Raw genomic sequence first — 57,671 nt, forward strand, 5'->3', positions numbered from 1 at the left:
CGTCGGCAAGGAACTCCCCAAGGACGAGAGGCTGCGCCGCCGGGTGCTGGAGTACTTCGACTGGGGCACCCGGATCGCCCGTGACGTCTCGGCCGGCCCAGTCGGCCAGGACCTCGGCGAACCGGGACCGACACCCCGCTGGGGCTGGGACGGGCTGGTGTGAGCGAGACCGGACGCGTCGAGGCTTTCAGCGACGGCGTCTTCGCCATCGCCATCACCCTGCTCGTCCTGGAGATCCACGTCCCTCCTCGCACGGCCACGAACTGACCAAGGCGCTCACCCACCAGTGGCCGTCCTAATACTGCAACGGTGCTTGTTGTGACTGATGGCCAGGTCAGGGGCTGTGTCCGCGCCGCTTGTAGTGGCTAGTGCGGGCTTGGTGTTGTCGCCGTCGGCGCCAGATGGACCAGTACAGGATGTGGTCGACGGCCATGGGTCGGCGGTCGGTGAGGCGGATGACCAGGCGTCTGATCTCGGCGAGGCTGAGGTGGATGAGCTGAGAGGATCCGTCTCTGCTTTCCCGGCATCCAGCTCGCGGGCTCGCAGGACGGTCAGGCGTTTTGCGCGTGATCCCACTGTTCGGAAGGTGGTGGTCCCCTCCCGCCGCAGCCGGGCTGGGCCCCGGACCGGTGGTCCCCGCTCACGCGGGGGTGGCCGGGGCCACGCACCACCCCGTCCATCACGGTGTCGAGCGCGTCGGCCAGCCGCCCTGGGTGCAGAGGACTGCGGGCTCGCCAGAGTACCGACTCCACGCCATGCTCACCGTTCCGCTGTGGCGGCGGCCGCCAGGACCGGCTCCAGCCGGGCCTGCCACGCGTGGGTCGCGCCGGACGGCAGGGCCTCGATGAGCGAGGTCGGCGCGGGGGCGCTCGCGCCCACTGTTGTGAGGATCCGTGCCTCCCGGTTCAGACGGCCGACGAGCGCAGCAACACCGGACGCCTTCCGGTCGTCTCCCCACGAGGTGGCCTGCACCGGCCGAGGTCGGCCATACGCGGCGGCATCGACACCGACGATGACGGGAGCCGGATCCTAGGGCCAGGGCGACGTGCGCCTGTCCCGGGCCCGCCGTTCGCCGCAGCGCCAGGAGGTCCTACGCAGAACCACCACCGGGTCCCCGGTGGCCCCCACTGGGCTGGGGTCCGACAGGTGCAGGTCCCGGACAGGAAGCGCTGGACGACCGGATACGCCTCATCCCCTTGGCCCTCCACCGACACGGCCAGCACCGCAGCTTGCCGGGAAAGACGCAGCACCTGGTCGATCACGGCACTCCGGACGCCGGGGGTGTTGCCGGTGACCACGCTCAACAGGCTCTTGGACATGCGAAATTCCGTCAGTTGAGGTGGGCGACCTGCCGCGGCGCCGGCGCAGCGCGCAGAGTCTCAACGAGGCTGCCGTCGGCCGGCATTCCGGCCCGGAGCCACGCGGCGACTGCCTCCGCTTCGGCCCGGGTCGCGATGGGACCGAGGCGCACCACCGCACCGGTGGGCCGGCGGTCCGCCCGGCATGGCTGTACGGCGGCGTACAGTCCGTAGCCGGCACGGCAGTGCAGAAACCGGTCCAGGCATCCGGTGGAGACCATGACGCCGTGGGGGCAGGTGCTGACCGCCAGGCGCAACACGTCCATGACGTGTTCGTGAGCCGCATCGCGGCATGGGGTGCAGACGACCAGGGTGAAGGGACGACTTCGTGGGGCGTGTGCGGTGGGGTTCACGCGTGCGTTCCTTCCCTGCCTTCCGTGCGTGCCACGGTCACCGGGAGTTGCCAGTGACGGGCTGCCGCCTGTGCGGTCCACATGCGGGCGTAGCGGCCGTCGGAGTCGGTGAGCAGGTCGCTGTGGGTGCCGTGCTGGGTGATGCGGCCGTCCTCGAGGACCAGGATCTGGTCGGTGCCGACGACGGTGGACAGCCGATGTGCGATGACGATCACCGTCTTGCCGTCCACCAGCCGGTCGATGGCCTCCTGCACCACGGTCTCCGAGGTGCTGTCGAGGGCGGCCGTGGGTTCGTCGAGCAGCACGACCGGGGCGTCCTTGAGGAAGGCGCGGGCAATGGAGATGCGCTGCCGCTCGCCGCCGGAGAGGGCGGAGCCGATCTCGCCGACCCGCGTGTCGTAGCGTTCGGGCAGCGACGCGATGAAGTCGTGGATGCCGGCGGCCCGGGCGGCGGCCTCGATGTCGGTGTCGGTGGCGTCCGGGCGTGCGAGGGCGATGTTGGCGCGGATCGTGTCGTCGAAGAGGTAGACGTCCTGGAAGACGACGGCGATGTGGCGCAGCACCTCGTCCGGTGCGAGTGAGGCCAGGTCGACGCCGCCGATGCGGACCGTGCCCTGCTGGGGGTCGGCGTAGCGGCTGATGAGTCTCGTGATGGTCGTTTTGCCGGAGCCGGAGGGGCCCACCAGGGCGGTCAGGCTGCGTTCCGGGATGGTGAAGTGCACGTCTTTCAGCGTGGGTTCGCTCTGGCCGTCGTAGGTGAAGGTGACGTTTTCGAAGCGGATGTCGAAGGAGGTCGGTGGGGTTCCGCCGGCGGCGACCGGCAGCGGCGGCACCGACAGGACGTCGTCGATCCGGGCGAGCGCCGCCTCGGAGAGCTCGAAGAGCTTGGTCATGACGGCGGCCAGGCTCAGGGGTTCGGCGAAGCGGGCCGCCGCGACCGTGACGGCGAGCAGGGTCGCCGGGGCCAGCCGGGCGTCCAGGGCGAGAGCCGCGCCGAGGGAGACCAGTGCCACGAGGGCCAGCTGGACGAGGAGTTGGGCGCCGGCCACGGGAAGGGCCGCTGAGCGGTTGGTGGCGGCTTGGGTGTGGTGCTGGCGGTGCAGGACGGAGATCAGGCGGGGTGAATCGGCGCCCGCCTGGCCGGTGGCTTTGAGGACCGGCAGTCCCTGGACGTACTCGACGATCCGGGCCGCCGCTTCGCCGTCGGCCTCGTCGACCTCACGGAAGCCGGAACCGGAACGGCGCTGCACCTGCCGTACGAGGGGCAGGGCCGCCAGCGTTCCCGCCGCCAGCACGAGGCCGAGCCGCCAGTCCAGGGCGAGGACCACCACGCCCAACACCGCGGGTACTGTGACCAGTTGGACGAAGAGCGCGGCCAGGGACGAGATCGCGGTAGCGGCCGTGGTGGCGTTGCCGCCGACGACCTGGGTGAGGTCCCCGGCCGCGCGCCGGTTCAGCTCCTGCTGGGGCATGGCGCGCAGGGCGGTGCCCAGGCGCAGGCGGGTGGAGCCGGTGACCAGGTGCCAGTAGTCGTAGGTGAAAGCCATCTCCCGTACCCTCAGGGCGCCTTCGGCGGCCACGAGCGCGGCGAGCAGGGCCACCCAGCCCCAGGCGCGGCCGGTGCGCACGGGGTCGCGGGTCAGTTCCGCGAGGAGCGGGACGAAGCAGGCGTAGGCGGCGGCCTGCAGGACGGTCGCGGCGAGGGAGACGCGGAGCGTGGCACGGAACTGCGTCGCGTACGGGCCGGCCGCGGTGAGCATCAGGCGCAGGATGCGCTTCACGAGGCGACCTCCTGGGTGCGGTGGCCGGTCATGCCCCAGGCAGCGGCCTGTTGATGGCTCGCCCAGAGGCGGGCGTAACGGCCGCCGGCCGCGACGAGGTCGGCGTGGCGGCCGCGTTCGGCGATGCGGCCGTGGTCGAGGACGACGATCTGGTCGGCGTCCGTGATCGTGGAGAGGCGGTGGGCGATGACGAGGACGGTGCGGCCTTGGGTGAGGCGGGCGATCGCCTGCTGGATGGCGGCCTCGGTCTCGGGGTCGGTGAAGGCGGTGGCCTCGTCGAGGATCACGATCGGGGCGTCGGAGAGGATCGCTCGGGCGATGGTGAGGCGTTGGCGCTGTCCGCCGGAGAGCCGGGCGCCGCGTTCGCCGACCTGGGTGTCGTAGCCGTCGGGCAGGTCGCGGACGATGAAGTCGTGGGCCGCGGCGGCTTCGGCAGCGGCCCTGACCTCGGCTTCCGTGGCGTCGGGGCGGGCGAGCCGGATGTTCTCCGCGACGGTGCCGGTGACGAGGAACGGCTCCTGGAAGACGAGCGCCACCTGCCGCAGCAGCACGTCGCTCGCAACGTCACGGACGTCCGCTCCGCCCACGTGTACGGCGCCCTCGTCCACGTCGTGAAAGCGCGGGATCAGCCGGGCCAGCGTCGACTTGCCCGAGCCCGAGGCGCCGACCAGGGCGCACACCGTACCCTCGGGGATCTCCAGGTCGATGCCGTCCAGGGCGGGGGTGCCTTCCCGGCCCGGGTAGCGGAAGGTGACCGAGTCGAAGGTGATCGAGGCGCCGTCCGGCTCGCGCGGGTCACCCGGCTCGGGGAGGGGAGGCGCGTCCAGGAGTTCCTGCACGCGGACCGCGCCCGCCTTGGCGTCGTTGATGTGGTTCGTCAGGTGCATCAGCGGTGAGACGGCCTCGATGGGCATCGTGCCGATGAGCAGGGCGAGGAGGAGGTCGGTGAGGGAGATCCAGCCGGCGGTGAGCATCGGGACGCCGGTGGCGGCGACGATGAGCAGGGTGGGCAGCGGCACGATGAACAGCCGGTGCAGCAGGCCGGAGGACCGGGTCGTGGCCATCCAGGCCGCGACGGCCTCGGTGAACTCCTCGACGGCGGTGGCGAAGCGCCCGAAGGACGCCCGTCCGTCGTCGAAGGTGCGGACGACCGGCATGCCCTGGACGAACTCGACGACGGCCGCGTTCACGTTCTCGTTCGCCGCGTTGTAGCGCTCGCGCTGGGTCCCGTAGTCACGGGCCATCAGCGAGAAGCAGGCGAACGCTACGGGGATGATGAGCAGGGCGGCGAGCAGCATCCGCCACTGCACCACCCCGAGCGCCAGCAGCGCGACGACGGGCTGGGCGACGCCGGAGCCGAGGAACGGCAGGGCGTCGGCGACCACGTTGTGCAGGGACTTCACGTCGTCCTGGACGATCTTCTTGATGCGCCCGGCCCCGAGCCGCTGCACCTCGCCGAGCGGCATGTGCGCCAGGCTGTCGGCGAGACGGCGGCGCAGGACGACCTCCAGCTCGTAACTCGCCTCGTGCGCCAGGTGCTCGGCGAGGCAGCGGGCGCCGAAGCCGCCGACGAGTCCGGCGAGCGCGCCCACGGCCCAGCGGGTGACGACGGCGCCGGACGGGTCGTCGGCGAGCAGTTCCCCGACGGCGTAGGCCACACACACCAGGCCCACGACATTGAGCACGCCGCTCAACAGACCGAGTGCCGCCGCCCGTTGGAGCAGCCGCCGTACCCGGTCCGAGCTCTTGGCCAGGTCCAGGACCGTGTTCAGGCCGCTCATGCGCTCACCTGCCGGGCGAGTGCGGTCTTGTCGACCTTGCCGAGGGCGGTGCGGGGGAAGGACGGCAACACACGGACCTCGTCGGGGAGTTTGTAGACGGCCAGTCCGCGTGCGGTGAGATGGGTGGCGAGGTCGGTGCGCGTGGGCGGTGCGCCGCGCGGTACGACGCAGGCGCAGGACCGCTCCCCCAGGTGATCGTCGGGCAGGCCGATCAAAGCGGCGTCGTGGACGGCCGGGTGGGCGAGCAGGTGGTTCTCGACCTCCTCGACCGGGACCTTCTCGCCGCCGCGGTTGATGACGTCCTTGATACGGCCCTCCACGACGAGGTGGCCGCTCGGCAGGCGGCGGACCAGGTCGCCGCTGCGGTAGAAACCGTCCGCGGTGAAGGCCCGGGTGTTGTGCTCGTCGGCCTTGTAGTAGCCGCGCAGGGTGTACGGGCCGCGGACCAGCAACTCGCCCACCTCGCCGTCCGGCAGGTCGCGGTCGTCGGGTCCGACGATGCGGATCTCGTCGTCCGCGCAGAGGGGGCGGCCCTGGGAGTCGATGACCAGTTCCTCCGGGTCGTCGGGGCGGGTGTAGCAGAGCAGTCCCTCTGCCATGCCGAAGACCTGCTGGAGCCGGCAGCCCAGTTCGGGTGCGATACGCCGGGCGGTCTCGGCCTTGAGGCGGGAGCCGCCGACCTGGAGGAATTCCAGGCTGCTCAGGTCGTCCTCCGCCCAATCCGCTGCCTCCAGCCACAGCAGCGCGAGCGAGGGGACGAGGGCGGTGACGGTGACGCGTTCGCGCGCGATCAGCGGGAAGGCGGTGTCCGGGCTCGGGGTCGGGCACATCACGACCGTGCCGCCGGCGTGCAGGGTTCCGAGGATGCCAGGGCAGGCAAGCGGGAAGTTGTGGGCGGCGGGCAGAGCGGTCAGATAACGGGTGTCGGAGGTCAGACCGGTCAGTGCGGCGCTGGCGGCGGCGTTGTAGAGGTAGTCGCTGTGGGTGCGCGGGATCAGCTTGGGTGCGCCGGTGGTGCCGCCGGACAGGAGCAGCAGGGCTACGTCGGACGGCTCCGGCTCCGGCAGCGGCCGTGGCTCGGCGGCCAGCGACGCCAGTGGGATGAACTCCTCGGCCTCGCCTACGACCAGGACGTGCCGCAGGTGCGGTGCTTTCCCGCGTACGGCGCGGGCGAGCGGCCGGTGGTCGAAACCGAGGTGGGTGTCGGGGACGACGTACGCCACCGCCTCCGAGAGGGCGAGCAGGTGGGCGATCTCGGCCTCGCGGTGGGCGGGCAGCGCCATGACGGGGACGGCGCCGAGCCGGAACAGGGCGAAGGACAGCTCCACGAACTCCGCGATGTTGGGAAGGTGGACAAGGACACGATCGCCGGGAGCCAGGCCGATTTCGTGCAGTCCGGACGCCAAACGGTCGGCACGTTTGTCGACTTCGCTGTACGTCCAGCGGCGCTCACCGTCGACCACCGCGACGGCATCGGGGGTGGCCCCGGCCCGTTCCCGCAGCAGCGAGCCCAGGGTACGACCGCTCCAGTACCCCCGTTCGCGGTACCGGTCGGCGAAATCCTTCGGCCAGGGGGTGAATCCCTCCAGCATGCTCAGCCCTCCCTCGGGACGGCGTAGGGGGCGACGCTGCGGAGCTTCTCGCAGGTCTCCTCGTACTCGCGGGCGGGACGGGACGCCCCGACGACACCCGCGCCTGCGCGCAGCCAGGCCCTGCCGTCCTGCTGGTAGACGGCGCGCAGAACCAGCGCGGCATCCAGCGAGCCGTCGGCACCGGCCCGCAGGACCGCGCCCGCGTACAGGCCGCGCGGCTCCGCCTCCAGCTCCCGGATCAACTGGTAGGCGGCCTGTTTGGGGATGCCCGACGCGGTCACCGGTGGGAAGACCGCGCCGAGTGCGTCCCAGGCGGTGCGGCCGGCGGCGAGGTCGGTGGTGACGCGGGAGGCGAGGTGCTGGACGCTGCCGCGCGGCTTGACGGTGAGGAACTCCCCCACACGCGTGGTGCCCGGCACGCCCACGCCGGACAGCTCTTCCACGGCCAGTTTCACGGAGGTGGCGTGCTCGTAGACCTCCTTCGGGTCGCGGTGCAGCTGCATGCGCAGGGCGGCGTCCGTGTCCGGGTCACCGGTCAGGGCGCGGGTGCCCGCGAGCGGCTGGGTGGTGGCGGTGCCGTCTCCGGGCACCTCGATCACGGTTTCGGGGCTGAAGCCTGCGGCCTGGATTCCGGCCAGGTCGAGGAGGAAGGAGCGGGCGGGATTGTTGGCGGTGCGACCCGCGAGGTAGGTGGCGGTCATGTCGACGGGGAAGGGCACGGGCACGGTGCGGGAGAGGATGACCTTGTCGAGCCTGCCGCGGCCGATCTCGGCCACGGCATGGGCGACATGCCCCTGGTAAGTGCGTCGGGTGTCGTGGACATCGACCGGTTTCGGGGCGCATGCGGCCCTCGGGGTCCCGGCCAGCACCTTGCGGAGGCGATCGGGGAGATCCGGGTCGAGCGTACGCACGCTCACCTGTGCTTCGGTCACCGTCACCTCGGTGCCGGGAACCATGAGATGGGCCAGCGGCGTGTCCGTACCGGCACCGCTCGCCAGCTCGAAGGCCAGCCAGCCGTAGGCGTGCCAGTCGCGCACCGGCGCCTCGTGCAGCGCGGAATGCAGGAGCTCCCAGGGCGCTCCCGACCAGGGAGAGGTGCGCTCGCCGACACGTATCGTCCGGGCGTCGACGCGCACCTCGTGGACCGGGTTGCCGGCGACGTACCACCGTTCTCCCTGCTCGTAGACGACGTAGTCGGTGAGCAGACCGGAGTCGGCAAGCTGGGCCACGACGGCCAGCGGGGCGAACCGGCCCTCGATACAGACGTGTTGGTAGTGCTGATGCATGCTGGTCTCCTGGTCAGCGGCGGTGCAGGCCGCGCAGCGGTGCGGCCACGAGGTCGGCGACGTGGGCGACGTCGGGCTCTTCGATGCAGGTGAAGTGGTTGCCCTCGATGCCGGTGACGGGCAGGTCGCCGATGGACACGTCCCGCCAGAAGGCGAGCGTGGTGTCGTCCATGCCGGGCGCGAAGCCGGAGGCGCCACGCGGCAGCAGAAAGCGGATGTCTCCGGCGTACGGTTCCGGGGTGAACCGGGCCGACAGGAAGCTCTGCCGGAACACCCGGAACATCGCGGCGACCATCTCCGGCGGCACAGTCTGGCCGCCTGCCTCGGTCGCCGTCCGGGCGTACACGGCGAACCGCTCCTCACGCGTGTACGAGGCCAGGCTCCGGAAGAAGTCTCCGGCGGGGCCGTCGACCTCGACGAGCGCGCCCAGCGGGACCTTGCCGCCGTTGCGTTCGATGACCTGCATGAAGCCGCGTACGACGGTGTCCCCGTCGATGTCGCCGAACCCGGTCTGGGCAAGGGAGATGTGCAGGTTGGGCACGAAGAGAATCTCGATCATCAGGTCGTCCTCGACGTCGACGACGACCGGGTGGCTGCTGATGAGCACGAGGTCCTCGACGGTCACGCCGCGCTCGTCCAGGCGCCGGGCGACCTCGGTGGCGTACAGGCCGCCCAGGCAGTAGCCGACGAGCTGGAGCCGGTCGTGTCCCTCGGCCAGCAGGCGTTCGGCGTAGTCGTCCGCGGCGCGCTCGATGACGGTGGCCGGGTCCTGGGCGAGGTAGCGCTCGGTGTCGTCGATGACGATGCCGAGGACCGGGCCGAGGTCCTGCTCGACCAGGCGGGCGGCGAGCGGCCGGTAGCAGTCCATGGTGCCGAGCCCGGCATGGAACATCACCCGCAGGGGGCCGTCGCCGGTGGTGCTGAACGACATCAGGGCGGCGTTGCCGGTGGCGGCACGACGCAGGGAGGGCTCGGTCCCGGTGTGCCCCGAGTCGCGTAGGAAGGCGGCCAGTTCGGCGAGCGTCGGGTGGTTGAGCAGCTGCCGTAGCAGCGTGTCGAAGGGGATGCCTGACGCCTCGGGGACCTCCTCGCGCAGGCGGCCGGCCATCCGGGCCATGATCAGGGAGTCGGCCCCGTGGTCGTAGAAGCTGTCGGTACGGCCGACACGGCCGCTGGGCAATGCGTCCACCCACAGGGCGGCGAGGCGCGACTCGAAGGGGTCTGCGGGTGTCTCCGCGATCGCCTTCGCCTCGGTGGCGGCGGGCCGCCAGCTCTGGAGCGTACGGCGGTCGATCTTGCCGTTGGCGGTCAGCGGCAGCGTGTCCACGATCTGGAGGTGCGTCGGGATCATGTGGACGGGCAGCCGGTCACGCAGGAACGCGGCCAGGTCCGGCTCGGTGAGGTACACCCGGTCGGTCTTCAGGCGGGCGGCGAAGAGGTGCACACGCTGCGGGGCCAGCGGGTGCCCGTCCTCGGGCAGGCACAGCACCTCGTCGGCGCCGGCCTCGCGCAGCAGGCTGAGCCACTGGTCTCGGCCGAGGTAGGAGGTGCCGCCGAGGGCCCGGTCGTCCTCCGGCTCGGTCATCATGAACGCCTGCGAGGCCAGGATCCACGGGTGCTCGCGGGTGGGCTCGGTGAGGATCAGCCAGCCGCCCGGCGCGACGAGTTCGGTGAGCCGGGCCAGGGACGCCCGGATGTCGCGGGCGTTCTCCAGCACGCCGGCGGCCAGGACGACGTCGTACGCGTTCGGGGCGAGGCCCTGGGCGCGGTGGTCGGCATCGACGTCGAAGACGCCGAAGCTCATCCGCGGGCGCTCGCGGTCGCCGAAACGGCGGCGGGCCTCGGGCAGGAAGAAGGCAGCGACGTCCGTGAAGTGGTACGTGCAGCCGTCCCGGCCTGCCAGTGCCGTCAGGGCGTCCTCGGTGGTGCCGCCGGTGCCTGCGCCGACTTCGAGGACGCGCAGCGGGCGGTCGGCGGTGATGTGCTCCAGGACAGCCGTGACGGCCCGGTTCAGGTAGCGGGCGGTGGCGTTGCGGCGGTACAGGGCGTACGCAGTGGCGAAGTCGCCGTCGGGGAAGAGGAGTTCCACCGGGTCCTGGCGGCCGGTGAGCAGCTCGGGCAGGCGGTCGGCGTGGTTCTTGACGTAGGTCAGGAAGTCTCGGGAGGCGATCTCGTCACTCCAGGCGGACTCGGCCTCGGCCCACAGGCGAACCGCGGTCGTGTCGTCCGCCTCGCCGATGCCGTGCTCGTCCAGCACCGCCAGCCAGCGGCGTAGCAGCCAGTGGTGGCGCGGTTCGATGCCCGCGTCCGTCAGGGCCTGCTGCGAGGACTTGCCGTCCTCGGACGGGAACAGACCCAGCTCCCGCAGCGCACAGGCCATCGAGGACAGGACGGCGGCGTCGAAGGCGTCGGCATGGGCGGCCACCCGGTCATGGTCCACGTCGGGGAGGGTGGCATCGGCCGCCGCGCTTACTTCCCGTGCCGGGGAGGCGTCCGGGGCCCGTTCGGCGGGAGCAGGCTCGACGACGGCGAGGAGAGCCCGGTCCTCGCCCGTGCCGTCGACGACCACGGCTGCCGCCGCCACCGCCGGATGCTCCAGCAGCGCCGCCTCGATCTCGCCGAGTTCGATGCGGTGACCGCGGATCTTCACCTGGTTGTCCTCGCGGCCCAGGAACTCGATCTCGCCGCCGGGGAGATAGCGGCCCACGTCGCCGGTCCGGTAGAGGCGTTGTCCATCACGGGTGACGAACCGGCGGGCGGTGGTCTCCGGATCGCCCAGGTAGCCCTGGGCGAGGCCATGGCCGCTGATGTACAGCTCCCCCGCCACCCACACCGGGCAGTCACACAGCTCCGCATCCAGCACCCGGAAGCCCTGGTTGGCGAGCGGCAGACCGTACGGGACGCTGCGACGGCCCTCGTAGCTTCCCTCGCACACGTGGTAGTTGGACCAGATGGACGCCTCGGTGGCACCGCCCAGCGCGACCACCTTCAGCCCCGGGAGACGGGGCGCGAGCATGCCCGGCAGAGTCACGGGGATCCAGTCGCCGGACAGCAGGACGAGGCGGAGACTCGCAAGATCGAGGCCCGACTCGGTCTCCAGGTAGGTCGCGAGCATCTGCATCAGCGCCGGGACCGAGTTCCAGACGGTGACGCCGTGCTCGGCGATCAGTTCGGCCCAGTGGGAGGGGTCGGTGCGGCGCTCGCGATCGGGCAGCACGAGGGAGCCGCCGACGGCGAGCGGGCCGAAGATGTCGTACACGGACAGGTCGAAACCCAGGCCGGCCAGACCAAGGACCCGGTCGTCCGCGGTGACGCCGAAGCGGCGGTTCACATCCTGGATCGTGTTGAGCGCGGCCCGATGGCTGATGACGACGCCCTTGGGGCGCCCAGTGGAGCCCGAGGTGTAGATCACGTAGGCCGGGGCGTCCGGGTCGCCCTGCGCCGGCTCGATCGGTGTCACCGGCGTGAGCGTGTCGACCGCGATGACGTGACCGTTCTCGGGCCACTCCGCCCCCACCCAGGACTGGGTGAGGACGTGGCGGACCCCGGCGTCGCCGATCATGGCGGCACGGCGCAGGGGCGGCTGCGCGGTGTCGACCGGCAGGTACACGGCACCGGCGAGCAGGGTGCCGAGGACCGCGATGACCTGCTCGGGGCCCTTGTCCATGACGATCGCGACCCGGTCCCCGGCCTCGCACCCCGCCGCGCGGAGCTGTTCGGCGACGGCGGTGGACCTCGCGGCGAGCTCGCCGTAGGTGAGGGTGGCCTGCGGGCCGATCACGGCGGGCCGGTCCGGGGTGCGGGCCGCCTGCGCGAACACAGCGTGGTGCAGCAGGCCGTCGGGGAGTTCGGCCGCGGTGTCGTTGGCGCGGCGACGCTCGTCGCTCTGCCAGGCGGGCAGCGGGATCACGTCCGTGCGGTCCCAGAGGTCGTCGCCGTCGGCGAGGGCCCGTATGAGGGTGTCGAAGGCGTCGAACATGTCGTCTACGAGGCCGCCGGGGAACACGCCCTCACGGACGTCCCAGTTGACCTGGAGTCCTTCGGCGTCGTCCATGGCCTGGCAGTCGATGAAGACCTGCGGGGTCTGGGTGATGCCGAAGCCGTCCAGGCGGCCCTGGGCGCGGCGGCCGGTGCCGCCATCGCCGAGACCGATGGCGCTGGTGAACACCACCGGCATGAGGGCGGCGTCGCGGCCCCGGCGGCGGGCGAGTTCACGCAGCACCTCGACACCGGAGTACAGGCGGTGGTCGAGGTCGTCGAAGAGCTGGCCGGCCACGGCCTGGGCCCGCTCGGTGAAGGTGGCGCCGGGCGCCGGTTCGACGGCGAGGAGGTTGACGGTGGTGAAGTCGCCGACGACGCGGCCGATCTGCTCGTGCAGCGGCAGCCGGTTGAGGACCGTGAGGTTGAGGCAGAAGCGCGGGGTGCGGCTCCAGCGGCCGATCACGGCGGAGTAGGCGGCGAGGACGACCGAGGACGGGGTGAGGCCGCGGCGCTGGGCACGGTCCTTCAGGCGTTCCCAGGCGGGTGTGTCGAGCTTGAGGAAGCGGCGGCGGAAGCGCGGTTCGTCCGCCGCGACGCCGGCGGTCGGCAGGTCGGGGGCGGGCGGCAGCGTGTCGAGCCGGGACCACCAGTAGTCCTTGTCCCGCTGGTGGGCCGGGGACTCCCGGAGGGCGCGCTCGGCGAGCAGGTAGTCGCGGAACTGGACGGCGGGGTCGGTGAGTTGGGCGTCCCGGTCGGCGTGCAGGATCTCGAACTCGCCGAGCAGCAGCCAGATGCTGGCCCAGTCCGCGATCAGGAAGTCCATCGACAGATGCAGAACCGCTCGCGCGCCGGTACGGGTCATGCGCAGCTCGAACAGGGGCCAGGCCGTGGTGTCGTAGACACGGTGGCTCATTTCCTCGCGGGCGCGCAGCAGCGCGTCCTCGCCCTCCGCGACCGGCACACGCAGGCGCGGCACGCTCGGCAACACCTGCTGGTGGCCCGCCGGGTCGATGACTGCACGCAGCATGTCGTGCCGTTCGACGAGCCGGTTCCAGGCGTCCTCCACGCGGACTGGATCCAGGTCGGGGTAGGTGACTTCGAGATAGACGTGGCAGGCGACGCCGCCGTAGCCGAAGACCTCGTTGCGGCCGAGAAGGTAGGCGGCCTGGACGTCGGTCAGCGGGAACGGCTCGTGGCGGGCTGCAGGGTCGGGAGTGAGCGCGCTGGGCCGGGCCTCGGCCCGCAGACACTCCAGCACGGCTGCCTTACCGGCCTTCAGTGCCTGGAGGTGTCCGGCATTCAGTGCGCCCTTCGGGGCGCGGTAGCGGAGGGTGCCGTCCTCCTCCCACAGCTGGACGCCCGCCTGCCGCAGCGCGGCGATCAGTTCGGCCGGGGCGGATGCGAGGGTCATCGGTTGTTCTCCTTGGCCGTGACGGAAGTGGTGGAGGGCAGGATGTTGGCGTTGAAACGGAAGAGGTTGTCCGGGTCCCAGGTGTCCTTGACGCCGATCAGGCGCCGGTACGTCTCCGTGCCGTAGGCGGCACGCACCCACTGGGGCTCCGGGTCGGGCAGGAGGTTGACGTAGGGCCCGTTGGTGACCTTCTGGAGGGCCTGCCAGCAGGTGCGGGCCGGTTCGAGGTGCTCGGGGCTGTCGGGGTCGCCGTACCACTGGGCGCAGATCTCCACGAACCAGCGGGCGTCGCGGTGGCTGAACGCCGTGGGTCCGGCGGGCGCCCGGCCGATGGCGCCGCCGAGCGCGCCGAGGACGACGGAGAAGTTCGGACCGGCCGACTCCCAGTGGTCGACGAGGAGGTCGAGCGTGGCGTCGTCGAGGTCGGGGAGGAGTTCACCGCGGTTGTAGACGTGCTGACGGGCGACGTCGGGGGGTGACGGCAGCAGGCGCTGGTAGGCGGTGTAGGGCCGGTGGGAGATGCGGTCGGCGACCGCACCGTGCCGCAGGGGTGCGAGCACTTCGTCGGCCTGGTCGGTGGGCCCGAACCAGCTGGGGATCAGTACCGCGCACCGCTCGAAGTGCAGGTACTCGGGGATGAACGGCAGCGGCGGCGCGGTCCAGACGAGGACGATCAGCGATGCCGCGTCGGGTGCGGTGGCCAGCCAGTCCCGGGCCGTGCGCAGGGCGGTGCGTGCCTGGGACGCCGGGTGGACCAGGGCCCCTGCGACGACGCCGTTCACAGGATGCAGGCGGAAGCCGAAGCGGGTGACGACGCCGAAGTTGCCGCCGCCTCCGCGCAGGGCCCAGAACAGGTCGGTGTGCGTGTCGGCGTCGGCGCGCACATGACGGCCGTCGGCGGTGACCAGCTCGAAGAAGGTGACGTTGTCGCTGGTGAGCCCGTGCTGGCGGGACAGGTCGCCGACGCCGCCGCCGAGGGTGTGGCCCGCGATCCCGACATCGGTGTTGCGCGGGCCGGGCACGGCGAGCCCGTGTTCTTGTGTCACGGCGTCGAACTCGCCCCAGGTCAGACCGGGTTCGGCCACGGCGGTACGGGAGAGGGGATCGACGTCGATGCGCTTCATGCCGCCGAGGTCGATCACGGCACCGTCGTCGCAGGTGCCCCAGCCCGCCACGTTGGCTCCGCCTCCCCGCACGGCAACCGGCAGTCCGTGAGTGCGGGCGTGGGCGAGGACGGCGATCACGTCGTCGGCGTCCGTACAGCGGGCGATCAGGGCGGGGCGGTGGTCGGCGCGGGCGTTGCGGACGCGGCGGGCCCGGTCGTAGCCGGCGGCGCCGGGAGTGAGGAGCCGGCCGCGGAAGCCGGGAAGGGTGAGCACGGGCTACTCCTTCCGGGCCGGTGCCGTCAGCACGGCCCCGTGCAGCAAGGCCGGGTCCAAGCGACCGGTGACGCCGTCGAGTTCGACCGACAGGACACCTGTGGCAGGGGACGTCTGCACGGTGAGCGGGCCGTCCTGCTCCAGGTGGGCGGCGAGGGTGTCGTAGGCGGCGCGGTCGTGCTCGCTCACGCCCATCCGGACCCGTGCGATGCGCCGGGCCCCGTTGGGGTGGTGGACGGCGGCGGGGCGCTGCGGCGGGTCGTAGGCGGACACGACGAACGGCAGCCGGGCCGGGCGCGTGGCGAGGAACTGGTAGCGCACACGGTTGCCGTCGGGCCGGGTGCGGCCGCCCTTCATGACGCGGGAGACGCCGACTCCGGATCCCCGCAGGACGCTGTGCACACGGTCGAGCGAGGTGTCGTCGGTCTCCAGTGCCAGATCCCGCCAGCCCTGGCCCGGCCGGGACCAATGGGCCAGCAGATGGCCGGCCGCCCTGCCGTGGACGGCGGCCATCGGCCACTTCGCGAGTCGGAAGACGGGCGGCAGTTGGAAGAACTCGATGAACGGGCCTTCCTCGAACCACAGCAGGGCGTTGTGGGCACGCTCGGGAGCGCTGCCGTACTCGACGGTGAAGCCGAGGCTCTCGTAGTCCCGTACGACCGACCGGACGTCGTCGACCTTGCACAGGACATGGCTGCATCGCAGCACGTTGTTTTCCCCCATTGATCAGTTGAAGCGGGCCGCGAACAGTCGTTGTCCGAGCGGCGCCAGCGGATGGTCCTCGCCCGGCACGGTCACGACCTGTGTGAACCCCGCCCTTCCCAGCACGTCGAGCCACTGCTGCCGGGAGAGGAAGGTCGTGTCGGCGTCCCGTCGGGCGTCCTCGGGGGCGGTCATCATGAACGCCTGTGAGGCCAGGATCTCCAGGTGCTCACGGGTGGGCTCGGTGATGAGCAGTCGGCCGCCCGGGGCCAGCAGGCCGGCCAGAGAGCGCACGGTCGCCTCGGTGTCGCGGGCGTTGTTGAGGACACCTGCGGCGATGACGACGTCCGCCGTGCCGAGTTCGAGTCCCTGGGCTGCCGGGTCCTCGTCGATGTCGTACAGGCCGTGGCGGATCCAGGGCCGGTCGGCGTGGCGTTCCTTCGCGACCGTGACAAAGAAGTGCGAGACGTCGGTGAAGAGGTAGTCGACCGGCGGCCGTCCGCGTCCGTCCTCGGCGAGGGCGGCGGCGACCGCCTCCGTGGTCGCCCCGGTGCCCGCGCCGACCTCGACCACGCGCAACGGACGCGTGGCGTCGCGCACCGCGGCCAGGGACCGCACGACGGTGGCGACGGCAGTGTTGAGGTAGCGCGCGGTGACGGTGTCCCGGTAGACGGCGTCCGCGACCTCCATGCGGCCTTCCGGGAAGAGCAGTAGGGCAGCCTGCTGTTCGCCTCGCATCAGCTGGGGCAGGCATGTGGCATTGCGCCGCAGGTAGGCCACGAACTCGCGGGATCCGAGGCCCTGTTGCCAGGTGATGGCAGCTGCGCCCCAGGACCGGTCCACCGCGACGGAATCCGTCAGAGCCGTCCCCCGGAACAGGTCGCCCTCCTGGCCGATCAGCGCGCGCTCGGCCAGGACGCGCAGCCAGCGCCGGATGAGCGCCTGGTGCGCCGGCGCGACCCGTGCGGCGGCCAGGATCTCCTCGGCGGTGTGAGCGCGTCCCGGGTCGTCCAGCACTCCGGCTCCCTGCAGTGCGGCGAGCATCGAGCCGAGCACGGCCTGGTCGAGCTGCCGTACGAAGTCGGTGACCAGGTGACGGTCGACGGTGCCCACGCGGCGGTCGGCCTCTACGGCCGCGTGCCGGACCAGATCGTTCTCGGTGATCAACTCGCCTGCTGAGAGCGGCTGGTGCGACTGAGCGGGCCGCAGGACCGGGTAGCCGAGTTCCTTGGTGAGGTCCTGCCACATGCGGCTCAGGGTCAGGTGGTACTGGTCGGGCCGTTCCGCGTCGGGCTCGCCGAGGATCGCGGCCCGCACCGCCCGCAGGTCCGCGCCGATCGCCGCCGTCCACTGGTCGCGCAGCAGCTGCCGGTAGTCCGCCGGGGGCTCCGGGCTGAGCAGTGTCGTACTGGGTTCGGCCAGATGCTCGGTGCCCGCGGCCCGGAAGTCGAAGCGGTTCTTCACTGGCTCCGGGACATGCAGGCGCGGGCTCCACAGCACCGGTCCGTGCGGGTCGGTGAGGGTGAGGCTGCCGCCGGCGGTGCCAAGGGTGACGCGGTGCAGGAGGTGCAGGTGGTTGTCGGGGTCGTCGGGGTCGACCTGGTTGTGCACGCGCAGGGTGAGAGGCGCCCCGCCGATGGTGCCGGTGAGCACCGAGAACGGGGCGTCGGTGTCGGACGCCACGGCTCGCACGCCCCAGGGCCGCAGCCCGCCGAGCGCCTCGCCCAGGATGTGCAGCAGGGGGAAGGCCACCTGCGAGGCGCAGGCCGCGTCGACGTAAGCCAGGGGCTGCCGGGCGAGCGCCGTCCGGGCGGCCTGGGTGAAGCGCCGCACCTCCGGCAGCCGCACGTACAGGTCGCCGAGCCGGTAGCGCACCCCGTGCCTGCGGGCCTCGCGCAGGCAGGCGACCAGGTCGTCGTGGTGGACGGGCTGTTCCTGGACGACGTGGACGCCGCGGCGCAGCAGCCGCAGCGCCAGGTCGGTTCCGGCGCCGCCGAGGACGCCGGAGCGGACGACGACACAGGCGAGGTCCACGTCGTCGGGGAGGTGGTCCACGTCCGTGTACAGGGGTACGCCGTGGCGCTCGGCGCACTCGACGGAGCGCGCGCTGCCCGAGGCCAGCACTCCCACGACCTCGAACTCCTCGGGCAGCCGCTTCAGCGCGGCCAGGTAGAACTGCCCGAACGTCGTCCCGCACACCACGGTCTTCAGCGTCTTCACAGGGCTCCTTCCTCCACCGCGGTGAGTTCGTCGATCGCCGCGTCGTGCACGCGGAGGTCGCACAGTCCGGGTTCGCCGGTCAGGCGGGTGATGGCGGTGACCGGGTCCAGGGCCGCGTCGCCCCGGTGCGTGCCGTGCGGCACCTCACCGCGTAGCACGGCGAGAGCGGCCACCGCGGTGACAGCACCCGTGAGTTGGGCGATGCCCGAGGACCGCAGAACGGCCGTACGGGTCAGGGGCTGTCCGGCGTGCGTGCCGTCGAGCTGGACCAGCAGGGTCACATAGGGAGTGCGTCCGGCGGTGTCGAGTGCCGTGGCGCGGCGCAGGGCCTCGACGGCGTCGGCGCGGTCCGTGCCGCGAGCCGCCCCGAGCGCCGCGGCCAGGTGCTCCCCGTCCACGGCGGTGTACCAGCTGCCGTGGGTGAGCGACAGGTCGCGGGCCAGACGCTCGCTCTCGGCGTCCAGGTAGGGGAAGACCGTCACCGGGCGCGGGAAGGAGGCCAGCGGCACCTCCGTCCGTCGCTGCAGCACTCCTGAGCGCCTTGCGCCCTCCCTCCAGGCGGCGAGGGGTTCGTTGGCAGCACCGAGCACGCCGTCGAGGTAGTCGTCGGCGCCGGTGGCGGTGAAGCGGTCCAGAACTCCGGCGTACGCCGTGAGCCCGTGCACGGAGTCGAAGTGTGCGGCGGCCAGCCACCGGGGCAGCAGTCCGGACAGGCCCGGCAGCGCGCCGGCGTCGAAGAGCACGGTGCGTTCGCCAACTGCCGTGCGGACGTGGTCCAGCCGTCCGCCACCGCCCGCGTCGACGAGTTGGGCGCCCGCCATCAGCGCGGCGAACGTCACCCGCTCGGAGGTGCGGTGCGCCGGTCCGGCGCAGTTGACGACCAGGTCGCAACCACGCAGGAAGGCGGCAAGTGAGGCGGAGTCCTCGATGTCGACCGTGATCGCCTCGGCCTCCACGTCCGCCAGGTGTGCGGCGACGAATCGCTTGGCGCGTACGTCGTCGCGTCCGCCGATCCGCAGCGCTCCCGATCCCCACCGGGCGAGCAGGCGCGCCGCGTGGCCGCCGACGGCGCCGTATCCGCCGAGTACGCCGATCACAGCGTGCCCTCCTCGGTCTCCGCGCTCAGTTCCGCGTCGAGCAGCTGCGCGACCTGTGCGAGGGTCGGGCCCGCGAACAGACGGCGCAGCGGCAGCTGGACACCGAAGCGCCGCGTCACCTGCGCCAGGAAGCGGGTCGCGAGGAGGCTGTCGCCGCCCAGGGTGAAGAAGCTCTGCCTGCGGCCGACCGCGGGCACAGCGAGCAGCTCGGTCCAGATCTCGGCGATGACCTTCTCGAGTTCGCCCTGCGGCGGCTCGTCCGGATCCTCGTTCTGGGTGGTGCCGATGAGGGTGGCGACGGCCGCGCGGTCGACCTTCCCGTTCGCGCCGAGCGGCAGCCACGGCAGGACGGCGAACCGCTCGGGGACCATGTGCGCGGGCAGCCGCTGGGCGGCGTGGTCGCGCAGCGCGGCCGGGTCCATGTCGACGGCATCGGCCGGCCTGCGGGCCTGGAGCAGCTCGGTGAAGGAGTGGCCGACCGGGTCGTGGACGACCTCGCTGAATCCGGCGGCACCGAGCAGTTCGGCCCACCGCTGCGGCGGCAGCACGGGCGTTCCCGCCGCGCTCCGCTCGCGGTCGAAGCCGACGTACCCGCCGTCGAGCAACGTGGCCGTGAGCAGCGCGACCGGGGTCAGCTCGGATCGCTCCACGGCCAGCAGCAACCCGTCCCGGCGAGCCAGCAGACCGGCCAGCGCGGGGCCCTGGGCGGGATCCGGATTGCGGTGCAGGACCTGGTTCGCCAGGACGATGTCGAAGCGGTGCCGCAGCTCGTCCGGTACGAGCAGGCCGGGCAGCCGGCGACAGGTCACCTCGTGCGGGAGGGAGGCCAGGCGCTGCTGAGCCGCCTCGAGGAGAGCCGGGTCACCGTCCAGCAGGGTGTACCGCACCTGTTCGGGTGCCAGCCTGCTCAGCAGGCGTTCGGCCCAGACGCCGTCTCCGCCGCCGAGTTCGACGATGTCGACGGGGCGGCCCTCCTGCCGTATTCGGTCGGCCACTTCGTCGAGGGCCGCTTCGCCGCCGGGATCGGCAGCCGCAAGCTGGGCAGGAGCGAGGACGTCGTCGTCGAGCAGGACGGCCGCGGCCAGGCGCCCGGCGAGGATGTCCCGGTAGTCGGCGAGCCGCTCGGTGAGCCGCGTGTACGCCCGGGCGAGCAGGGCACTGTAGCCGTCGGTCCCCTTCTCTGCGGCTTCCGCGCGGGCCAGGGCCGTGGCGGCCTCGGGCCCCGTGGCGTACGTCGTGCCGTCGCGTACGAGGACCTTCCGCGCGGCGAGCCACCCCAACCACAACCGGAACACGGGCAGGTGCTCCTCGGCGACGCCCAGCCGGGACGCCCACTGGGCCTCGGTCAGCGCCTCGCCCGGGTCGAGCAGCCGTACCAGGAACGCCTCCGCCACGGCACTCTCCACGTCCCGCGTTCGCTCCCTGAACTGCCGGGCGCTGTCGTTCAGTTGCGTGCTGTGCACCTGCGTCGCGACGGAACCGGTCTCCGGGACGACGCCGGCGACCAGCCGTCGCGCCGCGCCCTCCCCCGCCACGCAGACCAGCGCCCGCCCCACGCCGGGGGCGTCCCGCAGGGCCGCCTCGATCTCGCCGAGTTCGATGCGGTGGCCGCGGATCTTGACCTGGTGGTCGGCGCGGCCGAGGAACTCCAGGGTGCCGTCGGGCCAGTAGCGGCCCAGGTCACCGGTCCGGTACCAGCGCACGCCTGCCACCTCACGGAACCGCTCGGCGGTACGGGCCACGTCCCCCATGTAGCCGCGGGCCACGCCGGCCCCACCGATCCACAGCTCGCCGGGCACCCAGTCCGGGCAGTCGCGGCCGTGGGCGTCGACCACGCGGAAGGACTGGCCGCGCAGCGGACGGCCGTAGGGGATCGACCGCCAGGCGGGGTCGACGTCGGTGACCTCGTACGCGTTGGACCAGATCGCGGCCTCGGTCGCACCACCGAGCGCGATGAACCGGCACCAGGGGTTCTGCTCGGCGAGTCGCCCCGGCAGGTCCAGGCCCACCCAGTCGCCGGAGACCAGCGCCAGCCGCAGCGCATCCGGCGGCTGGGCGCCCTCCGCAGCGGTGAGCAGCATGTCGAGCAGGGCGGGCACGGTGTTCCACAGGGTCACCCGGTGGCGGCGCACCAGGTCGAGCCACCGGCGGGCGTCTCGCCGCTCGTCCTCGTCGATCAACACGACCGCGCCGCCCGCCGAGAGCGGCCCGAAGACGTCGTACACCGACAGGTCGAAGTCGAGCGCGGACACGGCGAGGGCCCGGTCGGACTCCGTGACCTCGTAGCGCTCGTTGATGTCGGTGACGGTGTTGGCGGCGGCCCGGTGGGTGATCTCGACGCCCTTGGGATCGCCGGTGGACCCTGAGGTGAAGATGACGTAAGCGAGGGCGTCCGGGGGCAGGTCGACAGGGGCGGCCGGTACGTCCATCGTGGGAACCGCGTCCACGGGTACCGCCGTGACGCCCTCGGACGTCTGTGTCTCGGTGACGGCGAGGCGCACTCCGGCGAGGCGCTGAATGCGCTCGCGGCGAGCCTGAGGCTGGTCGACGCCGACGGGTACGTACGCGGCTCCGGCCGCCAGCACGCCGAGCACCGCCACGATCTGATCAGGTCCCTTGGGCAGCGCGACGGCGACCGTCTCACCGCGTCGGACGCCGTGCTCGACGAGAACGCCGGCCAGCCGCAGTGCGCGGTCGGCGAGTTCGCCGTAGCTCATGCGGTCGCCGTCGCCCCACAGCAGGGCGGTGCGGTGCGGCTGTTCGGCGGCGCGGCGGAAGAAGCCGGCGTGCAGCAGGCCGACAACGCCCGCGCCGGTCGCATTGACGGCGGTTCGGGTCTCCCGTTGAGGCGCGGGCAGCAGATCGGGCGCCGGGGCGGTCCAGTCGCCGGTGGCGAGCCAGTCCACCAGCCGCAGATAGGCGTCGAACATCGCGTCGACGAGCCCATCGGGGAAGAGTTCCTCGACGACGTCCCAGTTCAGCCGGATGCCTCCGGCGTCCTCGGTGACCTGGTGGTCGAGCCACACCTGCGGGGTCTGTGAGACGCCCCAGACCTGCTGGGCGAAGGGTGCGCGCGGGGGCTCGCCGCCTACGCCGAGGGCGCTGGTGAAGACGACGGGCATGGTGATCTCGGGCTCGCCGGTGCGCCGGGCGAGCTCGCGCAGGACCCATACGGCGGACACCTCGCGGTGGTCGAGGGAGCGCCACAGCTCCTCCTGAACGCGCCGGGCTCGGGTCAGCCAGCTGTCCCCCGGCTGCGGGCGCGACGAGACGAGCATCAGCGAGGTGAAGTCGCCGAGGACGTTGCCGATGTCGGGGTGCACGTCGCGGCGGTCGAAGAGGGTGAGGTTCAGGGTCAGGTCCGGCCTCGCGCTCCAACGGCCGAGGACGTCCGCGAAGGCGGTCAGCAGCAGCCCGGAGGGGGTGAGGCCGTGGGCACGGGCCTGGTCGGTGACGGCCTGCCACCGTTCCGGGCCGATGCGGGCCTCGCGGCGGGTGAAGCGCGGGTGTACGACCGTGGACGGGTCCTTGGCGAGCGGCAGCGCGGGGGCGGCAGGCAGCTGGGGCAGCAGGTCGGACCAGTAGCCGCGGGCTGCGGCGACCGCTTCCGGCTCCGGAGCGGTGGAGCACAGGTAGTCACGGAACGACACGCCTACGGGCGGGAGCGGGGCGTCCGGGTCGGCGTACAGCGTGGCGAGTTCCGTGTAGAAGATCAGGATGCTCAGGGCGTCGAGGGCGATGTTGTCGATGCCGATGGCGAGGCGGGTCCGGCGGCCCGCCCGCACACCGCGTACGGCGAACAGCGGCCAGGTTCCGGGATCGAACACCTGGTGGGAGGCGGTCTCGCGCAGCGCGACGAAGGCGGCGTCAGGATCGGCCTCCGCCTCGGTGATCTGTACGGTGAACGACGGGACCTCGGGCAGGATCCGCTGCTCACCGTGCTCGTCGACGACCACGCGCAGCATCTCGTGGCGGCGGATCAGCCGGTTGAGTGCCGTCTCCAGACGGGCCACGTCCAGGTCCTCGACGTCGTACTCGCGATAGAAGTGGCATCCGATGCCGCCGAGCGTGAAGTCCTCGTCCCGGCCGAGCCAGTAGGCGCGCTGGACGTCGGTGAGCGGGAACGGTTCATACCGGCGGTCGGGGTCGGCCGTCACCGTACGCTCGGCGGGGCGCCCGGTGTCGGCGCGCAGCCGGGCGGCGAAGTCGGCGAGGACCGGGTGGGTGAAGAGGTCGGAGAGCCGTACCTCGGCGCAGCCTTCGGCGCGCAGCCGGGCGATGAGGCGGGTGGCGAGCAGGGAATCGCCGCCGAGGGCGAAGAAGTCGTCCTCTCGTCCGATGCCGGCCGCGCCCAGGATGTCCGTCCACGCCTGGGCGACCTGGCGTTCCCGCCCACCACGGGGAGGAGTGACGATCCGCGCGTCGGCGTCATTGCAGTGCGCCACAAGACCACCGATCGCCTTCCGGTCGATCTTCCCGTTGGCCGTGAGGGGCAATTCGCCGAGGACGGCGATCCGTTCGGGGACCATGGCGGAGGGCAGCCGCTCTGCGGCGAACGCGCGCAACTGTGCCGGATCAGCCACACCGGTGACCGCGGCGCCGAGTCGCCCGTCGGCGCCGACGACCGCGGCGGCCTTCTCCACGCCGGGTGCGGCGGCCAACGCCGCCTCGATCTCGCCGAGTTCGATCCGGTGGCCGCGCACCTTGACCTGGTGGTCGGCGCGGCCGAGGAACTCCAGGCTGCCGTCCGGCCAGTAGCGGGCGCGGTCGCCGGTCCGGTACCAGCGCACGCCGTCCACCTCGCGGAACCGGTCGGCGGAACGAGCGGCGTCGCCGCGGTAACCGCGTGCCACTCCCCTGCCGCCGATCCACAGTTCCCCGGGCACCCAGTCGGGGCAGTCACGGCCGAGCGGATCGACGACCCGGCACCTCACGCCCCGCAGCGGCGTCCCGTACGGCACCGAGACCCAGTCGGCCGGGACGTCGCCGACCTCGCAGGCGGTGGAGTGGATGGCCGTCTCGGTGGTACCGCCCAGTGCGACGAACCGGCAGTCCGGCGCGGCCGTGCGCATCCTAGCGGGCAGGTCCAGCGGCACCCAGTCGCCGCCGAGCAGCACGAGCCGGACTGTGGGCAGAGCGCCAGGCCCGGCCGCGGTGACGAGCATGTCCAGCAGGGCGGGGACGCAGTTGACGAGGGTCACCCCGTGCGTGTGCATCAGGTCGGCCCAGACGGTGGCGTCCCGGCGCGCGGGCTCCTCGACGCAGACGAGCGCACCGCCCGCGGCGAGGGTGCCGAAGATGTCGTACACCGACAGGTCGAAGTCGAGTGCGGACACGGCCAGTGCGCGGTCGGAAGGCCCGACCCGGAAGCGGTCGTTGAGGTCGGCGATCGTGTTGACGGCCGCCGCATGGGTCACCTCGACGCCCTTCGGCTCACCCGTGGAGCCCGACGTGTAGATGACGTAGGCGAGGTCGGCCGGGTCGCCGGGGACAGGCGCGGGAAGCGGCTCGGTGGCATCCGGTACGGCGACGTCGTCGAGCACCAGGCGTATGCCGGCCGAGGTGTGGATGCGGTCACGGCGCGCCGGGGGCTGGTCGACACCGAGCGGGAGGTAGGCGGCGCCGGCGGCGAGAACGCCGAGGACGGCGATGATCTGGTCGGGCCCCTTCGGCAGAGTGACGGCCACCAGGTCACCGGGCACGACACCGCGCGACCTGAGGTGTCCGCCCACCTTCAGGGCTCGCTCGGCGAGTTCCCCGTACGACAGCGAGCCGCTGCGGCCCCACAGCAGTGCGGGGGCGTCGGGTTGCGCGTCGGCCTGTGCGAAGAAGCCGTCGTGCAGGCGTGCGGAAGCCTGCTGCCAGTCCCTGTCGTTGACGGCTTCGCGCACCGCGTGCTGCGCGGTAGGCAACAGCGCCGGTACCGGCTCGGCCCAGGCCGCCGGATCGTCCAGCAGACGCTCCAGCAGCCCGCGATAGGCGCCGAACATGACGTCGAGGACGCCGGGGGCGAACGCGTCCTCACGCGCGTCCCAGTTGACCAGCAGACCGCCGTTGACCTCGGTGACCTGTGCGTCCAGCCACACCTGCGGGCCCTGCGAGATGATCCAGGACGCCTCGCCGAAGCACTCGCGTACGGCGTCGGCGAAGAGTTCCCCGAGGCCGAGGGCGCTGGTGTAGACGACGGGGGCGAGGACGCGCTCACCGTGCAGCCGGGAGGCGTCGCGCAGCACCTCGACACCCGAGTGCCCGGCGTGCGCGGCGTCCTGGTGGAAACGGTCCTGCAGCCGGGCGGCGCGTTCGGCGAAGGTGCCAGGGATCCCGCCGTGCCAGGCCAGCAGCACCGAGGAGGTGAAGTCTCCGACGAGCGAGGCGACGTCGTCGTGCAGCGGCTCCCGGTCGAACAGCGGCAGGTTCAGCACGAAGTCCGGCGCCGCACTGAACGCCTGAAGCGTTTCCGCGAAGACGGCGGCGAGCGCCATCGCGGGGGTGAGGCCGTGGCGGCGGGCAGCTGCCTCGAAGCGTCGGGTGCGCTCGGCGTCGAGGTGCAGATGTCGCCGTACGACGGTGACGGCCTCCGATTCTCCCGCGCCCACCGGAAGTTGCGGTGCCGCAGGCAAGTCGGGCAGCCGCTGCTGCCAGTAGGCGCGGTCGGCGTCCAACGCAGCCTTGCGGACCGGTGTGTCCCGCAGGGCGGCACGCTCGGTGAGGTAGCGGGGGAAGCTGTAGTCGAGGGCGGGCAACGGCGTAGTGGGGTCGGCGTACGCACGGGCGAGGTCGGCCAGCAGGACGCGCAGGCTGAGCGCGTCGGCGGCGATCATGTCGAGATTGACGTGCAGCCGTGTGCCGCTCGGTCGTAGCGCGTCGGGCAGAAGCGACAGCTGGACGTCGAGAACCTCCCCGGCACCGATGTCCATACGGCGGTGCGACAGTTCCCGGCGCAGCTCACCCAACCGCTCTTCGGCCTCTGCGGCGCCAAGTTCGCGCAGGTCGTGCACGCGCAGTCCGGGCCAGGGGCTCTCGGGCAGGATGCGCTGGCGTCCGTCGTCGAGGATGATCACCCGCAGCATGCCATGCCGGGCGAGGACGGCCCGTACCGCCGCGTCCAGACGGGCCGCGTCCACGTCACGCCCATCGAACTCGTGGTAGAAGTGCGCTGCCACGCCGCCCAGTTGCTGCCCGTCCGCACGGCCCACCCAGTAGGCGTGCTGCATCAGCGCGAGGTCGAAGGCCGCAGACTCGTCCACGTCCACGACCGTGGTGACCTCGCCGCCCGGGTACCGCCCTTCGACGAGCCGCCGCCAGGCTCCCAGGGTCGGCTCGGCGATGAGGTCGGCGAAGCGGATGTCGAGTCCGGCCCGGCGACATCGCCCGGCCAGGCGCATCATCCCGAGGGAATCCAGCCCCATCTCGATGAGGTGGGCATTCTCGTCGAGCTTTTCGGCCGGCAGGCCGAGCAGCTCGCTCACGGCTGCCGGCAGATCGAGCAGTGCGTCCGCGCGTTGCTGTGCCACCTGGATTCATCCCCCTCGAAGAAACGGCTCAGGACACGGCCCGTTCCGGCCACGGACCAAGCTAATGGAAACGATTTTCATTTACAAGTGGCGGGATCCTCGATAGCGTCGCCCGCACGGATCAACCAGAGAGGAAGGCCATGACGGAGGCAGAAATCACCCAACCGGGCGGCGGCGCACGGGAGTTGGGGACCAAAGATGAAGAGGAGGTGTCCCTGGAAGTACGGAACGCGCGACGCTGGACGACCGCCGTGACGGCGCTGGCGGCGGCGGTGATGACGCTCGACATCACGGTCGTCAACGTGGCAATGCCCGAGATCGGCGCGGACCTGGGCGCGTCGCTGGACAGCCTCCAGTGGATCGTGAACGCGTACACGCTGAGCTTCGCTGCGCTGCTCCTCACGGCAGGATCCGTCTCGGATCTGATCGGTCGCCGGAAGGTCTTCCTTGCGGGCGTCGCGGTGTTCACCTTGGCCTCGGCCGCATGTGCGCTCGCCCCGAACGCGGGCAGCCTGATCGCGGCCCGGGCCGTGCAGGGCGCGGGTGGCGCGATGGTGCTCGGCACCTCGCTCGCCCTGATATCCGGCGTCTTCGAGGGGGCTCCGACCCGGACGCGTACGACGGCCATCGGCCTGTTCACGGCCGGGGGTGCCGTGTCGGCGGCTCTCGGCCCATTGGTGGGCGGATCGATCGTGGAGTGGCTGAGCTGGCCCTGGCTCTTCGCCGTCAACGTGCCGATCGGCCTGCTGATCATCTACGGCACGGCGCGGAAGGTGCCGGAGAGCGGCGCCACAGATGGTGCGCACCGGATCGACTACACCGGTGCTGTCCTGGCTGTGCTGGCCCTGTTCCTTCTCAACTACGGGCTGCTGGCAGGCTCCGAGGACGGCTGGACCGAGCCGGACGTGCTGGCTTCGCTGGGCGTGGGTGCCGTGCTGGCCGTGGCGTTCGTGGTGGTGGAGTGGCGCCTGGGTGAACGCGCCATGCTCGATCTGCGGCTGTTCGCGATCCCCACCTTCGCCGGCGCGCTGCTGCTGAGCTTCGCCGCGCGGATCTTCAGCTTCGGCATGCTGCCCTTCCTGACCCTGTGGCTGGGAGGCATGCTGCGTCTCAGCCCGATCGAGATCGGCTTGGTGCTGCTGGCCCAGTCGGTGGCGATCGTGATCGGGGCGCCGCTGAGCGGACTGCTGACGAAGCGGGTGCCGGTGGCGTGGGTGCTGGCGCTGGGCATGGCGGTGGTCGGCGTGGGCGTGCTGCTCACGGTGGGCATCGCGCCGGACGATGACTGGACAGCCCTGCTGCCGATGCTGGTCATGATCGGTTTCGGAGCGGGCCTCACCCTCCCCCACCTGCTGGCCCTCGCCGTGAACGTCGTACCGCCGTCGCGTGCCGGCACCGCGTCGGGCGCCGCCAACAGCTTCTTCCCGCTCGGCACCGCGACCGGAGTCGCCGTCTTCGGTGTCGTGCTCTCGGCCAAGGTGAACGCCGTCATGTCCGCCTCCGCGCTGGCCGAGCACCAGGTACCCGCCTCCGCCGGCGGAGCGTTGCGCCGACTGGTGACAGCGGGGCAGTTCGACGCCCTGGCTTCGGCCGTGCCGGAAGGGGCCCGTGGGCCTGTGCTCGCCCTGGCGCACAGCGCCTACACCGAGGCGCTGTCGCGGATCTTCCTGATCGCGGGCATCGCGGCACTGGTGGCGGCAGCGGCGAGTCTGGTGCTGGTCCGCGACAAGGACACCTACAAGGCGGAGACCGCCGCTACGCGGGAGTGAGCAGCCGTCGGCGTACGGCGTCGACGACCGCTTCCGGCCGGTCCGCGAGGTAGAAGTGACCGCCGGGGAAGGTGAGCAGCTGGAAGGGACCGGTGGTCCACTTCTCCCAGCCGGTGGCTTCCTCGGCGGTCAGCTCCGTGTCGGATGCTCCGATCAGCGCGGTGAGCGGGCATGGCACCAAGCCCTCCGGTTCGGCCGCATAGGTCTCGATGAGCCGGTAGTCGCCGCGGACCGCGGGCAGCACCAGCTGCCGCACCTCGGCGATCGCCAGCAGTTCGGGGGACGTGCCACCGAGTCGGAGCAGTTCGGCGGTGAGGGCGTCGTCGTCCAGCAAGTGCACGCTGCCGCCGTGGTGGTGTTGCGGCGCTTCGCGCGCCGAGACGAAGAGGTGCTCCGGGGGCCGCTGCCCGTGCCGCGTCATCCATAGGACCAGTTCGTGGCCGACCGTGGCTCCCATGCTGTGCCCGAACACCGCCCATGGCCGGTCGAGCAGTGGCGCCACCGCGCGGCCCAGCGCCGCCACCAGGTTCGGCAGCTCGGCGGGCAGGGGTTCGTCCAGGCGGTCCTCCCGGCCTGGCGGGCAGACCAGTACCGGCTCGATCTCGGGCGGCAGTAGCTCCTTCCACTGCTTGTAGAGCGCGGTCGAGCCGCCGGCGTGGGGCAGGCAGAGCAGCCGCACGGCCGGGTCCGGCTGCGGGCGGGGGCGACGGAGCCAGGGGGTCATGGGCGGGTCCTCTCATACGGCGCCGGGGTCGGAAGCTTCGGGATGGCGGCCAGGAGTCGAGAGGTCACCGGGTCCGACGGGGCTGCCACGAGGCGCTCGGCGGAACCCGACTCTCTGATGCGCCCGTCGGCGAGGACCAGCAGGTCTCCGCCGAGCCGCACGGGCACCGTCATGTCGTGGGTCACCACGACCAGGGCGAGCCCCAGCTCCCGCCGCAGCTCGTCCAGCAGCGCGAGCACGGTGGCGGCCGTGGGGGCGTCGAGCGCACTGGTCGCCTCGTCGCACAGCAGTACCTGCGGCTCGGCGGCCAGTGCCCGGGCCAGAGCCACGCGCTGGCGCTGGCCACCCGACAGCTGCCTGGGCCACAGCCTGCCGTGGGAGACGTCCAGCCCGACGCGTTCCAGAAGCCGGTGTGCCTCGGCCCGACGGGCGTCGGCATCGAGGTCCGGCCGGAACAGGTGCAGTGGGCGGGCCACGATCCGCTCCACGGTGTGGTGAGGATTGAGGGAGTCGTACGGATCCTGTGGTACGAGCTGAAGCCGTCGGAGGTCATCGCGCGTACGGCCCCGCACCCCCGGCGCCAGCTGCCGCCCGCCGAGGCGGAGTTCGCCCGTCCAGCCGGAGTGGAGCCCGGCGAGGCAGCGCAGCAGAGTGGTCTTGCCGCCACCTGAGGGGCCCACCACTGACAGGCAGCCGGCGGCCGGAAGATCGAGGTCGACAGCATCGAGGACACCCTGAGCGCCGCGCCGGGCGGACATGCCGCGTACGGACAGCAGCACCGTGTCCCCGCTGTCTTGAGCGCCCGCGGCCCGAGGCGTCTCGGCCGCCCGGGCCGCGACGACCAGACGCCGGGCGGTCTCGCTCGTCGGGCGCGCCAACAGCTGGGCCACCGGCCCTCGTTCCACCATACGTCCCTGGTCCAGGACCACGACGTCGTCGGCGACCGCCGCCACGTGCGCCAGGTCGTGGGCGATCAGCACGACCGCCGGACCGCCGTTCTCCCTGATCCGTGCGAGATCGGCGAGGAAGGCGGCGGCCGTGACCGGGTCCAGGGCGCTGGTGGGTTCGTCGAGCACCAGCAGGTCGGGGCGGTGGGCGAGGGCGGCGGCGAGGGCCACGCGCTGCCGCTGACCGCCGGAGAGCTGGTGCGGGCGCCGACGCAGGAAGTCGTCGTCATCGGGCAGTTGGGCGGCGCGCAGGGCCATGCGGATGCGCTCGTACCGCTGGGCGCGCGACACCCCGCGTGCCCGCAGGAACTCGCCGACGTGATCGGCCACGCGCAGTGTCGGCGCCAGGGAGGTGCGCGGATCCTGGGGTACGTACGCGGCGTGCCGGACACGCAGCCGTCGCAGCGGCCGGGGCCGCAGCCCGAGGACGGATTGGCCGGCGAGCCGCACCGTTCCGGAAACCACCGCGAGGCCCGGCCGCAGTTCGCCGAAGGCGGCGAGTGCGAGGGTGGTCTTCCCGGATCCCGACGGGCCGACGACAGCGACCACCCGCCCCCGGGGCACTTCAAGACCGACCCCGTCGAGCACGCGCACCCCGTCGGCCTCTACGGTCAGGTCCCGTATGTGCAGTACGGCGTCGCCGACTTCGGCGTCTGAGGCCGTGTCCGGCGTACTGCGACCTCGTCGCGGGTTGCGTACCGCTGGAGCCAGCGCGTCGATCAGGAGATTGGCGCTCAGCAGCAACACCAGGATGCCCGCCGCCGGAACGACGACTGCCAGGGGCTGCAGCGCGAGCCCGTCCCGGTTCTCCAGGATCGCCAACCCCCAGTCCGCAGCGGGAGGTTGGGCGCCATAGCCGAGAAAGGCTGCGGTGGCGACGGTGAACGCCGCTCCCACGAACCGCACCCCGGCGTCGGCGGCGAGCACCGGCACCAGGTTGGGCAGCACCTCGCGGACGAGGACGTGGCATGTCGACTCGCCGCGGGCGACGGCGGTCTCGACGTAGTCGTGCTGCAGTGCCTGGAGGGTCGCGGCCCGCACGACACGGACGATCTCGGGGAACAGCACCACCGCGGTGGCCGCCGCCACACCGCCGGTCCCCCTGCCCACGGCCACCACGACCACGCTCAGCAGCAGGAACGACGGCAGGCTGAGCAGCACGTCCACCAATCGCAGGACGACCGTGTCGACGGCTGCGCCGCGCAAGGCCGCGAGCATGCCCAGAGCGGCACCCACCGCATAGGCGACGGCCAGGGCGCCGAGCGCGAGCAGCACCAGGGACCGCCCGCCGGCCAGGAAGCGGCTGAGGACGTCGGACCCGAGGTGGTCGGTGCCCAGGGGCGCGTCCCTGCCGGCCGGTGCGTAGGGCGTGTCCAGGACGGCGCCGGGCGCGTGCGGGGCCAGCCAGGGGCCGATCAGGGCCAGGAGGACCACGACCGTGAGGACCGTACCGGACGCCACGGCGCCGGCGCGCCGGGACAGCTTGGGCAGGCGACGCGTCAACTCGTCCTCCTCGCAGCGGGATTGAGTACGGCGGCAAGGGCGTCCGCCAGCAGGTTCAGGAACACGGTCACAGCGGCGACGAGCATTCCCACGCCCAGCACCACCGGGGCGTCCCGCGCTGCCGTGGCGGACACCAGCGCCGCGGCGAGGCCCGGATAGCCGAAGAGGGTCTCGGCCACGAGCGTTCCGCCGAGCAGATACGCGAGATAGCGTGCGAGGACCGGTATCGCCGGAACTACCGCCGCGGGCAGCACCCAGCGCAGCACCACCCGGTGCTCCGGGATGCCCCCGAGCCGGGCAGCCCGCACCGCGTCCGAAGCGACCGCCTCCGTCACCCCCGCCCTGACCAGGCGCACGTTCTGCGCCAGGCAGACCGACAACAGGGTCAGCACGGGCAGCACGAGGATCTGCGGCGCGGACAACGGACCCTGCCCGGCCGGCGGCAGCGACACGGCGGGCAGCCAGCCGGCGCTCACAGCGAAGACCTGGATGAGCAGGGTGCCGATGACGAACTCGGGCAGACTGACGAGCGCCAGCGTGGCAGTCGACACCACGCGGTCCGCCGCCCGGCCGGCGCGCAGCCCCGCCCACAGCCCGAGCCCGATGGCCGACGGCAGCAGCAGCGCAGCCGCGACCGCCCCCAGCACCAGCGAGTTCCCGGCGCGTTCGGCGATCAGCCCGGAGACACTCTCCCCGGACACGTATGACCGGCCGAGGTCACCGTGGAGCGCCGCCCACAGCCAGCTCGCGTACCGTTCCCACGCCGGCCGGTCCAGTCCCAGGTCGTGCCGCAGCTCGGTGATCTGTGCCGGGCTCGCCCCCTGTCCGGCGAGCCGCGCCGCCGCCGCGTCACCCGGTGCGAGGAGCGTGGCCGCGAAGACCAGCACGGAGGCGGCGACCAGGGTCAGCGCCGCGAGACCCGCGCGCCGCAACCACCACAGCACCCAGCCATGCCGCGTGCCGGTCACGAGGCGAGGTACGCGTCACGCAGCGAGGGGTAGTCGAAGAAGCCGTACGCCTGGACCCCGCGCACGGCCGGCGTCGCTCCCGCCACGGTGGGCACGCGCACGAACACCGCGTCGCCGCCGTGTGCGTACAGGTATTGCTGTACGTCGTGCACCGCCCGGGTGCGCCTGTCGCCGACGGCGGCGTGCATGGCGCTCATCAGCCCGTTGAGGGTGTCGTCGGACGGGCCGGTGAAGGCGTAGGACGCCTTCGGCCCGTAATACGTGCTCAACGCGAGGGGCAGCGGCAGCGGGTGGTAGAAGCTGGTCTTGATCGGAGCGGCCAGCAGGGACTTCATGTCGGTGTAGAAGTCGGAGGCCGGCACCTTGTCCACGGCGACCCCGAGGCCCGCACTGTTCCCCTGCTCGACGAAGGCGGTGGCCGCCTCCAGGGGCCCGAATTCATAGTTGCTCGTACGGATCGACAGCTTCATGCCCTTGAGCGCGCCGGAGGACATCAGCCGTCGGGCCCGGTCGGGGTCGTGCTCGACGCGGGGCAGGGAACTGTCGTACCAGGTCTGGTGACGGCCCATGGCGTCGTCAGCGACCTCGCCCCTGCCGAGGGTGACCGTGCGCACCATGGCCTCGCGGTCGATCGCGTACCGCACGGCCTGCACCGCCTCGGAGTGGGTGAAGGGGGTGGCGGAGAGGTTCATGGAGAAGGCCAGCTCGCCCCACAGCTCGCGCGGGGCGGTGGTGATCCGCAGCCGGGAGTTGCCCGCCTCCGCTCGGGTCGCCGTCAGACTCAGGGCGCCCGCGTAGTCGAACTGACCTGCCTTGAGGCCGTTGAGCCGCGCCTCGGCCTCGGTGACGGACAGCAGCTCGATCTCGTCGAGGTACGGCCCGCCGCTGCCCCAGTAGTCCTTGCGGGCGGTCAGCAGACTGCTCCTGCCCCGCGACCACGTCTTCAGCACGAAGGGACCGGAGCCGGGCGCCTTGGCGAAGTCCTTCGTCCCGTCGGGGAAGACGAACATCGACTGGGCGAGGGCGAGGTCGAAGAAGCCGTCCGGGCTCTTGAGACGAAGCTCGACCGTGCGCTTGTCGCGCGCCTTCGACGCCTTGGTGTCGAGGCCGGCGAGGAAGGCGCTCTGGGTGGTGGGCTGTGTGGCGAAGGTGCGGAGGGTGAACAGCACGTCGTCGGCGGTGAGGGCCCTGCCGTCGCTGAAGGTGATGCCGTCGCGGACACGAACCGTCCACACCGTCGCGTCACCGTTGTGCTCGACGGACTCCGCCACCCGCCACACCGGCTTGCTGCCGTCGATCTCGCCGATCGTGTCCCACACGAGGCGCGCCCGAACATAGTCGACGGGCGTCGCGGTCGCCTGGATGACGCTGGTCGACTCCGCGCTCGACCCGGTGAAGGCGGCGCGCAGTCGTCCACCGCGGCGCGGCTTTCCGTCGTCCGCCGCTGCCACTCCGCCGCCTCCGCCGCCGCAGCCGGTCAGGAGTCCGCCGGCCGCGAGCGCGGCCAGGCCACCCCCGACGCCCCGCAGCACCGACCTGCGTTCCATGTCCCGATCCCCCACCGTTGCTTCCCTTCACTGAACCGGTCACCCGGTTGGTCACCTGGCCTCGGGCAAGCTAACAGGAAACGAAAACGGTTTTCAATAACCAGGGACTGGTCGAGACGACCAACAGGTGCATCATCAGCGGATCGCGACGACCACACAGCTGTCGCCGTACTGCCAGACAGGACCGACGTGCCCGAACCCCGCCTGCCGCAGCAGCCACAGGTGGGCGGGGAGGGCCAGGCCGCCCATGCTGTCGGTCGCGCTCGCCGGAAGCCGGTTCCGGCGTTCGGCGAGGAGGTCGGCCAGTTCCGGGTCCGCAGCGACGGCCGTCCACCAGGAGGCCCAGTCCTCGTGGGCGAAGACGTGCCGCCGCTCGGCCCGACGGCGCCCGACACAGCCGGCAACGCCTGCGAGCACGGTGTCGCCCTGCGGGAAGTGGTCGCCGTTGACGAAGACGCCGCCGGGCCGCAACAGCTCCGCAAGCTGCCGGTAGACGCGGTGCAGGGCGTCTGGGCTCAGGTAGTGCAGCGCAGTCGTCGACACCGCCGCGTCCAATGGACGGTCGAGCCCCAGGGCCTTGGTCCAACCCGGCTGGCCGATCACCGCGTCGACGTACCGGGCCGCGTCGGCGTGGTGGGTGCGAGCCAGTTCGAGCAGCAGGGGGTCCTGGTCGACGGCCACGATGTCGGCGTCGGGCAGCCGGCGCGCCAGCCGGGCCGCCAGCGAGCCGGGTCCGCAGCCGAGGTCGACGACCAAGGGCCGGCCAGGGTGGCCGGCGGTGATGTGCTGGACGACGTCGGCGATCACCGTGAAACGGTCCTCACGGTCGATGGCGTACCGCTGCTGCTGGAGCTCCCAGCGCTCCACCCACCTCTCGGCCGTCGCCAGGCTCAATCCCATACCGGTCGCGCCACCTTGCCCTCTCGCGCCTGCGTTGCCCACGGGACATTACAGGTGGAAACGGTTCCCATTACGCTCAAGTCGGCGATGTCACCCGAGCGTGTGGAGGGCGGTCAGCAGCTGGTCGACCTCCTCGACGGTGTTGTAGACGTGCAGGCTGACCCGCACCGAGCCGGTCCTCTCCCCCGCGCTGCCCTGGCAGTGGTTGTCGCTGCGGACCATGAATCCGTGGCTGAAGAGGATGAAACCGAGGTCGCCCGAGTCGATGTCCCGGTGTCGGAAGGTGACGATGCCCTCGCGCTGCTGAACGGGTGAGTCGGCAGCCAAGCTGTTCCGACAGCCGAGGACTTCGTAGGCTTCCAGGTGGCGCAGTCCCTCGGTGAGGCGGGCCGCCAGAGCCACCGTCCAGCGCTCGATGCGATCGGTGCCGGCGGCATCCAGCCAGTCCAGCGCGGCGGCCAGGGAGGCGATGCCGACGGTGTTGGGGGTGCCCGGCCAACCGCCCGGGGTGAACGCCGGGCCGCGCGTCTGGCGGGCCCAGACGGCACCGGAGCCGGGAAGGGCCATCGCCTTGTGCCCGGAGAAGACGACGAAGTCGGCGTCCAACTCGGTCACGGACACCGGCAGGTGGCCGATGCTCTGAGCGGCGTCGAGGCAGATGACCGCATCCGGGCCGACCGCTTCGCGGATGCGGTGGACGTTCATGTTCCCGCCATAGACGTGGTGCACGTGGGTGACGGCGACGAACCGGGTACGCGGCCCGGCGAGGTCGGCCAGCGCGATGTGGTCGTAGTCGCCGGATGACTGCTGGTACGGCATCGGGAGGAGGCGAACGTGGGTGCCCCTGCGAGACAGCTCCTGCTGAACCTCCTGCCACGGTGCGATGTTGGCCTGGTGGTCGGCGAGCGGTACGACGATCTCGTCACCGTCGGTGAGGAGCAGGGGGAGCCAGTCGCGGGCAATGGTGCGCAGCCCCTCGGTGGTGCCGCTCGTGAAGTGCACCGCCGACTGCTCGGGAGCCGGGTCGTCGAGGAACCGCCGGACACGGTCACGGGTCTGCTCGACCAGCGCCGTGGTGCGGTTGGCCCATGGATAGGTGCCGCGTCCGGCGTTGGCGTTGGTTGTGGTGAGGTACGTCTGGACGCAGTCGAGGACTGCTTGGGGCTTCTGGGCGGTGGCCGCGCTGTCCAGGTAGGCATGTTCCGGGTGACCGGTGATGATCGGGAACTGGGCACGCACTGCGCGCTGCCACTCCCTTAATTCCTCTATGGGTGGCGTGCCTTGGACGCACATGGCCATCGCGCTCAGTCCCGTACCAGCGGGGCGCCGGCGTCGCGCCAGGCGATGACGCCGCCGGCCAGGCTGCGGACGTCCGGGTGTCCCATCCGGGTCAGCAAGGCGGCGTAGCGGGCGGACTTCTCTCCGACCGGGCAGGTCAGCAGTACCGGACGAGTGCGGCTGAACGGCAGGCCACCGCGGACGAGTTCTTCGAACAGCTCGTCGACGATGTTCACCGAGCCGTCGATGTGCAGGGCGGCGAAGGCGAACGGGCTGCGCAGGTCGACCACGAGGGGACTGCCGGTGGCGATCCATGCCCTGGCGTCTGCGACGCCCATGGTGGGCGCCGCCTGTAGCTCGGCGTCGGTCAGGTCCGCCACGGAGTCGCGGCGGCGGGGGCGTCCGAACAGGTCGGGGCGCCGATGCCGGACGTAGCTCAGATAGCTCTCGACCCGGTCGCAGACGATGAAGACGGCCGTCTGCCGCTCCGACAACTGAGCATCGACGGCCTTCAGCCGGCGTACGGCGCCGAAGTAGGCGGCGCCCCCGGTGGGGCCGGCCAGGATGCCGCAGCGGCGGTTGAGGGTGAGCATTCCCTCGATCGCGTCGTCGGAGCCGACCGCGTCGAGCGTGTCGTAGGTGCCGGGGTCAAAGAGACCGACTTCGTGCGCCTCGTCGATGGTGCGGATGCCGGGGATGAAGTCGGATTTGGCCGCGACCAGCCCGACGACCCGTACGGCGGGGTCGTGTTCGCGCAGGACGCGGGTGACGCCGGTGGAGGAGCCGGCGGTGCCCACACAGGCGATGAACCAGTCAGGAGCCCGGCCCTCCAGGTCCTTGACGATCTCCGGGCCGGTGCCGGTGAGGTGGGCCTCGGTGTTGCGGGGGTTGAAGTACTGGTCGGTGTGCAGGTAGGCGCCGCCGGGTTCGGACAGGGTCCGGTGGAAGAGGGTCAGTGGGTCGTCGGTGGCGGTCGGGTCGAGACACTCGCTCTGGCCCGGCAGCTCCTCGATCTCCGCGCCGAGCAGCAGGAGCAGGTCCTTGATCTCCGGGACGCGCATCCGGTTGGTGACGCTCTTGAAGGTCAGACCGTGCATACCGGCGAGGACGGCCAGGGCCTTGGCGGTGTTGCCGCTGGAGAGCTCGACGACCTGGCTTCCGCGCGCCGCCGCCTCGGCCAGATGCGGGCCGGCCATGTTCCAGGCGGCCCGGTCCTTGACCGATCCGAACGGGTTGAGCAACTCCAGCTTGGCGTACAGGTCGATGTGTTCGAGGCCGTGCACGGCCGGGTCGATGCGCACCAGCGGGGTGTTGCCGATGGCTTCGGTGATGCTGTCGTACCTCACTGTGCTCCCCCCACGTCGTACTCACTGAGCTCCGCCCACGGGTGTGGTCGGCCAGTACTCGTCGTCAAGGCACCAGTGCCACGCGCCGCCCTCCTGCCATGCGGCCACCTTGCGCGCGACGGGTTGCTGCTGGGCGCGGCCGGCATGGAAGTCCATGCAGTAGCCGGCCGTGTTGGCGAAGGCCATCAGGTCGCCGGGCTCGGGTCGGCGGGGCAGGAACACGGTCCGGCGTGTGATGAGGTCGGACTCCAGGCAGAGACTGCCGAAGAGGTGGACGGCGACCGGTCCCGCGTCGGCGTGTGACGGGGCGCGGGGAATGACGACGGGGTCCATCAGTACCCCGTGCTCCTCCAGGGCCACGTCCTCTGCCTTCGCCGCCAGCCGTACCAGGAGTTCCTCACAGTTCTCTTGAGTGCGGACCTCCAGTACTTTCGCCACCGTGAGGCCGCACTGGTCCACCAGCGCACGCCCGGGTTCGACGTGCAGGTCGTACAGGTGCTCCAACAGCAGCGCGGCCAGGGGACGGCCGCCGAAGGACGCGGCGGGGTGTACGAGGAGTTCGTCGAGGTAGCGCGCTCCGGCGACCGGACGGTGCGCGGGGTAGAGACCGAGCGTCCCGCGCAGTGTGCCGGACTCGTTGCGCAGCCCGTAGCCGTACCCGCCCCAGGTCAGGGGCGGGCGGGTGCCCAGTACGGCGCCGGTGAGTTCGGTCGTGTATCGCTCCCACTGCTCGCCGTCGGCAAGGTAGTCGGCGCCGAATCCGCCGCCGATGTCCACGGTCGACGGCCGAAGCCCCCGGCTCCGGCACTCCTCCAGCACCCGCAGACAGCCCTCCAGCGCCGTCGCCTTCTCATCGAGGCTCGTCGTGTCCAGGTGATATGCCACACCCGCCAGGTCCACCGCGTCACCGTGCCGCTCGACTGCGTCCAGCAGGGGCCCCAACTCCCGTACAGACGTGCCGAAGCGGCTCCGTCGGCTCAGCACCCGTACCCCGGACGCCTCGAACCCCGACAGCCGCAGCAGGATACGGACCGGCGACAGCCCGTGCCCTCGCACCAGCGCGGCCAGCTGCTCCAACTCGCCACGGCTGTCGGCGACGACGGTGACCGCTGTACGCGCGGCCAACCACAGGAACTCCGGGCTCTTCGGCCCCGTAGCCGTGATCCGGTCGGGCGTGAAACCCGCGCCGAGCGCGTGCTGCAACTCACCGAGCGAGGCGACGTCCACGCCGGCGTCGGTGGCGGCCAGCCTGCGTAACAGAGCGCTGGACTGGTTCGCCTTATGGGCGAAGAGGACTTGACCGGGCAGGCGATGCCGACCGTAGACCGACCGGAACTCATCCAGATTGGCATCGAGTTGGTCGGGGATGACCACATTCAGCGGGGATCCGAGGGCGCCGGTGAGGGTGTGGAGCAGCACGGGGGACTCCAGGAGCGAGCGCAATCGAGCGCCCAGCCGCGGTGCGAGGTACAAGGGCTGCCCGCCCATACCCGGACCCTCCCCCAGCATGTCGGGCCCGGCCTCCCGGGCACGTCCTGACACTCCCCGCAGCTCGCCGTATAGCCCTCTTCCCACCCTTCGGTCGGTTTATCCCCTGTACCTCCGTCCGGGCTGTACACCGACGAGTTCTCGACAGATCGCCGCCCCCGAAGCTCTCAGTAGTCATGGAATTCATTTTCATCTAGCCTGATGCGTCAGATCGATTCCCAGCGACACGGGAGGCAGGTGTCATGCACGGCATGTCGGTCGGCGAACGGCGGCCCACCTGGCGGTCGACCCGGCAGCGAACCGCCGTCCTCCGAGCGCTGCACGACTGCCATGACTTCGTTTCCGCACGGGAGTTGCACGCAAGACTGGTCATGACAGGCACCACGGTGGGACTGACCACGGTGTACCGAACCCTCCGGGCGCTGGAGCGGGAGGGGCATGTCGACGTCGTACGGGAAAGGACCGGGGAACGCCTCTACCGCCCCCGGCCCGCCGACGGCCACCGCCACTACCTCGTCTGCCGCCAGTGCGGCCTCAGCCTGGCCGTGGAGGCGGAAGCCGTAGAGCGCTGGGCCGACGGCGTGGCCGCAGCCACGGGCTTCGCCGAGATCGAGCACACCGTCGAACTCACGGGGATCTGTGATCGCTGCCGACCAGAAGGTCCGGCCTCTCACCCGTAGCCGACAGGTCAAGCCTTGGCAACGATTTTCACATCGATCAGATCCGGCCATGGTAGTGACATTCGTTTTCATCTAGCGTGTGATGCGCACCCGGCTCGACCGGGATAAGCAAGACCTTGTGAAGACACCGTTCCCATCTGTCGTGGAGGACCCATGCCCATGTCCCCGTCCCGGCGCCTGGCGCTGCTCACCGGCGCCTCCCTGGCCCTCCTGGCGGGCTGCGGCAGCTCGTCGTCCGGCTCCGGAAGCGACGGAAGCACCTCTCAGGGCACCGACTCCTCGTCGAAGGTCAAGGTGGTCGCCTCGACCAACGTCTATGGCGACATCACGGAGCAGATAGCCGGCGACAAGGCCGACGTCATCTCGATCATCAGCGACCCCGCCCAGGACCCGCACTCCTACGAGGCCAACACCCAGAACCAGCTGGCCCTGTCCAAGGCGAAGATCGTCATCGAGAACGGCGGCGGTTACGACGACTTCATCGACCGCATGCTGAAGAGCGGCAACAACTCCTCCGCCGAGGTGATCAACGCGGTCAAGGTCTCCGGCAAGACCGCGCCGAAGGGCGGGGAGCTCAACGAGCACGTCTGGTACGACTTCCCCAGCACCGCCAAGGTCGCCGACCGGATCGCCGCCGCCCTGGGCAAGGCCGACCCGGCTGACGCCGCCGCCTTCGCCAAGAACGCCGAGACCTTCAAGACCAAGCTCAAGGCGCTGGAGGCGAAGGAGGCACAGATCAAGAAGGAGCATGGCGGGGATGCGGTGGCCATCACCGAGCCGGTGCCGCTGTACATGATCGAGGCGAGCGGGCTTGTCGACAAGACACCCGGGGAGTTCAGCGAGGCCATCGAGGAAGGCGACGACGTCTCCCCCAAGGTCCTGCAGGCCACGCTCGCGCTGTTCACGGGCAAGCAGGTCAAGGCGCTGGTCTACAACGAACAGACCTCCGGCCCGCAGACGGAGAAGGTGGAGAGCGCTGCCAAGAGCGCGAGCATTCCCGTTGTGCCCGTGACCGAGACCCTGCCGAAGGGCAAGGACTACCTCGGCTGGATGACAGACAACGTGGACGCGCTCGCGAGCGCGCTGAACAAGTGAGGCAGCCGGGCATGGCCTCTGTGCCCCGGGCGCGGCAGGGCAGGACCGAGACCGAGGCCCACCGCGCCGATACCCCCGCGGTGATCAGCGTGCGCGGGGCCGCCCTGTCGTACGGCCCGCGCGTGGTGTGGCGCGATCTCGACCTCGACGTACGGCCAGGGGAGTTCCTGGCCGTACTCGGCCCGAACGGATCGGGCAAGTCCAGCCTCGTGCGGGCCCTCTTGGGGCGGCAGCCCCTGTCCGCCGGAACGCTGTCCGTCCTCGGCCGCGCCCCGCGCGACACCTGCCGGCACATGGGCTACGTCCCCCAGCAGGCGGAACCGTCCGCACACGCGATGCTGCGCGCCCGCGACCTGGTGCGCTTCGGTATCGACGGACACCGCTTCGGGCCGAGACTCCGCACAGCCGCGGTCCGCCGGCGAGTGGACGAGATCCTCCAAGCGGTCGGGGCCTCGGCCTACGCCGACGTCCCCCTCGGCCTGCTGTCCGGCGGCGAACGCCAGCGCGTCCGCATAGGCCAGGCCCTGGCCACCGATCCTCGCATCCTGCTCTGCGACGAACCACTGCTCTCCCTGGACCTCCACCACCAGCGGGCCGTCACCGAACTGATCGACGCCCGGCGCCGCTCGCACGACACGGCGGTGGTCTTCGTGACCCACGAGATCAACCCGGTGCTCGACCTGGTGGACCGCGTGCTGTACCTGGCCCCGGGCGGCCACCGGGTCGGGACACCGGATGAGGTGCTGACGTCGGAATCGCTGTCCCGGCTGTACGGCACCCGGGTCGACGTCGTCCGCGTCCACGGACGGGTCGTGGTCGTCGGCGCACCCGACGAACCCGCCACACCACCGCACCACGCATCGGAAGTCCAGGCCACCGACGGAGTCCCTTCATGACGCTCGCCGACGGGATCTGGCACCAGATCTTCAGCTTCGACAACTACGGCGAACTGCTGGCGCTGGTCCGCAACTCCCTCATCGCCGGCGCGGCGCTCGGCCTGATCGGCGGCCTGGCCGGGGTCTTCGTCATCATGCGCGACCTGCCCTTCGCCGTACACGGCATCAGCGAGCTGTCCTTCGCGGGCGCGTCGGCGGCGTTGCTGCTGGAGGCGAACGTGGTGGCCGGCTCGATCGCCGGCTCGCTCGTCGCAGCGGGAACGATCGGCGTCCTGGGCGTGCGCGCCCGGGACCGCAACTCGGCGATCGGCATTCTCATGCCCTTCGGGCTGGGTCTCGGCGTACTCTTCCTCGCCCTCTACAAGGGCCGGGCGGCCAACAAGTTCGGCCTCCTCACCGGGCAGATCGTCGCCGTCGACACCCCACAGATGACTTGGCTGCTCGGCACGTCCGCCGTCGTACTCCTCGCCCTGGCGGTCATGTGGCGGCCACTGACCTTCGCCAGCGCCGACCCCGACGTCGCCGCGGCCCGAGGCGTGCCGGTGCGCGGCCTGTCACTCGCCTTCATGATCGTGCTCGGCCTCGCGGTCGCCCTCTCGGTGCAGGTCGTCGGCGCACTGCTGGTCCTGACCCTCGTCGTGACCCCGGCAGCCGCCGCCGCACGCATCACCGCCTCCCCGGTGCTCCTGCCGCTGCTCAGCGTGGTCTTCGCCGTGGTCTCGATCGAGGGCGGCATCCTGCTCGCCCTCGGCAGCAGCATCCCCATCAGCCCCTACGTCACGACCATTTCGTTCACCCTCTACGCCGCCTGCCGCTTGGCGGGGGCCCACCGCACCCGACGGTGGGGAGCCAGGCGGGCGGCCCCGCAACCCGCGTCCTCCTGATCGAATGGATGGGGAGGGGCGGCGAGGCGATAATTCAAGTGATAACCGTTCCGCTTTCGCTCTGCTGCCGGAGGACGCTCAGCAGCTGGACAGACCATGGATCGCACCGAGGCCGGCACATCAGCTTTCCTTCGAGGCCACGCCCAGCGGACCCCGGAGCGGGCCACACCGGTGATCAGTCTGCGGGGCGCCGCACTGGCCTACGGCGATCGTGCGCTGTGGAGCGGCCTGGACATGGAGGTGCGCCCCGGAGAGTTCCTCGCGGTTCTGGGCCCGAACGGATCCGGCAAGACCAGCCTGCTGCGCGTGATCCTGGGCCGGCAACAGCTCACCGCGGGGTCCGTCACGGTCCTCGGCCGGGTGCCCCGGCGCGGCAGCAGACAGATCGGCTACATCCCCCAGCAGGAGGCCCTTCCCGCACACTCCATGCCCCGCGTCCGCGACCTGGTCCAGCTCGGGATCGACGGGCATCGGTGGGGGCCGTCGCTCACTCCGCGGGCGATCCGCCGCCGTGTCGACGAGGTCCTGGCCTCGGTCGGAGCGACGCACCTCGCGGACATACCCGTGGGCAGGCTCTCCGGCGGTGAGCGGCAGCGCGTCCGCGTCGCTCAGGCGCTCGCCACGGACCCGCGGATCCTGCTCTGCGACGAGCCCCTTCTGTCCTTGGACCTGCGGTACCAGCGCACGGTCATCGAGTTGGTGGACCGACGCCGTCGCGGCGCCGGCACGGCCGTCGTCTTCGTGACGCACGAGATCAATCCCGTGCTGGGGCCGCTGGACCGGGTTCTGTATCTGGCACCGGGCGGATTCCTGATCGGGGCACCGGACGAGGTGATGACCACGCCCACCCTCTCCCAGCTGTACGGGACGCGGATCGACGTCGTCCGCGTCGGGGGCCGCATCGTAGTCGTCGGCGCACCCGACGCCGACACGGTGCACAGTCACGCCGACGACCCGAGCGCAGGAGGGCAGCCGTGATCGGGGACAGGCTGCCGGCCGAAGGGGGCGGCACCGGTGTCTGGCAGCAGATCTTCAACTTCCACGACTACGGAGAGCTGCTCGCTCTGGTCCACAACTCCCTGCTGGCCGGGGCACTGCTCGGCCTGGTCGGCGGTCTGGTCGGAGTGTTCGTGATCCGGCGTGATCTGCCGTTCGCCGTGCACGGCATCAGTGAGCTGTCGTTCGCCGGTGGCGCGGCGGCGCTGCTGCTGGGGCTGAACATCGTGGCCGGATCCATCGTGGGCTCGCTGCTGGCGGCGGCAGCCGTCGGTGCGCTCGGGGTCCGTGCCCGGGACCGCAATTCGGCCATCGGCATCATCATGCCCTTCGGACTCGGCCTCGGCGTGCTCTTCCTGTCGCTGTACAAGGGGCGGGCGGCAAACAAGTTCGGCATTCTGACGGGCCAGATCGTCGCGGTCGACACCCCCCAGATGGCGTGGCTCCTCGCCACGTCGGTGGTCGTGCTTCTCGCCCTCACGATCGTCTGGAAACCGCTCACCTTCGCCAGTGTCGATCCGGAGGTGGCCGAGGCCCGGGGAGTCCCGGTCCGTGCGCTGTCGCTGGCGTTCATGCTGGTGCTCGGCCTGGCGGTTGCCCTGTGCGTGCAGATCGTCGGAGCGTTGCTGGTGCTCTCGCTCCTCGTCACACCCGCGGCCGCCGCCGCACGGATCACGGCCGCCACCACCCTGCTCCCCGTCCTCAGCGTCGTCTTCGCACTCGTCTCGATGGAGGGAGGAATCCTGCTGGCCCTCGGCAGCTCGGTCCCCATCAGCCCGTACGTCACGACGATCTCCTTCGTCGTCTACCTCGCCTGCCGACTGGCCGGGGCAAGGGGGAACGGACAGGCTGCCCGGAACCGGCGCCCCACACAGCACCAAGCCGTCACTCACGACTGAGTCCTCGGCCCGGTCGCCGCCGATCGGCAGGCGGGCCAGACTGGAGATGAGAGGCCCATCGTTCTGCAGGGACGAAAGGAGCACCTCATGCATCCCCTCGCTGTTGCTGGCAGCGCCGCCGGCCGCCTGGCCCACTATGCGATCTCCGGAGTGGTGGGCGGCCTGATCATCCGGGGGGTCTCCAAGCGTCTCCCTGATGGCACATCCGCGGCACGCAAAGCGGTTGTATCGGGCATCGCGAGCGGCATCGTCGCCGGACGGTGGCTGGCCTCGGCCGCCGAGGAAGCCCGGCTCAGGGCCGGTGACATGATCGCCGAGGCGAGGACCTCGTTGGGCGAGGAGGCACCGCCGCCTTCCGCTGTCGGCGTCGAGTCACGCGATCACGGACACGAGCACTGACCATGTCCGAGGTGGTCGTACGGTCTGTGGCGACGGGCCGCGCTCGTCTGACCGTTCCTTGGGTACGGGCCCGTCCGGGCAGCGCCGGGCTGGTCGATGAGCGGCTGATGGGCATCCGCGGATTCAGGGCACTGCGGATCTTCCCCCGCACCGGAAGCGTGGTCATCTGGATGGCACCCGATCTGATGGACGTCGACCGCCTGGTGGCCGCACTCCAAGAGGCCCCGCCCGCGTCCGCACCTGCCAAGCCCACCCCTTCCACGCCCGATTCCTCCACTGGCGAGCTCGCCCGACTCGTCGTGGGAGGCGCGGTCCTCGCGGTCGTGGCGGTGCGCCGCCTGCTGCGTCGGCCCAGGCTCGCCTTCGGTTCGTCGGGAGTCCTCGGTGCCGTGACGGTCTTCTTCACCGGTCTGCCCTTCTTCCGGGGCGCCCTGCGCTCGCTGCGAGGACGCTCACATCCCGGGACCGACACGTTGGTGACGGCGGCAACGGTCATCTCGCTGGTGCTACGGGAGAACGTCGTTGCCCTCACCGTGCTGTGGCTACTGAACATCGGGGAGTTCCTCCAGACCCTGACCCTGCGCCGCACCCGGCGCGCGATCGAGGAGCTGCTCACCATCGGTGAGGAGCGGGTCTGGTTCATCCGGGACGGCGTCGAGGTGGAGGTGGCGCTCGAGGAAATCGCGCCGGACGACATCGTCGCCGTGTACGAGCACCATCGCATCCCGGTCGACGGGCACGTCGTCTCCGGCGAGGCTCTCGTGGACCAGGCGGCGATCACGGGCGAGGCCCTGCCCGTCTACGCCAGGGACGGCACCCACGTCTACGCCGGCACCATCGTCACTTCCGGCTCCCTCACCATCCGTGCCGACTCGGTCGGCTCGGACACCACCGTCGGCCGGATCATCAGCCGCGTCGAGGAGGCCCAGTCCGACCGGGCGCCCATCCAGACCGTGGCCGCCCGCTTCACCCGGCGCTTCGTCCCCGTCTCCTTCGCCCTGGCCGCAGTGACCTACGCCGTCACCCGGGACGCCCGCCGCGCCATGACCATGCTCCTGATCGCCTGCCCCTGCGCGGCCGGGCTCGCCACCCCGACCGCCATCAGCGCCGCCATCGGCAACGGAGCGCGTCGGGGCACGCTCATCAAGGGCGGCACGCACCTGGAAGGCGTGGGGCGAGTCACGGCTGTCGTCTTCGACAAGACGGGCACGCTCACCTTCGGACGCCCCCTGGTCACCAGTGTCGTCACCCTCAGCGACCGGTTCACCGCCGACGAGGTGCTGAGCCTGGCCGCCTCCGGAGAGCTGCACGCCCGGCACCCGCTCGCCCAGGCCATCGTCGCCCGCACCGAGGAGCAACATCTGCACGTCCCCATCCACCAGGCGTGCGAGGTCGTCCTGGGCATGGGCATGCGCGCCGAACTCGACGGCACCAGGCTGCTGGTGGGCAGTCCCGCCCTGCTCCGCCAGCACGGCGTCGTACTCACCGACCAGGCCCAGGGCTGGACCGAACAGCTCCGCCGAGGCGGCGAGACCGTCATCTGCCTGGCGCACGACGACGACCTGATCGGCATGCTCGGCGTCTCCGACGCCGTGCGCTCCGGCGCCGCGACCGTCGTCCGGCAGCTGCGTGACCTGGGCGTCGCCCGCGTCGTCCTGCTCACTGGTGACGCACCTGAGACGGCCCAGGTGGTGGCCGACGCACTGGGCATCACGGAAGTCCACGCCCACGCCCTGCCGGAGGGCAAACTCCAGCTGATCCGCGACCTGCGGGCCGAAGGCCACACCGTCGCCATGGTCGGCGACGGCACCAACGACGCCCCCGCCCTCGCCCTGGCCGACGTCGGCATCAGCATGGGCGAGCACTCCTCCCATGTCGCCCTGGAGACCGCCGACATCGCCCTGGCCGGGAACGATCTGCGCCAAGTCGCCGCGGTCGTCGAACTCAGCCGCCACACCCTGCGCGTGGTCCGCCAGAACTACGGCCTCGCCATCGGCGTCAACCTCCTCGGCCTGCTCGCCGGGGCCGGCGGCTCCATGAACCCCGTCCTCGCCGCCCTGCTCCACAACACGAGCAGCATCGCGGTCGTCGGCAACTCGGCCCGACTGGTCAACCACACCCCGCACCTTCCCCCGGTGGGCGACGGGGAATTGAAGGCCGCTCCGTTGGAAGACCGCCGCGTTCATTGACCACACCCTGCTGCAACAGGCATGCCCGAGCATCCGCACCGCAGTCCAACTCGGCTGCCTCCTCGGCGAATTGGGATCCCGCTGATTTGACACCGGCCCACCGCACCCTCACCCTATGCTCATGACATCCATTTTCAATAGGAGTGGTTAGCCATGCGCGTTGCCTTCGTGGGCAAGGGCGGCAGCGGCAAGACGACCCTGTCAGCCCTTTTCTGCCGTCACCTGGCGCATTCGGGCGCGCCGGTCGTCGCGATCGACGGCGACATCAACCAGCACCTGGCCTACGCCCTCGGCCTCGACGAGGACGAACGCTTCACAGCGCCGCCGCTCAGCGCGCGCACCGGCGAGATCAAGGACCACCTGCGGGGCACCAATCCGCGGATCGCATCCCGCGACGCCATGGTCAAGACGACCCCTCCCGGGCGCGGTTCCCGGCTGCTGCGCCTGCTCGGCGACGACGAGATCCACGGCCATCACGTCCAGGAGGTCGACGGCGTCCCGCTCATGGTGACCGGCGCCTTCGACGAGAGCGACCTCGGAGTGGCCTGCTACCACTCCAAGCTCGGCGCGGTCGAGCTGTACCTCAACCACCTCGTGGACGGCCCCGGCGAGTACGTCGTCGTCGACATGACCGCGGGTGCCGACGCCTTCGCGTCCGGCCTGTTCACCCGCTTCGACATGACGTTCCTGATCGTCGAACCGACCCGCAAGAGCGTGTCCGTGTACCGCCAGTACCGCGACCATGCGGCCGAGTTCGGCATCCCAGTCGCCGTCGTCGGCAACAAGGTGACCGGCGAGGACGACTTGCTCTTCCTCAAGGAGCACGTCGGCGAGGACCTGCTCGCCCACTGCGAGCAGTCCTCCTACGTACGCGCCCAGGAACAGGGCCGCGGCCACGGCGAGCTGGAGCCGCACAACACCCGCACCCTGGACCGGCTGCGCGCGTCCGTGGACGCCCGCCCCAAGGACTGGGCCACCTTCCAGAAACACGCCGTGGAGTTCCACCTGCGCAACGCCACCGCCTGGGCCAACGAGGCCACCGGCCAGGACCTCGCCGCCCAGGTCGACCCGGACTTCCGGCACGGCCCCGCGGCACTGACCGCCCTCGTCTGACCCCCACCCCCGCAAGAACAGAACCACAGAAACAGAACAGGACAGCCCTTCATGTCACTCGACGTCTCCCCGCAGCTGCTCGCCGAAGCCGAGAACGGCGAGGTGCGGGAGCAGGACTTCGTGGAAACGGTCCGTACGTCCCTGCCGTACGCCTACGACCTCATCGCCCGCCTGGCCTCCGAACTGCGCGCCGGCACGGCGGAGTTCGCCGACAACCAGACCCCGCCGCCCTCCGAGAACGAGCGCGGCCAGCTGCTGCGCGCCCTGTCCAGCGACGCGATCCGCGGCAGCCTGGAACGGCACTTCGGCATCGCCCTCGCCTTCCAGAACTGCCATCGCGTCGCCGCCTTCCGACCCGAGGACCGCGGCGGCGAGACCCACATCCGCTTCACCTCGCTGCGCTCGCAGATCCTCAACCAGTCACCGGAATTCCGCGACTGCTGAGCAACTGAGGGCAGCGGATCGCGACGACGCAGCCGTCGTCGTACTGCCCAACCGCACGGATCCGCCTGCCACAACAGCCGGACACGGCCGGACAGGGACAGGCAGAACCCGCTGTCGCCCGCGGCCGACTGTCGGAGCCGACGTTCGGCCTGTCCCGTATCCGCGTACGCGAGATGGCCCACGCGAGCGAGTTCCCTGGCGTGACCAACAGCAGTTGGTGGTCCGGCACGCCAGGGGCTCACAAAGGGCACGTCGGCGACGCAGCCCGAATCTGTGCCCGGTTCCGAACACGCCTTCCGGCACAGCTTCCGCGTGCGGGATCGAGTGCTCAGTTCATACCGGTCAGCTGGTCGTCAGGGCGGTGTCGTCCACGACGAAGCTGGTCTGCAGCGAGGAGTCCTCCACGCCGTTGAACTTCAGCGTGACCGTCTGGCCCGCCAGCGAGGACAGGTCGAAGGTCTTCTGCGCGTACCCGGAGTTGTGGTTGACGTTCGAGTACGTCGCCAGCGTGGTCGAACCGGCGGTGACCGTCAGCTTGTCGTACGCGGTGCTGTTGGTGGTCTCCGAGGTGTCGATATGCAGGTAGAAGGTGAGCGTGGCCTTGCAGCCGGCCGGGATCGTCACCGACTGGGACAGCGTGTCGGTGTGCGAGGAGCCGTAGCCGTCGAGCCAGGCGTAGTACGAGCCGCCGTGCGCCGCCTCACCGGTGTCGTTGGTGATGACACCGCTGGTCGCGGTCCAGCCAGTGCTGCCCGACTCGAAGCCCGGGTTGGCCAGCAGCTGGGCCGAGGTGCAGCCGCCACCGCCGCCACCGACGGTCCAGGTGAAGGAGGTCGAGCCGGACGCGCCGGTGGAGTCCTTCGCGGTGACCGTGACCTGGTAGGTGCCCGCGGTGGACGCCGTACCGGAGATCAGACCGGTGGAGCTGTTGATGGACAGGCCGGAGGGCAGGCCGCTCGCGCTGTAGGTGAGAGTCGCACCCGCGCTGTCCGTGGCGTGGATCTGCAGGCTCACCGAGCCGCCCGTGGTGGTCGACTGGTTACCCGGGTTGGTGACGGTCACCGTATTGCCGCTGGAGGTGCCCGCGGTGAAGGCGGCGGTGCCGTTCGGGGTGCCCCAGCCGGTCGGGCCGTCGTAGCCGGTACCCGCGGTGCAGAAGTACGACGGGGAGCAGCTGCCGTTGTTGCCGCTGGTCACGTCGTAGAGGTTGCTGGTGTGGGAGTACGGGTACTTCGCCGGGTAGTCGGTCGAGCCCGGGGTGCCCGCGAGGGCGTAGACGGAGGCGATGATCGGCGAGGAGGCGCTGGTGCCGCCGTAGACCGCCCAGCCGGAGCCGCCGTAGGTGTCGTAGACCGCCACGCCGGTGGCCGGGTCGGCGACCGCGGAGACGTCGGCCTCCATGCGCCTGGAGCAGCCGGTGTCGGTCTGCCAGCTCGGCTTCGGGTCGTAGGCGGAGCAGCCGGAGCCGGTGCCTTCCGTGGAGTTGGTGTGCCAGACGGACTCGGTCCAGCCGCGGGAGCTGGAGGAGGTGGTGAGCGCGGTGCCGCCGACGGCGGTCACGTACTGGGAGGTGGCCGGGTACTCGGCGCCGTAGGCGGAGTCACCCGAGGAGACGGTGATCGCGACGCCCGGGTGCTTGAAGTACGAGGTGTCGTCGCTGGTCTGGGAGGAGGACTCGGAGCCGCCCCAGCTGTTGGAGATGAACTTGGCGCCGAGTGCCACGGCCTCGTTCTCGGCGGCGCCGAGGTCGGCCATCGTCGCGGAGTTGGCCTCGACCAGGATGATGTTGCAGTTCGGGCAGACCGCGCTGACCATGTCGATGTCGAGCATCTCTTCACCGGCCCAGCCGGTGTCGTTGGTCGGCAGCGAGGTGGTGGAGCCGGTCTGGCTGACCTGCTTGAAGCAGCCGTTGGCCTTGGTGCAGGACGACAGGCCGTAGGTGGAGCGGTAGGTGGCCAGGTCCGACTCGGCGTTCGGATCGTTGTAGGCGTCCACGATGCCGACGGTCATGCCCGAACCGGCCGCGGTGGGCAGGTTGTAGGCGCTGTGCAGGTTGGCCGGGGAGAGGCCGGAGGGCGCGGCAGCGAGGGCGGCGGCGAGCCGCTGCTTGATGTCCGTGCGGCGCTGGGCGAAACAGGACGCATGACCCGGCTCGGCGGTGGCGCACAGGTGCTGGGTCGGCACCTTCTGGCCGGCCTTGCCGGTCGAGTGGTAGGTCTGCCGCTCGGGGGCGGTCAGTGCCTTGTTGTTCTGCGTGACCTTGGAGGTCTGGGGGTGGGGCGCGGCAGGCTGGGCACCGGCCGTCGGCGCGGCGGTGAATCCGGCGACGGTCAGAGCGAGGGCGGGGAAGGCGACGGCGACGAGTCTTCGCAGACTCCGTCTCCGCCCGCTCGGGTGTGACTCACGCATGGGGTACTGCCTCCGGTTGACGTGGGGTATCGCACTGGATGGGCAGGCCCGTGATTGCGCGTAGCGGCGGTGGAACCGCGCAGTCAGGAGCATGACACTCACCGCCCTGCCACGCCGAGTGAGCGTGACATGACAGGGTGCGGGGGGAACGTAGACCCGAACGGGTCCTACCGGGCAGTACCGGGTCGAATTCTTTGCTTCTCCATAGAATGCGGTTGGCGCCCTCATGGGGGCCGACGCGTGCTGGCCAGGGGGCTCATTCTGCTGATCAGCCCGGCGCCTGCGGCACTCTCGACGAGCCGCATGACGTCACCGGCCGCGCACCGCCGCGCCGCATCTGGCTACACAGGCCAGTGAAGGGGTGTGCCGGAGACTGGAACCGGCTCGGCGACCCGCCCCGACCTGGGGGTGGTCGTCCGAGCGAGTACGGCCACGACCACGGGTACGGGAATCCTCCTGAGCCGATACCTGCATCAGGTTGGCGTGGTACAGCAGCAGCCGGTTGTAGCGATGCGTCACGCGGACGTCCTCGGTGAACGAGTCCGGTGACACGAACCGCGTGCCCAGCGCCTCGACCAGGTTGTTGTGGGGCGCGGCGACGAGATTTCCGCCGAGCCGGCCGCCGGGCAGGCTCTGCCGGAAGAAGCTCGTGCCGCAGTCCTTGGGGGCGTTCGGGTTCAGATGGAGCACCGCCGCGTACCAGCACACACTCCGGGCTACTGCGTCGCAGACGCCCCTATGACGCGGGGGCGCGGGAAACCGGTCTGACCAGGTTGAAGACCTCGCGGGCGGCATACCGTTTGAGGCATCGGATGATCTCGCGTCGGGTCTTGCCCTCCTGCGTTCGGCGTTCGTAGTACGCCTGTGTGGGCGGGTCGTGACGCAGCCGGGTGAACACGATGCGGTGCAGGGCGGCGTTGGCCTGTCGGTCGCCGCCGTAGTTGAGCCGACGCGTGCGCCGCCGACCGGAGGAGTACTCGATGGGGCTGACTCCGCAAAGGGCAGCAAAGGACGCCTCCGTGTTCAGCCGCTCGGCTGTCCTCGGTGAGCCGTGCGCAGGAACGACATGCTTGCGGTGTCCGAGGCTCCCCGGCGTGTGCCGAGGAAGCGCGGTTCTCTGCGCTGCCTCGGCACACTGAGCCCGTCGGCCGAGTGGGCCGGCCGGGCGCTGTGCGGTCTGTCAGCCCATGTCCGTCAGGAGGGTGTTCAGTTCCTTCTCCTGCTGCGCAGGCGACATCGGCGGGTTCGAGTGGTCGATGCCGAACGTCTTGAGCATCTTGTCCATCTGAGCGTCGATAGAGGTCCAGCCGGTCTGGTCCAGCGGCTGCAGCGATGCCTGGTCGGCGTCCCACAGGTCACGCAGCTTCTGGGCTGCCGCATGGGCTCCGGCCGCGTTGCCCGAGCGTGCGTCCTTGAGCGAGGTGGAGGCGAGGGTCTTCAGTGCGGCGACCTTGGCGGGCGGGAACTTCTTCACCGCCTGTCCGGGAGCCATCTGGACGGCGGAGGTGTTGTCCTCCTCCGGCGCCGGGCCGACGTGCGGCTGGCCGTGGGCCCACACCAGCAAGCCGGCGGTGGCGACGGCGAGCAGTCCGAAGCCGGCCAGCGCGACACGCTCCTTGCGCGGGTCGCCGGTGGTGTGTGCGGCGTGGGCAGCCTCGTGGGTCTCGGTCACATCCGAGCGCGTCACCGTCAGGTAGACCACAGTCGCCAGGATCAGGCCCAGGAAGATCAGGCTGGTGGTGAACGTGCCCAGGGCGAGACCGGTGGGGTCGCCGGGGTTTTCGGCGACCTTGGGGGAGGCGAGCCAGTCACCGATGTTCGCGCCCAGCGGGCGGGTCAGGATGTAGGCGAGCCAGAAGGACAGCACCGGGTTCGCGCCGAACTTCCACAACAACGTGATCGCCGCGATGAGGCCGAGCGGCAGCAGGACCGAGACTCCCGGGCTCCAGCCGGTCAGCTCCAGAGTCCAGTCGCCGGTCGCGGTGCCGAGCGCGAAGGTGACGAGAACGGCGAGCCAGTAGAACGACTCCCGCGGCAGCGTCGTGACCGAGTGGATCGACAGCGTGCGCTCTCGCAGCCACCACACGCCGAAGACCACCGCGAGCAGCACCGAGAAGACCGCGGAACTGATCCACAGCGGCACATTGAGCTGGTCGGTCAGGATGTCGGTGTACAGGGTGCCGGTGACGCTGACAACGACCACGGTCAGCCAGTAGGGGAACGGGACGTACCGCTTCAGCCGCAGCTGGACGGCCAGGACCACCACGAACACCCCGGTGAAGATCCAGGCCGTGTTCACCAGGCCGACGCCCAGCTTCATGTTGATCCAGTCGGCAAAGCTCTCACCGACGGTCGTGCACAGGACCTTGATCACCCAGAACCAGACGGTGACCTCGGGAACCTTGTTGAGCATGAGACGCCCGCTGCGCGTGCGTGCTTCCGTTGTCGTTGTCATGCGGGGAGGTTTACGCGGGGAATCTGCACATAACCTGACTACGCGGTTGCACGGGCGGCCGGGAGTGTCACCTTGACGTGACCGCGGCCGTCCGCGATCGCGCGGACCTCCACACCGGCCGAGGCGGCGATGCGCCGGACCACCGGCAGCCCCAGCCCGTACCCGCCGCCGCCGGTCACCCCCGCTTCGAAGACGCGGTCGACGTCCGCGGGATCGAATCCGGGGCCGTCGTCCAGGACATCGACCACGATGGCCTCGCCCTCATTGCGCGCGGTGATCCACACCCGGGACTGCGCATGCCGCAGGCCGTTGTCCAGCAGGGGTGCCAGCAGCGACACGGCGACGTCGGCCGCCACGGCGACCTCGACCTTCGCGGGGAAGGCGACCTCGACCGCACGGCCGGCGATCGCCTGTCGTGCGGCGGAGCGCAGGTCGCACCAGGTCCCCTTGTCCGTCCGTGCGCGCGCGGCGCGCAGAAGCGTCGTGATCGCCGTATCGAGGCGGTCGGCCTCGCTCAGCACCGCCTCCGTCGGCACCGGCTCCCCGGAAAGCTGCGCCAGCTGCGCCTCGGCCCGCAGGACCGTGAGCGGTGTCCGCAACTCGTGGGCGATCTCGTCGGTGAGCCGGCGCTCGTCCGCCAGCGCGTTGTCGACGCGCTCCAGGAGGTGGTCCAGGGTCCGCCCCAGTTCCCCGAACTCGTCGCGGGGGACGCCGAGGTTGAAGCGGCGGCCGGGTTCGTGCTGGCCCCAGTCGTCGGCGAGGGCGGCCATCTCGTGGACGACCCGCAGCGCGCGGCGCACCACGAGGTGTGCGACACCGCCGGCGAGGAGGATCGTGAGGCCGCCCAGTATCAGGGACAAGGTCAGGCTGCGCTGCTCGGACGTCTCGTAGGGCGTGAGGTCCACCCGGACGATCACCATGGCGTGGTGGCCGTGGATCGGGATGTGCCGCGCGTACAGGAGGTAATCGTCGACCGTCGCGGTCTGCGGTCGCCCGGAGTCCGCTAGCTCCTCGACGCGATCGACCAGGCTCGGCGGGACGTGTCCGTCGATCAGGCGGCCGTCGGCATACACCCAGGCGACCTCGTCGAGCGCCTCGCTGCTGCTTTCCGTGAGTACGACACGGCCGTCTTTGGCGGTGACGTTCGCCGCGAGGGCCTCGGCGCGAGTACGTGCCAGGTCGTGCGCGTCGGCGTCCGTCACCCGGCTCAACAGTACGTGCGAGACCACGACCAGGATCGCGACCACGGCGGTGGCGATCAGCACGGTGAGTGCGACGACCCGCTTACGGAATCCCGTCACTGCCATCGGTAGCCCACGCCGCGGACGGTCGCCAGACGCTCGGCCACACCCAGCGAACCGAGCTTCGCCCGCAGCCGGCGCACATAGGAGTCGAGGGTGTTGTCGCTGACCTGCGCCCCGTGCGGCCAGCCGGCAGCGACGAGGGCGTGGCGGCGTACCGCGTCGCCCTGCGAGGCGATCAAACGGCCCAGTAGCCGGAACTCCGTCGGGGTCAGGCTCATGCTCACCGAATCGTAGGTCACCACGTGCTTCGCCGGATCGAGGACGACCTCGCGCGGTGCGGGCGCCACGGTGGCCCGGCGCAACAACGCACGGACGCGAACCAGCAGTTCCGGGATGTCGAAGGGTTTGGTCATGTAGTCGTCGGCGCCGGCCTCGAAGCCACCCACCTTGTGCTGCAGGCCGTCCAAGGCGGTGAGCATCAACACCGGGGCGTCGACGCCACGAGCCCGCAGGGCCAGGCACACGTCGCGGCCGTCGGCGTCCGGGAGCCCGAGATCCAGGACGACCAGATGGGGCGCCGGTGCGAGCTGCCGCAGCAGGCTGTCGGCCGTGGCGGCGACCGAGACGGTGTGCCCGTCGTGCTCCAGGGCGCGCTTGAGGACGCCGCGGACCGCCGCGTCGTCTTCGCACACCACGATGAAAGCCACGTGCTGACCCTAGATACTCCTGTTCTAGTTCTCCATCTTCCCTGGTCAGCCGCCTGACGGTGAGGAGCAGGCCGCTGTTGAACGGCCTCGCGTGCGGGCCGATCCGCTTCGAACCGTACGGTCACAGGTATCGACGCCTGTCGCATCATGAGGACATGCTGCGGCAGCTTGCGCGCACGGACGCAAGCAGGTCTACGGAACTCAGATCGCCGGCGTGAAGGACGGGGCGCCGGTTTCATGGCCCTGTGAAGAACCCGAGCGCATGGACGAACTCCGTGCGGAAGTCGGCACCGAGCCCTTCGACGAGTACGTCGCGAAGTTCTCCATGGCCTGACGCTCCTTCCCGGGCTCGTCCGGTGGATCACTGCCCGGGCTCACCTGTCGCAGGCAATGGTCCGCCGGGCAAGCCCAGGCAATCAGCCTGCCGAGCCTGGCCAGTGCGCCAGGCCGTCGAGGGCTGGTGCCTCGCTGGTGGCCTCCGACGGCGAGTCGTAGAACTCGTAGGCGTCGGCCAGGCCGCCGTGCTGGGCAGCAGCCACCGTGGAGCGCCTCGACCCACTGAACACACCACCCCGGCTGCCCGACATTCCCGAGCCACGGGCCGACGACCTGAAGCCCTTCCTCGGGCACTGGAGCCCTTACGGCCCCACCTACTGAACGCCTGCTGACAAAGACGTCCGGCCTCGGGATATGGGGTAGCGCGACAGCCGCCGTCATCAGCGGCGCCGGGACTCGGAGGTGTCCGTCTTGGTCGTGATTACTCCGCGTTGGCTCTCGTCCTGCGGGACCACGGGGAGCGGGAAGGGCGGTGGTGGTGGAGGACGAGCAGCGCCAGGGCCCCGGTCGCTGCGGACCAGGCGAGGGAGAGCAGGCCGTGGGACCAGGGAGTCTGGGGGGTGAGGGCTGAACTCAGCGCCAGCTGGTTCACGCCGTACAGAGGAAGCGCGGAAACGCCTGCCACATCCATGAGTGTATTGAAGACGGGGTTCTGCAGACCGGTGTCGACCAGGCTGAGCATGATGATCAGGAAGAAGCCCTCCAGCTCGCCGCGGACCAGAGAGCCGAGGAAAAGCCCGATGCCGCCGTAGGCGAGGCCGGCGCCCGCGAGGGCCAGCCCCAGGGGGCCTGCGTGGCGTACGGGCAGGGAAGCCCACAGCAGGATCGTGGTGTAAAGGGCCAGCGCGACGGCGGTGAGGGCGATGGCAGTGAGTTTGGCCAGCAGCATCGGCAGCCGGGGGTAGCCGGCCAGCAGCAGACGGCGATCCATCTGACGGGACTGGAAGGTCTCCGTGAAAGTGATGAAGCCGGCGACCATGGTGACGGCGCCCAGCGCGCTGGCCACCTGGCCCAGCTGGCTGGCCGGAGCAGAGACGGGGACGCTGATGGCGTCCAGCCGGATGCGCACCACTTGGTCGGATGTGCACAGGCGTGCCACGGCGATCCAGACGGGAATGAACGCGACTGCCAGAACCAGGGCCAGCCGGTTGCGCAGGTGGCCCAGCAGAGTGCAGCGCAGGAGCTCGGTGAAGGCCGTGCAGGTGAGTTTCAACACTCGGTCTCCCCGAAGTGCAGACGGCCCTGGCGCAGATGCGCGATTGCGTCGAAGTGGTGTGCGTCGTGCAGCAGGTGAGAGACCACGATGATCGACCGGCCCTGATCGCGCAGGGCGGCGGCCAGGGCCCAGAACCGCTGGTGAGTGTCCCAGTCGAAGCCCTGGTAGGGCTCGTCCAGGACCAGCAGTTGTGGATCGTGCATGAGAGCGATCAGCAGGTTCAGCTTCTGCCGCGTTCCACCACTGAGTTCGCCGACCTGTTGTCGTCGGCAGGTGGTCATCGCCAGCAGCTCCATCAGCTCGCCGGCCCGTTCCAGTGTCGGCAGCCGGTAGGCCCTCTGGAACAACCGCAGATGCTGTTCGACGGTGAACGCGTCGTTGAGTACGGCTCGTTGCGGGCAGTACCCCACTGCTCCGGTCCGTGTCACCGTGCCGCGGTCGGGTGCGAGGTGGCCTACGGCGATCTGCAGCAGAGTGCTCTTGCCCGCACCGTTCTCGCCGACGATTCCCACCAGCGTCCCGGCAGACACGTCAAGGTCCACCTCGCGCAGGATCTGCCGGCCGCCGTACGCCTTGCAGACTCCGCTGATCCGCAGCCGTGGCCGGGGGCGCGTCGTTACTGCTCGCACATGAACCCCTCGAAGGAATCGGACAGGTGGAGCGAGCCGTTCCGGAGGGAGCCCCCGTGGAGGCCGGGGCCGCGCAGGCTCATGCTTTGCTGGCCTGCGCGGCTCATGACCCGGTAGGGACCTGCGGGTAAGGGCGGCGCCGCCTCAGCCCCTTG

38 protein-coding genes and 5 pseudogenes (1 of these 43 only partly in view) are annotated in these 57,671 nt (G+C 71.0%); 15 read left to right on the forward strand and 28 right to left on the reverse strand.

What is annotated here, in order from left to right:
* Together ABZ937_RS06235 and ABZ937_RS06240 are read left to right on the forward strand one after the other, a co-directional pair.
* Window positions 1-163, forward strand: partial view of a group II truncated hemoglobin gene (locus ABZ937_RS06235; protein WP_361686280.1) — the 3' portion only. It extends 293 nt beyond the left edge of the window; 163 of the gene's 456 nt are visible here — the last part of the coding sequence; its start codon lies beyond the left edge, outside the window; its stop codon occupies window positions 161-163.
* Window positions 145-246, forward strand: a pseudogene (locus tag ABZ937_RS06240) (TMEM175 family protein); the annotation flags it as partial. The gene ABZ937_RS06235 and the pseudogene ABZ937_RS06240, both read left to right, overlap by 19 nt.
* Window positions 247-1,330: 1,084 nt before the next feature.
* Here ABZ937_RS06240 and ABZ937_RS06245 read toward each other — a convergent pair.
* From ABZ937_RS06245 to ABZ937_RS06295, 11 genes are all read right to left on the reverse strand, one after another.
* Entirely contained in the window at window positions 1,331-1,624 is a 294-nt protein-coding gene (locus tag ABZ937_RS06245) for a hypothetical protein (protein ID WP_361686283.1), read from the reverse strand.
* 83 nt (window positions 1,625-1,707) lie between these two features.
* A complete protein-coding gene (locus ABZ937_RS06250) occupies window positions 1,708-3,492 on the reverse strand; it encodes an ABC transporter ATP-binding protein (RefSeq protein ID WP_361686286.1) in 1,785 nt (594 codons plus the stop codon).
* A complete protein-coding gene (locus ABZ937_RS06255; protein ID WP_361686289.1) occupies window positions 3,489-5,273 on the reverse strand; it encodes an ABC transporter ATP-binding protein in 1,785 nt (594 codons plus the stop codon). Before ABZ937_RS06255 ends, ABZ937_RS06250 begins: the two co-directional genes overlap by 4 nt.
* Complete coding sequence (locus ABZ937_RS06260; protein ID WP_361686292.1) at window positions 5,270-6,865, reverse strand: AMP-binding protein; 1,596 nt, start codon at window positions 6,863-6,865, stop codon at window positions 5,270-5,272. Before ABZ937_RS06260 ends, ABZ937_RS06255 begins: the two co-directional genes overlap by 4 nt.
* Before the next feature lie 2 nt (window positions 6,866-6,867).
* A complete protein-coding gene (locus ABZ937_RS06265; RefSeq protein WP_361686295.1) occupies window positions 6,868-8,151 on the reverse strand; it encodes a salicylate synthase in 1,284 nt (427 codons plus the stop codon).
* Window positions 8,152-8,164: 13 nt separating this feature from the next.
* Window positions 8,165-13,543: an amino acid adenylation domain-containing protein gene (locus ABZ937_RS06270; RefSeq protein WP_361686298.1), complete on the reverse strand. Its 5,379-nt coding sequence runs from the start codon at window positions 13,541-13,543 to the stop codon at window positions 8,165-8,167.
* Window positions 13,540-14,922 (reverse strand): FAD-binding oxidoreductase, encoded by a 1,383-nt coding sequence (locus tag ABZ937_RS06275; protein WP_361686301.1) that lies wholly within the window; start codon window positions 14,920-14,922, stop codon window positions 13,540-13,542. The genes ABZ937_RS06270 and ABZ937_RS06275 overlap by 4 nt, the downstream gene beginning before the upstream one ends.
* Window positions 14,923-14,925: 3 nt before the next feature.
* The gene (locus ABZ937_RS06280) at window positions 14,926-15,630 is read right to left on the reverse strand and encodes a VOC family protein (RefSeq protein WP_361686304.1); all 705 of its coding nucleotides are present in this window, start codon (window positions 15,628-15,630) and stop codon (window positions 14,926-14,928) included.
* Between the two features lie 18 nt (window positions 15,631-15,648).
* Entirely contained in the window at window positions 15,649-17,844 is a 2,196-nt protein-coding gene (locus ABZ937_RS06285; RefSeq protein WP_361686307.1) for a bifunctional Gfo/Idh/MocA family oxidoreductase/class I SAM-dependent methyltransferase, read from the reverse strand.
* On the reverse strand, window positions 17,841-18,941 hold the full coding sequence (locus ABZ937_RS06290; protein ID WP_361686310.1) for a saccharopine dehydrogenase NADP-binding domain-containing protein: 1,101 nt from the start codon (window positions 18,939-18,941) through the stop codon (window positions 17,841-17,843). The genes ABZ937_RS06285 and ABZ937_RS06290 overlap by 4 nt, the downstream gene beginning before the upstream one ends.
* The gene (locus tag ABZ937_RS06295; protein WP_361686313.1) at window positions 18,938-26,455 is read right to left on the reverse strand and encodes an amino acid adenylation domain-containing protein; all 7,518 of its coding nucleotides are present in this window, start codon (window positions 26,453-26,455) and stop codon (window positions 18,938-18,940) included. Before ABZ937_RS06295 ends, ABZ937_RS06290 begins: the two co-directional genes overlap by 4 nt.
* A 140-nt stretch (window positions 26,456-26,595) precedes the next feature.
* On the opposite strand from ABZ937_RS06295, the gene ABZ937_RS06300 reads away from it, so the two are divergent.
* The gene (locus tag ABZ937_RS06300; RefSeq protein WP_361686316.1) at window positions 26,596-28,224 is read left to right on the forward strand and encodes an MFS transporter; all 1,629 of its coding nucleotides are present in this window, start codon (window positions 26,596-26,598) and stop codon (window positions 28,222-28,224) included.
* Here the strand turns inward: ABZ937_RS06300 and ABZ937_RS06305 are convergent.
* The 8 genes from ABZ937_RS06305 to ABZ937_RS06340 form a co-directional block, all read right to left on the reverse strand.
* Window positions 28,211-28,948 carry a thioesterase domain-containing protein gene (locus ABZ937_RS06305; protein WP_361686319.1) on the reverse strand — a complete coding sequence of 246 codons (738 nt, stop codon included), beginning with the start codon at window positions 28,946-28,948 and terminating at the stop codon, window positions 28,211-28,213. The genes ABZ937_RS06300 and ABZ937_RS06305 overlap by 14 nt on opposite strands.
* The gene (locus ABZ937_RS06310) at window positions 28,945-31,398 is read right to left on the reverse strand and encodes an ATP-binding cassette domain-containing protein (protein ID WP_361686322.1); all 2,454 of its coding nucleotides are present in this window, start codon (window positions 31,396-31,398) and stop codon (window positions 28,945-28,947) included. Before ABZ937_RS06310 ends, ABZ937_RS06305 begins: the two co-directional genes overlap by 4 nt.
* Window positions 31,395-32,366 carry an ABC transporter permease gene (locus ABZ937_RS06315; RefSeq protein WP_361686324.1) on the reverse strand — a complete coding sequence of 324 codons (972 nt, stop codon included), beginning with the start codon at window positions 32,364-32,366 and terminating at the stop codon, window positions 31,395-31,397. The genes ABZ937_RS06310 and ABZ937_RS06315 overlap by 4 nt, the downstream gene beginning before the upstream one ends.
* Window positions 32,363-33,913 (reverse strand): ABC transporter substrate-binding protein, encoded by a 1,551-nt coding sequence (locus tag ABZ937_RS06320; protein ID WP_361686326.1) that lies wholly within the window; start codon window positions 33,911-33,913, stop codon window positions 32,363-32,365. The genes ABZ937_RS06315 and ABZ937_RS06320 overlap by 4 nt, the downstream gene beginning before the upstream one ends.
* A 135-nt stretch (window positions 33,914-34,048) precedes the next feature.
* Window positions 34,049-34,813 (reverse strand): class I SAM-dependent methyltransferase, encoded by a 765-nt coding sequence (locus tag ABZ937_RS06325; RefSeq protein WP_361686329.1) that lies wholly within the window; start codon window positions 34,811-34,813, stop codon window positions 34,049-34,051.
* A gap of 90 nt (window positions 34,814-34,903) precedes the next feature.
* Window positions 34,904-36,106 carry an aminotransferase class V-fold PLP-dependent enzyme gene (locus ABZ937_RS06330; protein WP_361687027.1) on the reverse strand — a complete coding sequence of 401 codons (1,203 nt, stop codon included), beginning with the start codon at window positions 36,104-36,106 and terminating at the stop codon, window positions 34,904-34,906.
* Between the two features lie 11 nt (window positions 36,107-36,117).
* Window positions 36,118-37,437, reverse strand: a complete 1,320-nt coding sequence (locus ABZ937_RS06335; RefSeq protein ID WP_361686332.1) for a pyridoxal-phosphate dependent enzyme — start codon at window positions 37,435-37,437, stop codon at window positions 36,118-36,120.
* Between the two features lie 21 nt (window positions 37,438-37,458).
* Window positions 37,459-38,925, reverse strand: coding sequence for a Y4yA family PLP-dependent enzyme (locus tag ABZ937_RS06340; protein ID WP_361686335.1), 1,467 nt, complete (start codon window positions 38,923-38,925; stop codon window positions 37,459-37,461).
* Between the two features lie 251 nt (window positions 38,926-39,176).
* Between ABZ937_RS06340 and ABZ937_RS06345 the strand changes: the two genes are divergently transcribed.
* The 11 genes and pseudogenes from ABZ937_RS06345 to ABZ937_RS06395 form a co-directional block, all read left to right on the forward strand.
* Window positions 39,177-39,605 carry a transcriptional repressor gene (locus ABZ937_RS06345; RefSeq protein WP_361687030.1) on the forward strand — a complete coding sequence of 143 codons (429 nt, stop codon included), beginning with the start codon at window positions 39,177-39,179 and terminating at the stop codon, window positions 39,603-39,605.
* 153 nt (window positions 39,606-39,758) lie between these two features.
* Window positions 39,759-40,700 (forward strand): zinc ABC transporter substrate-binding protein, encoded by a 942-nt coding sequence (locus ABZ937_RS06350; protein WP_361686338.1) that lies wholly within the window; start codon window positions 39,759-39,761, stop codon window positions 40,698-40,700.
* A gap of 11 nt (window positions 40,701-40,711) precedes the next feature.
* Window positions 40,712-41,596: an ATP-binding cassette domain-containing protein gene (locus ABZ937_RS06355; RefSeq protein WP_361686341.1), complete on the forward strand. Its 885-nt coding sequence runs from the start codon at window positions 40,712-40,714 to the stop codon at window positions 41,594-41,596.
* Window positions 41,593-42,480 carry a metal ABC transporter permease gene (locus tag ABZ937_RS06360; RefSeq protein ID WP_361686344.1) on the forward strand — a complete coding sequence of 296 codons (888 nt, stop codon included), beginning with the start codon at window positions 41,593-41,595 and terminating at the stop codon, window positions 42,478-42,480. Before ABZ937_RS06355 ends, ABZ937_RS06360 begins: the two co-directional genes overlap by 4 nt.
* 96 nt (window positions 42,481-42,576) lie before the next feature.
* On the forward strand, window positions 42,577-43,458 hold the full coding sequence (locus tag ABZ937_RS06365; RefSeq protein ID WP_361686347.1) for a metal ABC transporter ATP-binding protein: 882 nt from the start codon (window positions 42,577-42,579) through the stop codon (window positions 43,456-43,458).
* Entirely contained in the window at window positions 43,455-44,375 is a 921-nt protein-coding gene (locus ABZ937_RS06370; RefSeq protein WP_361686350.1) for a metal ABC transporter permease, read from the forward strand. Before ABZ937_RS06365 ends, ABZ937_RS06370 begins: the two co-directional genes overlap by 4 nt.
* An 87-nt stretch (window positions 44,376-44,462) precedes the next feature.
* Window positions 44,463-44,774 (forward strand): DUF1490 family protein, encoded by a 312-nt coding sequence (locus tag ABZ937_RS06375; protein ID WP_361686353.1) that lies wholly within the window; start codon window positions 44,463-44,465, stop codon window positions 44,772-44,774.
* Between the two features lie 2 nt (window positions 44,775-44,776).
* Window positions 44,777-46,963: a cation-translocating P-type ATPase gene (locus tag ABZ937_RS06380; RefSeq protein ID WP_361686356.1), complete on the forward strand. Its 2,187-nt coding sequence runs from the start codon at window positions 44,777-44,779 to the stop codon at window positions 46,961-46,963.
* Window positions 46,964-47,116: 153 nt separating this feature from the next.
* Entirely contained in the window at window positions 47,117-48,076 is a 960-nt protein-coding gene (locus tag ABZ937_RS06385; RefSeq protein WP_361686359.1) for an adenylyl-sulfate kinase, read from the forward strand.
* Between the two features lie 51 nt (window positions 48,077-48,127).
* Complete coding sequence (locus ABZ937_RS06390; protein ID WP_361686362.1) at window positions 48,128-48,520, forward strand: SCO5389 family protein; 393 nt, start codon at window positions 48,128-48,130, stop codon at window positions 48,518-48,520.
* A 119-nt stretch (window positions 48,521-48,639) separates the two neighbouring features.
* Window positions 48,640-48,738: pseudogene (locus tag ABZ937_RS06395) on the forward strand (30S ribosomal protein S14); the annotation flags it as partial.
* A 124-nt stretch (window positions 48,739-48,862) separates the two neighbouring features.
* Here the strand turns inward: ABZ937_RS06395 and ABZ937_RS06400 are convergent.
* The 6 genes and pseudogenes from ABZ937_RS06400 to ABZ937_RS06425 all read right to left on the reverse strand — a co-directional run bounded on the left by ABZ937_RS06400 (window position 48,863) and on the right by ABZ937_RS06425 (window position 55,335).
* Window positions 48,863-50,929, reverse strand: a complete 2,067-nt coding sequence (locus ABZ937_RS06400) for a putative Ig domain-containing protein (RefSeq protein ID WP_361686365.1) — start codon at window positions 50,927-50,929, stop codon at window positions 48,863-48,865.
* Between the two features lie 471 nt (window positions 50,930-51,400).
* Window positions 51,401-51,646, reverse strand: a pseudogene (locus ABZ937_RS06405) (hypothetical protein); the annotation flags it as partial.
* Between the two features lie 19 nt (window positions 51,647-51,665).
* A pseudogene (locus tag ABZ937_RS06410) lies at window positions 51,666-51,962 on the reverse strand (transposase); the annotation flags it as partial.
* A gap of 147 nt (window positions 51,963-52,109) precedes the next feature.
* Window positions 52,110-53,384 carry a hypothetical protein gene (locus ABZ937_RS06415; RefSeq protein ID WP_361686368.1) on the reverse strand — a complete coding sequence of 425 codons (1,275 nt, stop codon included), beginning with the start codon at window positions 53,382-53,384 and terminating at the stop codon, window positions 52,110-52,112.
* 38 nt (window positions 53,385-53,422) lie between these two features.
* Window positions 53,423-54,691: a HAMP domain-containing sensor histidine kinase gene (locus ABZ937_RS06420; protein WP_361686371.1), complete on the reverse strand. Its 1,269-nt coding sequence runs from the start codon at window positions 54,689-54,691 to the stop codon at window positions 53,423-53,425.
* Window positions 54,682-55,335 carry a response regulator transcription factor gene (locus ABZ937_RS06425; protein ID WP_361686374.1) on the reverse strand — a complete coding sequence of 218 codons (654 nt, stop codon included), beginning with the start codon at window positions 55,333-55,335 and terminating at the stop codon, window positions 54,682-54,684. Before ABZ937_RS06425 ends, ABZ937_RS06420 begins: the two co-directional genes overlap by 10 nt.
* Before the next feature lie 178 nt (window positions 55,336-55,513).
* Between ABZ937_RS06425 and ABZ937_RS06430 the strand changes: the two are divergent.
* Window positions 55,514-55,669, forward strand: a pseudogene (locus ABZ937_RS06430) (DUF6624 domain-containing protein); the annotation flags it as partial.
* An 82-nt stretch (window positions 55,670-55,751) separates the two neighbouring features.
* Here ABZ937_RS06430 and ABZ937_RS06435 read toward each other — a convergent pair.
* From ABZ937_RS06435 to ABZ937_RS06445, 3 genes are all read right to left on the reverse strand, one after another.
* The gene (locus ABZ937_RS06435) at window positions 55,752-55,874 is read right to left on the reverse strand and encodes a hypothetical protein (protein ID WP_361686377.1); all 123 of its coding nucleotides are present in this window, start codon (window positions 55,872-55,874) and stop codon (window positions 55,752-55,754) included.
* Window positions 55,875-56,092: 218 nt separating this feature from the next.
* Window positions 56,093-56,887, reverse strand: a complete 795-nt coding sequence (locus ABZ937_RS06440; RefSeq protein ID WP_361686380.1) for a hypothetical protein — start codon at window positions 56,885-56,887, stop codon at window positions 56,093-56,095.
* Window positions 56,881-57,516, reverse strand: a complete 636-nt coding sequence (locus tag ABZ937_RS06445; RefSeq protein ID WP_361686383.1) for an ABC transporter ATP-binding protein — start codon at window positions 57,514-57,516, stop codon at window positions 56,881-56,883. Before ABZ937_RS06445 ends, ABZ937_RS06440 begins: the two co-directional genes overlap by 7 nt.
* Window positions 57,517-57,671 lie beyond the last annotated feature (155 nt).

This window comes from Streptomyces sp. NPDC046727, assembly GCF_040645635.1.
In the GTDB taxonomy this organism is placed as follows: Bacteria; Actinomycetota; Actinomycetes; order Streptomycetales; family Streptomycetaceae; genus Streptomyces.

Coding starts and splice junctions, on each gene's coding strand:
- ABZ937_RS06245 (WP_361686283.1), bottom strand. CDS start 1,624: ATGGACGTGTTGCGCCTGGCGGTCAGCACCTGCCCCCACGGCGTCATG.
- ABZ937_RS06255 (WP_361686289.1), bottom strand. CDS start 5,273: ATGAGCGGCCTGAACACGGTCCTGGACCTGGCCAAGAGCTCGGACCGG.
- ABZ937_RS06260 (WP_361686292.1), bottom strand. CDS start 6,865: ATGCTGGAGGGATTCACCCCCTGGCCGAAGGATTTCGCCGACCGGTAC.
- ABZ937_RS06265 (WP_361686295.1), bottom strand. CDS start 8,151: ATGCATCAGCACTACCAACACGTCTGTATCGAGGGCCGGTTCGCCCCG.
- ABZ937_RS06270 (WP_361686298.1), bottom strand. CDS start 13,543: ATGACCCTCGCATCCGCCCCGGCCGAACTGATCGCCGCGCTGCGGCAG.
- ABZ937_RS06300 (WP_361686316.1), top strand. CDS start 26,596: ATGACGGAGGCAGAAATCACCCAACCGGGCGGCGGCGCACGGGAGTTG.
- ABZ937_RS06305 (WP_361686319.1), bottom strand. CDS start 28,948: ATGACCCCCTGGCTCCGTCGCCCCCGCCCGCAGCCGGACCCGGCCGTG.
- ABZ937_RS06320 (WP_361686326.1), bottom strand. CDS start 33,913: ATGGAACGCAGGTCGGTGCTGCGGGGCGTCGGGGGTGGCCTGGCCGCG.
- ABZ937_RS06325 (WP_361686329.1), bottom strand. CDS start 34,813: ATGGGATTGAGCCTGGCGACGGCCGAGAGGTGGGTGGAGCGCTGGGAG.
- ABZ937_RS06330 (WP_361687027.1), bottom strand. CDS start 36,106: ATGTGCGTCCAAGGCACGCCACCCATAGAGGAATTAAGGGAGTGGCAG.
- ABZ937_RS06340 (WP_361686335.1), bottom strand. CDS start 38,925: ATGGGCGGGCAGCCCTTGTACCTCGCACCGCGGCTGGGCGCTCGATTG.
- ABZ937_RS06345 (WP_361687030.1), top strand. CDS start 39,177: ATGTCGGTCGGCGAACGGCGGCCCACCTGGCGGTCGACCCGGCAGCGA.
- ABZ937_RS06350 (WP_361686338.1), top strand. CDS start 39,759: ATGCCCATGTCCCCGTCCCGGCGCCTGGCGCTGCTCACCGGCGCCTCC.
- ABZ937_RS06355 (WP_361686341.1), top strand. CDS start 40,712: ATGGCCTCTGTGCCCCGGGCGCGGCAGGGCAGGACCGAGACCGAGGCC.
- ABZ937_RS06360 (WP_361686344.1), top strand. CDS start 41,593: ATGACGCTCGCCGACGGGATCTGGCACCAGATCTTCAGCTTCGACAAC.
- ABZ937_RS06365 (WP_361686347.1), top strand. CDS start 42,577: ATGGATCGCACCGAGGCCGGCACATCAGCTTTCCTTCGAGGCCACGCC.
- ABZ937_RS06375 (WP_361686353.1), top strand. CDS start 44,463: ATGCATCCCCTCGCTGTTGCTGGCAGCGCCGCCGGCCGCCTGGCCCAC.
- ABZ937_RS06380 (WP_361686356.1), top strand. CDS start 44,777: ATGTCCGAGGTGGTCGTACGGTCTGTGGCGACGGGCCGCGCTCGTCTG.
- ABZ937_RS06385 (WP_361686359.1), top strand. CDS start 47,117: ATGCGCGTTGCCTTCGTGGGCAAGGGCGGCAGCGGCAAGACGACCCTG.
- ABZ937_RS06390 (WP_361686362.1), top strand. CDS start 48,128: ATGTCACTCGACGTCTCCCCGCAGCTGCTCGCCGAAGCCGAGAACGGC.
- ABZ937_RS06400 (WP_361686365.1), bottom strand. CDS start 50,929: ATGCGTGAGTCACACCCGAGCGGGCGGAGACGGAGTCTGCGAAGACTC.
- ABZ937_RS06415 (WP_361686368.1), bottom strand. CDS start 53,384: ATGACAACGACAACGGAAGCACGCACGCGCAGCGGGCGTCTCATGCTC.
- ABZ937_RS06420 (WP_361686371.1), bottom strand. CDS start 54,691: ATGGCAGTGACGGGATTCCGTAAGCGGGTCGTCGCACTCACCGTGCTG.